This window comes from Ignavibacteriales bacterium, from assembly GCA_026390575.1.
Lineage (GTDB): Bacteria > Bacteroidota > Ignavibacteria > UBA10030 > UBA10030 > Fen-1298.
This window is the reverse complement of the sequence record JAPLFR010000009.1, coordinates 288358-346028: the sequence shown is the minus strand read 5'-3', so window position 1 is coordinate 346028 and position 57671 is coordinate 288358. Positions and strand designations below refer to the sequence as shown.

The following is a 57671-nucleotide window of genomic DNA, read 5'->3' as shown; positions in this document are numbered from 1 at the left end:
GTCGTTACTTTGCAGTGGTTATTGGTGATAAATATTCCGGAGGAAATTGGATTCCTCTTGGTTTCTATACAATGCAAGAAGTTCTAAAACGCGGATATTCTCTCAAGTCCGTTATCATCAAGAATTTCGATGAGACAAAAGGAAAAAGGAATCAGAAAGAACTCTGGCGATATCGTGCATTGGTTGATGGTTTCTACATCTTTAAACATGAATATATTTTCTTATTTGAAAAGAAATAAATGAACTGCGTTGTCAGGACCCCGTTAGAACAAATGGAGATTATAAATACATCTACAAACTTGAGAACTTACCATACCTAACAGTTATCGGACAGGATAAGGATTCACATGGCAAGAACAAAAGTAACTCTAAAAGGATATGAAACCGTTGCAAGGATTTTTATAACGTCGTGAGGTTTTCAAATATCGGTAATTACTATGTCTCAATTACAAAGTAACAAATCCTATAAAGAAAAAAACAAGATAACGACTCTTAATATTTTACTTCCCATTAGTCTCAAAAATAGATTTAAGGCAGCCTGCGCTATTCGAGGAGAACAATTTAGTATTGTGTTGAGAAATTACATAGCGCGGTATGTTAAAAAGGTTGAGGTAGCTAATACTCATCAAAGCAAATAACCGCTTGACAGGATTAATAGGTATGCTATAATACTTATATAATCATTAAACCTATGACATCTCAACAAGACCTATTTCCCAACACGGAATTGAAAATATCCGAAAATGTTAATCTCAAATTAGAACAGGATAAACATAATCGCGATTATTATTTCAGACAGATTTTAGATGAGGAGTATTTATGGGATATGCGTTGTTGGTTCAAGCCCAAAGAACAATACACCAAAGAAGAAATCAAAATACAAATCCTGAAATGGATTAAAGACGAGAGCAATGGAAAATGGAATTTCAATTGCGGTCATAGTGTCTATTGTATAAGAAGGGTTCTTAATAATCAGTGGGCAACATTTAACGAGGTCATTGATTTGGTAATCAGGAACAACAAGGTTAAGTATGCAGATTCAATAGGAAGCTGGTTTAAAAGTTTCGTGTAACACTGTTGAATGAAGAATTTTGGAGAAAGGAATTGAATTACAATTCTAAAATGAGAACAGCATAATTGTCATCTGCCTTTCAATTATAGCAAGCACCCTAACAAGTCAAGGGTAGAACTCACTTCGTTCGTCTCCAGCCCTATGACTTGCCAGGGAACCCGCTTGCTTTCTTTCAGGCATAGATGAGAAATAACTCATCACAATTATTAAACGATATGTTTAATGAATTAGCAAAATGTTTTAATGAAAATGATTTACGAACTGCCCTCAAACGTTCTCGTTATGAAAGTTCTTATTTAAGCATTAAAGATATATCAGTGATTTTGATTGAGGAGTTAGGATATGATGATTCAATAGAGCTTATGAAGTGTCTAAATGAAACTATAAACTAATTATTAGATGTATGTCTATTAATAAATGCGAGTGCGGATCGAAAGAGTTTATTGTTGATGAGGCAATAGCTCACCAAGCGGAGATGGATGATGATGGAGAGCTGACGGTCTATAAGAGTCAAGAATGTGAAGTATTAAAAGTGGTTTGTGCGAAATGCGACAAGGTTTATAGCGAGGAAGATTTTAAACAGATTAATTTTTAATTATATGGCAAAGATAAATGAGTTAGTGATACGAATATTTGAGTCGGATAATGAGCCGGGATATTTTTACGATATATACGATACGGCTGATATAACGGACGATGACGCGGAATCCGTAGACGGAGGGTTTTGTACGAGTACGATAGAGAACGCTTTGGATATGGCCATAGAACAAGCTAAGAAGCTTATTGAGAGTAGTAAGCCCTAACGGAGTTATTATAACAACAGAAGAGACTTTGACTGCTAATTACATCAAAGTCGGCAATAAACGGGCGTAAGCCTGTTTTTTGTATATCCCGATGCCACTCCCTAGAATCAAAGGCCATCGTTTTCTCACCCTCCGCACGAAACGGAGCGCTCGACCTCCGGCCTTCCATTCTCACGCCTTATATAGCAACCTGTAAATTTATAATTATACCTCACTAACAAAGGGGGTTTTTGTTTTTACCTGTAATTTGCGACCACCTGATTATTCTGTATCCACACAAGAGATTTACAGGTTTTTTATATATCTTTTACAGGTGGAGCTATCGGAATTAAAAAACGACTTAAGAGACATAATCCCATTAGAAAGCGGCGGAAGTTTCAAACTACTTTGGGATATGCTTTATCATATCCGATTGCTTAAGTATGTCCGGCAGTCAGACATTAAGTTAATTAATTCCCGATACTCTAAGATTTGCTCTACAAAGAAACTTGATCGGCTTGTAGGATTAGGACTTTTGAATCTGACCGCCAACGGCGTCTATGTGTCCACTCCTAGGAGTTTAGATATTCTAAAAGAAGCGGGCTACGATACCAGAGCCGTGCCTAAGAACTTTAACGGAGAAGGCGGTATAAACGAGCTTAACAACACCGAGGTTTTTATCCAAGCCCTTAAACTTCCAGACTTCAAGGCGTTGCTCTACCCTTCTTTTGATTACTTAAGGCCAGACGCTTTACTTGTTAGAGCTAATGATAAGGCTTATAAGTTAGAATTTTTAGAAATAGAAGCGAGTAAGGCCGGTTGGAGTGATTGGCTTGAGAGTAAGAGGATCAACTATTTGAAACTTGCCCGCGACAAGAGAGTTTATAATTATTGGAAAGAAAAATCTTATCATTTAGATTTGCCCGTTCCTTCTATAAATACCTTTAAGTTTTCTGTCGTGTTTGTTTGTAAATTAAAAAAAGATTTTGGACAAGGATTTAATTTTTTAAGTAGTTTATGAATTTATTAAAAAACAAGTTTAGATTATTAGGGTTCGTTTTTACGTTTTTATTTATTCTTGTCTTACTTATTGGTTTTTTATATGGACGAAAACCAATAAAAGGAGCAACTCGATATAGTGATAATTATTTTTATACCAGCGAGGTATCACTAAAAAAGAATGTTCTTTACAAATTTGATTGTGATTTTGATGATAAGGGTCTATTTATCAACGATGTTAATTATACTCATTATATATTTTATCACTTTTCGATAATTTGCGATAAAAATTGTATTTTAAAATTTAGACACGATGAACATCTTTATAATTTTTCTTTTTTTTGGAAACATGACTTTGTCGTTTACGAGAATCAAATAGACGATATGGGTATTACATTTTATAGAGATACACTCCAATTTTACTATGTAAAATCGGATTATGAAAAAGTGATAAGACATAATTTTGGGTATCACAAAATATTTAATAAATAGATTATTTATGAAAATTTTGGGTGCTATATTTCTTATTGTATTTATTTCACTTTGTCTTATCTTTTTAGTTATTAATATATTTTTTATCTCTACCGAAGCAATCGGACATTTCCTCTTTAATTTGTTGGGTGTAGAATATTCCAGTTTTTTTATTTGGCCACTTCTTATTTTTGGAACTTTAGCTATTACATATTATTTAGCATCATTAACAAGTTATAAAGACCTTTATAACAAGGATAAAATTATGTCATTACTTGAACCCACAGATGACAATCTTCCGACCAAAAAAGAAATTAATTTATCGGAAGTTAATCTACAATCATTGATCGGAGAACTCCAGAATACCCTAACTTCTCCCACACCGATATTTTTTAAGGGATGGGGAAATAGACGTTTAGAATTGGATGTTGAAAGAGTTAGGTTATTAAATCAATATATTCGGAGTATAGCGGACACCGGTCAATCTTTTATTCGTTTGAAAGTAGATGCATTAATCAGTTATGATAAGATTAATCATCTTGCCCACACCGAGTTAAATGAATTAAAAAGACAATCAATAATATCTGATAATAACTTAAAGTTATTGCAAGATAAATACGAAAATGAACTTACTGCCCTCAAAACAGATACAGAATTAATGAAAATCAGGCTAGAGAAAGAAAGGATTGAACTACAAAGACAGCAAGATGAACTTCAAAGAGATAAAGACCGTCATCAAATGGAAATGGCCGAACGTGAGACAGCAAAAGAAGAACGCATAATGGATGCCACCAATAGGAAAAACATCAATGAAACTCATATCTATCTGGAAAAATGGCAAGCTAAGTTTGATGGAAAAGTAAAAAAACAAGTTATTGAATTATATAAAAAAATTGTTCAGGATTTAGACACAGAAAACATCACTCCCTCTCAAACCCTTATACTTATTTCTTTATTTGGCAGTGGTGTTACATCTTCGATAGAAGATTTTGATATGAAACGCAAATTAGCGGAAGAAACACTGAATAAGATGAAACAGGAAACTGCCTATAAAAAGGCGGAGGCGAAAAGTAAGTTTACCGAAGCAGAGGTTCTTAATTTTAAATATGAAAGAGACAAGGCTGCCACGCGTGAATAAGTATTTACTAAAACTCGGTTCATTAGAAGATATTCACCTTGAGTTGCCATATATAACAAATCTTAATCAAAGATTTAACCACACATACATAATCGGCAAGACGGGTATGGGAAAATCCGTTCTAATGGAACGAATGGCCGACTATGATATGAAGTATGGGCTATCCGTTATCTTCATAGATCCGAAAGGCGACAGCGTCAACAAACTGATAAATCCTAATGCTCGTTATGTTTCCTTTAATAACCCTGTCAAGATAAACCCTTTAAGACGCCGCGGGTATAAAGTAGATACTCTTATCCGAGAATTTACAGATGTTATGGATATTATGATTACAGCCACCTCTATAAATCCGGAGGCGACCGTTCGTATGAAAGAGATACTCTCCAAAGCGATTAAGGGATTTAAAGAAGAAGACCGCAATCTTAAGTTTTTAAATGAATTTTTGAGTTTTAAGGATGTCAGAGAGCGTTATCCATTTTCCGAGCCAGCCACTCGGAAATGGTTCAACGAAATAGAAGACACCAAGAAAAGCGGATTTAAAAAAACGAGCGATTATATAAACACAATGGGAAGCATATCAAGCCGTCTTTCTCAATTTCTTGATAATGAAGAGATGAGCCAATTTCTTACGACAGGAGAAAACGAGTTTGATATTTCTTCTATCATAGAACAGGGTCAGTCCTTACTTGTTAATACCGCCACCAGCGACAACGACAACCAGAGGTTCTTATCTGCTCTGATTCTCTATTCAGTTTTTTCCTATATCAAGAATAACACGATCAAGAAACCTTTGATGATTTACATTGATGAATTTCAGACAAGCGTCAATTCCAGCTTCCCTTCCCTATTACAATTTGCCAGAAGTTGCCAAGTTGGATTCACTCTTTCTCACCACGATTTTTTGGAAATAGAACCAAAGGTATTAAGCTCAATATTCGGAATAGTCGGTTCTTATATTGTTTTTAATTGCGGCGACACTGAAGCAAAGAGATTAGCCGATATTCTGAGAGTTAAGGAATCCGAAATAATGGACTTGCCGGATTACCACGCTTTTACGAGATTAGGAACAAGCAACAGCCATATCAAAACTTTTCCCCCTCTTCCCAATCAAACAGAACCAATCCCAAGCCAAACCACCCCAACAGAACAAGAACCAACATATAATTTCTTGTCTGATGACTGGATAATGGTATAATAGATATAGAAACGCAGAGATAGGCGAAAAACCGAATCTTAGTTTGACTTGTCACCAAGCACAGATAAGTCGTATTGTGAGCGGAAGCTAACGGAGCATTTGATGACTCCTATCAATGCGATTAACGGCCAGCGGTTGAACTATAATATTTATTTAGTCTTTGGCTGAAACTGAATAGATATTATTTGCGTTTCGATTTGATGACGAAGGACCGGCTCATGCCGGTCTTTTGCTTTATATGGTATAATAGAAGTAGTCCATTAAAAAGAAAGGAGCTTCTATGGAATACCTCAATTTCCAAGAGATTAGCCAGAAGATACAATTCAAAGATGTTTTGGATTGGCTCAATATCCCTTACACCACGACAAACGGAGAATTGAAGGGCGAGAGATTCGTAATCACCACTTCTAAAAACCTTTACTTTAATCCAATTGGAGAAGATAAAGGAAGCATCATTAACTTTTTGGCGCAACAGAAAGGAGTTGATTTAAGAATGGCAGCCAAGGATTTGAAAGACCATTTCTTGACGACACCGAAAGAACCAAAACGGGAATTGCCTAATCTGGAATTACACTATTGTAAATTCCTTGAGGACAAAGGGATCTCCGAAGAAATGGCTAAGAAATACGAAATCGGCCTCGTCAAGCAGCATAGCATTATTTCCGGTCGGATTGCTTTTAAGATGTATGATGAAAACGGCAATCATTCCGGCTATGTCGCTTACAACCCCAAGACTGATGAATGGTTTTTCCCAAAAGGGTTTAAGAGAACTCTTTATAACGGAAACCGCGCCGCGTCCGAGGTGGTTCATCTGACTGTATCTATTTGGGAAACGCTTGAGCTTATCAAGAAAGGCGACCCCTCTGTTTCCCTTATCGGTAAGACTATGACCGACATCCAAGCCGAGCAGTTATCCAAGTTCTTTTGTGTAATTGTTCATCACCCTGAGCCCGATAACATAGTTGTCCGTCTCGCTAATAAAACTTTCGTCAAGGTTGCCTAACCTTAATAGCCCTGAATAAAACAGGGCTTTTTTATTAACAGCTTAACCCTATATCACTACTTGACATAATATTTGGATGTGTTAATATACACTGTTAAACAAAAATATGAATAACGATTTTTATCTAACATATATAGACGAGATGACGCACGAGGAGCGCAGTATATTTCTGTATCGCTTTATTTTAAAATTGACTTGCACAGAAACAGGCAAGAGATTAAAAATGCCAATCCGAAAGGTAAAACTAATATCAGACCAATTTAAAACTATGATAGGTTTGGCGGAAATAAAGAAGTATGTCCTTGAAGCATTTGGCGTTTTGCGGGATATGCTATAATGAAATAAGACGGATATGATAACACCATTTGGCGAAACATATCATTAAGTAATAATTCGCACACGCGAGGGGTAATACCCTCCCGTTTGTGCTTTCTATTTATATGTTTGACATCTTTCATTCCTACAAACAAAAGCATCATGAACTGATCCATAAATTTGGCGAATTATTTTGTCATTATAGAATTTATATTGCGGCAATGCAAAGATTAAGCATCGCTTCCCGCCTTAAAATACTTGAAGATAAATTAGCCGAAGTTCAAAAAAACATTAGAGCAATATCCAATTATTTACAAGTTGATATTTTAGAGGTTAACTGTGAAAAACGGAGAAGAATATGATTAAAATCGGAGAAAGACTTTTTATTATTAGAAAATATATTTTCGTTAGAGCGCAAGCGAAGCAATCAAGAAAGATAAAATTACTCCTGTTGACGATTTCTGGATTGACGAGGATTTATTTTACTTGACTCTTTCCTTTTTTAAAACGGTTAGCGTTCCCATCACGCCGGCGGCTCGATTCTTTCAGAAAGTAACACACTCTTGATTTAAGTTTCATTTCTTTTTACACTTTTTCTACTTTGACCGGACAGCGGAGTGCAATTGGTGTCAGGTGATACTATTTCAGCAAAACAAGTTTTTTCGTTTCAACAAAATTTCCAGCCTGCAATCGATAAAAATAAATCCCGCTCAACATTTTTGCCGCATTAAATGTTGTGGTATATATTCCTGCCGATTTCACTTCGTTGATAAGTGTTGCGACTTCTCTTCCCAGTATATCAAATATTTTAATTGTTATATGAGATGCTTTCGATATTCCATATTCTATCCTTGTATTTGGATTGAACGGGTTCGGATAGTTCTGGTATAAAACAAATTGATCTGGTATTTCTGTCTTAGCATCTTTTACAAAAGTAACACCGCCGTTGGTTGTCTTAAGGATTGTGCCAGCTTCCCCAACAGCCCAGCCTGTATTATTTACAAAATAAACAGAGTTTAACGCTGTATTTATCTCGCTTGTTTGACTTATCCAATTATTACCACCATTGGTTGTTTTGAGTATCAGACCTAAAGAACCCACAGCCCAACCAGTATTCTGATCAATAAAATGAACTGAATACAAAAATTTATCATTTCCGTTAGTTTGATTTATCCAATTAGCTCCTCCGTCGGTCGTCTTAAGAATGGGTCCAAGTACAACACCAGAAGAATTTAAAAATACTCCTACTATCCAACCAGTATTCTGATCAATAAAATCAACGGATTGTAGATTACCACTTGTTCCGCTTAATTGACTTATCCAACTGTTTCCCCCGTCGGTTGTTTTGATGATAGCGCCGGACTGTCCCACAGCCCACCCGGCATTTTGATCAACAAAGTCAACCGAACTTAACCAATCACTGATGCCACTTGATTGTCTAACCCAATTAATTCCGCCGTTGGTTGTTTTAAGAATTGTACTACCATCACCGACTACCCAACCGATATTCTGGTCAATAAAATGGACTGAACGTAACCAGTCACTAACACCACTTGATTGGCTTATCCAATTAGTTCCTCCATTTGTAGTCTTAAGAATTGTGCCAGATTGACCTACAGTCCAACCAGTACTCTGGTCTATAAAATCAACTGAGAATAACCAACTGCTTACCCCGCTTGATTGACTTATCCAAGCGGTTCCTCCATCAGTTGTTTTTAGGATTATGCTACCGACATTGGTAATGTCGCCGGTTTGTCCCACAACCCACCCTGTATTCTCATCGATAAAATCAACAGAGCTTAGCCAATCACTTGTACCGCTTGATTGTTTTACCCAACTGATTCCGTCATTGGTTGTTTTAAAGTTTGCTGTAATTTTTTTATTACCATTCATTGTTAATGTTAGCGGATTAGTCGAACCACTTGTATCTCCGCTCCAACCAGTAAATGTATAACCTTGATTTGGTGTCGCTGTTAATGTAATTGTCGATCCGTAATTATAATTCACCTGATCAGGATTCTTGGTTACTGTTCCGTTAACTGCAGTTACCGCTAATGTGTATGTGTTGATGGCAAGGATCGTGTTCCGCAATACCGAAACAGTATTGCTGTTCGCGTTTGTAACAACGAAGTCTGGTTTACCATCTCCATCCATATCACCGATAGCAACACCGTATGGATACGATCCCGTCGTGAAGTCAACTTTTGGAGCAAAGGAGCTTGCCGTCATAACTCCGGAATCGCTTCTGTTCCTGAAGACCGAAACAGTATTGCTGTTCGCGTTTGTAACAACGAGGTCAGGTTTGCTGTCTCCATCCACATCACCGATAGCAACACCGCATGGATACAATCCCGTCGTGAAATCAACCTTTAGAGCAAAGGAGCTTGCCGTCATAACTCCGGAAGAGCTTGTGTTCCTGAAGACCGAAACAGTATTGCTGTTCGCGTTTGTAACAACGAGGTCAGGTTTGCCGTCTCCATCCGCATCACAGATAGCAACACCAACGGGAGTCGTTCCCGTTGTGAAGTCAACCTTAGATGCAAAGGAACTTGCAGTAATGGAACCGGAAGAGCTTGTGTTCCTGAAGACCGAAACAGTATTGCTGCTCGCGTTTGTAACAACGAGATCTGGTTTGCCGTCTCTATCCACATCATCGATAGCAACACCGTATGGATACGATCCCGTCGTGAAGTCAACCTTTAGAGCAAAGGAGCTTGCCATCATAACTCCGGAAGAGCTTGTGTTCCTGAAGATCGAAACAGTATTGCTGCTCGCGTTTGTAACAACGAGGTCTGGTTTGCCATCTCCATCCACATCACAGATAGTAACACTAACGGGAGACGGCCCCGTCGTGAAGTCAACCTTTGGAGCAAAGGAGCTTGTTGTAATGGAACCGGAAGAGCTTGTGTTCCTGAAGACCGAAACAGTGTTGCTGTTCGCGTTTATAACAACGAGGTCTGGTTTACCGTCTCCATCCACATCACCGATAGCAACACCGTATGGATGCGATCCCGTCGTGAAGTCAACCTTTGGAGCAAAGGAGCTTGCCGTCATAACTCCGGAAGCGCTTGTGTTCCTGAAGACCGAAACAGTATTGCTGTTCGCGTTTGTAACAACGAGGTCTGGTTTGCCGTCTCCATCCACATCACATATCACACCGCCAATGGGAGCCGATCCTGTTGTGAAATCTAATTTTGAGGCAAAGGATGATGTATCTATAATTTGTGAACTTGGAAAAGTTACAATAAAGGGAGCATTTGCGTATGCCGTTAATCCATTTACTGTTACAGAAATTGGCTGGTACGTCGCTCCGGTTGGAACAGCGACAACAAGCTGCGTTTGGGTGGCAGAAGATACCTGTGCACTTACTGCGCCAAAGTATACAATATTATTTGCTGGAGTTGTACTAAAGTTTGAGCCGGTGATGGTAACTGTTGTTCCAATGGGACCGGATGTTGGAGTGAAGGATAAAACTGCTGATGTCGAAACCGCCGTACCAGTTCCACTAATTGAAATATTTTTAGTCGTCGCACCTGAGCTTGTATGTGAAATATTCCCCGATTGAAATCCGGCACTCATCGGACTGAATTTTGCATAAATTGTTGTGCTAGGAACCGTACTACCAGATTGTGTTAGGTTTAGTGAACTTGCAAATCCAGATATTGAGTTTAACGATACTTGAAATCCAGTTGGTGCTTGAATCGCAATATTTGCTGTCAGATTACTACCCGAAACTGTGTAGGATTGAGATGATGAATTCTGGCCTACTACGACATTTCCAAAATATGGTAATGAAGTTGGCGATATTGTTATTGTTGGTGTTGAAGAAGTTGTTGTAAATGTGAGCTCGCTTCCGTAGCTGGTCCCCGCAGAGTTGGTTGCATATGCCCTGTAATGATACAGGATTCCAGGACTCAATCCGGTTATACTGCTTGTAAATGTTCCGGTGCCTGTTCCATCCGATGTATGACTATTACCTAATGTGGGATTACTACCTGTACTCCAACATACTCCCCGGACTGTTATAGTAGCTCCTCCGTCAGAGGTTACATTTCCTCCAGATGATGCACTTGTACTGGTTATGTTTGTAGCAGTTGTCGTTGTTACTGTGGGTGCATTAGGGGCAATGTTCGTACTTGTATAAGCATAAGCACATAGATCCTCATTATTACCCAACGAAGACCAAGTTGATCCTCCTGAACTTATCCAACATTTTCCTGTTTCGAAGGTAGGATTATTATAACCAGCAATATACGCTTCAATGGGAATTGGATAATTCCAACCTGGTGTTTGATAACTAATTTTTACATAATAATTATTCCCATTTGAAATGTTTATTGGAGAAGAAAAATCAAAGGCGTAATATCCTGTATAGGTGCAAGTCTGACTCGAAATTGATCCCAATAATCCAGTCAATGAACTGCTACCATCAAAATTATCATAGACTTCCATACTGACAACAGATCCTGGATAAGTTACATATGTTCCAATTTTCATCAATTGGACATTTCCCGTTGCAATGAATTTCACTAAGGCATATGCTTGTGATGTGCCATATCCTACACTCTCTACCGATCCAGATTCCGAATATGTAGAAATTGTTTGATTTGGATTATAATCGATATAATCTTTAAATAACGTCACTTCGTTATTGACTTTTGTATCTTGATATGCAATATAGAAATAACCGTTTTCACCCCAGCTTGTTCCCCAACTATTTTTAATTATCCAAGCACCGGTTCCTCCTGCCGTAACTTTATTATCATCCCATCCAACGAGTGTCACAGAATGATTGTTACCCGCAGTTCCAGAATAATAATAAGTATAATTACTTGCATTGTACGATGATTCTGTATAATACATATTTGTAGATAATGCACCATATTGTTGGATAAGGCTCTTTATTAGTATTGGATCAGATTTGGGAATAAACCAACCTGAGGTAACTATACCTTGAGGATTGAGACCAGAGGGACAATCGACAGTAGTATGTTTATCATTATAGGGATCATCTGTTTCTGATTTTGGTCCTGAGCCTCTTGATAAATAGGCTAACGAATATGAAGAATTCCCCCCTTCACAAGGAGCCACTAAAAAAGGAGAATGACATGTATTCAAATTATCTTCCGAAAGGTCGTATGTACCTTTGCCATTAACTTTCCAGCGAGATTCAATCGCACCCATAGTAGCAAATGTCCAACACGCTCCACAAGTACCTTGGTCTTTTACAGGGGTTAATCCTCCGGTACTGCGCAAGTCAAAACTTGCAGGAAGTGACTCTTTTTTTGCTAATTGTTTTTTTAAATATTCAGGTAATTCTGTATGTATTTTATAAGGAGGTGGAATGTACCCTAATGGATGTCCATCAATGGTAAATTGTTCGCTGTTCCCGCTTCCTTTTTGTTCTAGCCATTTCACATAGTCCGGATTGATTTCATTATTCATCTGTTGCGAATAAACCGATGATATAAGACTAAATAATAAAAGAATAACACTGTATTTCAGGTGATTAAACATTTTCCTATCCTCTTCATTCACAGGCGGGATTACCGACCTAATATGCATGGGAGATCATTAGATAAATTTGTTACTCCACAAAGCGGGGACATTATTTCTATGTCTCCGGCTCTCACAACAGAAAGGATGGCGGCTCCGCCAATCCGCCCAAAAATGGCGGACGCCGTGCCCTGCGACAAGCAGGCACAAAACGCGAAAGACGACGGGCAAGCAAGCCACAAAGCCCTTTTCAAATTACCTGCGCCAAAGAAGAGGGGCTTTGAAAATGTCCCTCTGTCGCTTTTATATCTCATCGACTCAAAATACTTCAACTGATTGCAGAAAACGGTCAGGGCTTCGCGAAGTGGCGATATTATTTGCACTTTACTATCGCCACACGCCAAAAGATAATATAATGAAGAAAACTTTTTCTACCTGTACCGTCCTTGCCGTTTTTCACAAACCTCTTATTGTTCGGTGTTTATGCAATTATTTAGTCCACCTTTCCTCCTTCTCTTACAATTGGTGGCCCGCTTAAAAAATCAACTACAACATTTGAAATTTCTTTTCCGTCCTTGTCATAAGGTAACACTTTCACGGACTTCCCTTGATATTCAATAATGATAGGGTACGATTTTGCGGTTGATGAATACCAAATTGCTTCTACAGTAGACATACCAACGCTTTCGTATTCTCCTGTTCTCGTGTTTACCATACTGACTTTTGCACCTGGCGGATTTGTTGTAACATTGACTTTCCAGCCAGTCCAAGTAATGCTATTCTTTACTGGCGCTTCCGTTGATTTTGGATATGATAGGACGCCGTTACCACCACAGTCGGGGCATTTGTAATGTACAACTCCGCTGCCACCGCAAGTAGAACACTTGTAAGATTTTTTATCTTTTGAATTAACATAATACCCCTTACCGTCACAATAAGTGCACTTGTAAGGTTGTGGATCTGTTCCTGTCCCACTGCATTTAGGACATTTTTTTTGATAAATAGGAGCTGTTTCATAGGTATAAGTTTTTTGTTCGTCTTTGCTTACTGTTTCTGCCTTACATTCAAAATACCATTCAAAGTTGCTTTTTTTAGTAACGCTTCCAGCTTCATTATAGGAAACTGGAACACCATTAAGAAGAATATAAACAACTTGAGCATTATATAATCCTTCTAATTGGGGGCCATTGATGGTATATTCTTTATCAAACCCCGTCAATATTAATCCTTTGTTCCAATCATCTAAATACCCGGTTGGAAAAGACCATTGTGTCCCATCAATGATTATTGCAAATCCGACATCACTAAGCTTTAAAGGCACTTGCTCATTATTTCGTATCCGAATTTTAAATTTAATATTTTCTGGAGTGACTGTATAATATGGAGTGTTTGAGACTTCATAATTATCATAACCCGGTTGGGTAGGATCTGCATAGGTAACCTGTTTATCTCGATTGACATTACGCGTTGCTACGAATGGGACTATTTCAGTTGAAATAGTAACTCCACCTTTTTTTTGCGATTGTGTGGTTTTACCGGTTGCTTTAATTACCGGCAACTTATATGAAACAGTTATGTTTTCACTTTGCTTCTTTATATCGTAATATGTTTTGTCTGTCCGTGAAAATTTTTGAACTGCACAAGACCAAAATAATAAAGCAAACATGATTAGTATAAATGCTGAATAATAATGTTTTTTTGTTTCCATTTTTTACCTCTCAAGATTTAATTGGTAATGTCCCGTTTTTTAAAGTGGTTTCTGGTTTCCACTATTTTCTTATCGCAAAATTGATATCATGAAGTGTCAAAGGATAATCTTTGAGATTCTCGTGTTTTTTCAATATGCCTTTTAAACTTTCTCATATACTATTGATTCGCGCGATTGTAGACTTTATCGAAAAATACTATCGATTTAAGTGTTGAACACCAATCTGAAATGATTTTCATCTGTTTCATTTACTTAATTGTGATTTGCAATTGCAACATAACAGACTAGCTAAGCTGATCATTTCAATAGGAGCATTTTGCGTACTGCAATATACTCTTGGAACTTAATCCGGAAAAAGTACACGCCAGATGAGAAACCATTCATATTAATATGCGCAGTGTAAGCACCAGCCTGCTGCCATTCATCAACAATGATTTTTACCTTTCTTCCCAGTAAATCATAAATCTCCAGGGCGACTCTTCCCGACACGGGTAAGTCGTAAGAAATGCTTGTAGACGGATTAAAAGGATTTGGATAATTTTGATTCAAGCTAAAATGTGTCGGCAGTTGCACGTCACCGATATGGGGCACCCCAGTGATTACTGCGCTGTCATCCACAGCAAAGAACATTGTATCTGTCAATCCTTTATAGGCAATTATTACAGATGTTTCACCTTTCGATTTTCCCGTGAACATGTTTGTACCGGAGTTCAATGATAGTACACTCGGATTCTGAATTGATATATGCAAATCTGAACTATTGGAGGAAACTTTTGACAAAAATGTGCTGTAAACGGCAAGATATTCCGGTGAAAAACGTTGGCCAACAGGAATTTCGACTACCTTGGGTCTCGCATAAAAGTTGCTAACCTGGGACAGTGTATTAACCTTCATTAATCGCTTGTCATATGACCAGTAAGTTGAGTCGCCCGATCTATAAACAGAAAGGATTTCTAAAGGCTGATCATTCAAATATGTACCGCTTACTTGAATTGTGAAACCTTGATCGAATGCTCGGTCGTATGAAATATATGACTTTCCTTGGAAGAATAGCTTTACATATTGAAGACCTGCTGTATCCTGTAAACTAAAGTGGATGTTCAAAGTGCTGTCTACAAGAAGATTTGTTGTGTCGGAAAGAGATACTATTCTTAATCCAGTAGTCTTTACACCGAAACGAACCGAGGCAGAAGTTCCCGACCCCTGAGATGCCAGTATCTTTGCAAATGTTGAATTAGTTGGAATGGAACCAAATGTGTTACTGTTAGAATTGATGTTCAATAAATTGCTGACTAAGTCACCTACGTCGAGACGAGAAGTAACAGAATTAGACCAATCACCCCAATGGATCACATTGTCAAATACCGAGACATTTGCAGCGTTCGTTTCTAACCCAGCGAGTTGACTTTGAATTGAGACCATTATGTCACTGTCAAGTAAAAAAGAGGTCGTGGAATACGCTTTCAATGCATAGTCAAGAATTAACATTGTGCGCAACGCTAGATCTGTGGTCTCTTTAGCTGCCGCACCGGCTGGCGGATAGATCACCACTAATATATCGGATAGTTTATCCATCAATTCTAGAAAATCTTGCCCATTCGTTATGGCGCTCCAGAGTTCAGGGGGAACATCTGGCCAACCCTGAATACCAGCAAAGAAATCACCAGCAACTAAGTGTGCCGGGACATTTGTTTTTGCAAAGACATGTCCACCTTGTAAAATCGTCCGCAAATCTAGAATTGCATCTGTGGGTGATATGTAGTTAAGATTTGGCCAATCTCCATTGAATTGAAGAAAGGCTGCTGACATGCGATTTACGGCTATACTAGGGTCGAATAGGTACCAAGTTTTGATTAGATCGCGAGCATATATATTTTGGTTGATGAATGGAATGATTTCTGCCGAAAGTAAATTTGCAAGAGGAGACCCATCATTAGGGCAATCAAGTAGAATTGCTCGATTAACATACCCCTTGGAATAGTTTGTCGGTGTTGAGTAAGAAGGATTTTCTACAAAGGCACGAAGATAATTACCGCCCATGCTATGTGAGACATACATCACTTGATTCGAGGAATAACCCAACTCGCGCATGCTTCTTATAAGCTGAACACACCGGTTTTTAATCCATATGCTTCCGACATTGAATCCTGCATTGTTTATAATCGATGGAGCAGATTTCACTAGAAAACGGTTATCATTTATGAAAAGTTGCTTTGCTCCTTGGTAATCGTAACCGAAGTTAGACCATGTTGATGAGCTACCTCCAAGACCGTGAATGAACAAGAGCGGGGGTCTTACGACTTTGATTGGCATCTTTTTAGAAATATTCGTCCCATCGGTGAGTAAGGCATTCACCGTAAGCCAAACCGTTTTCTCACTTGCATTCTGATTGGATGTATTATTTCCTACAAAATCATCAGGAGCGACATACCAAAACCAGTATTGGTTACCGTTAATAGGTCTACTTTGACTCGCGGATGTGCTTATAGCATTGTTCGCTTCATCGCTAAATTGGTCAGTTGTCGTTGCATCCATAACTTTGCCGATCTTTCGTACGTCCGTATCTCCAAACTCATCAGAAAGTGTGATTTGAACTTTACTTGCACTCTTTGACAATGAGGCTATCATATACAACCGCGAGACTCCATCCGCCGCAACACCCAACGGAGCATTGATAATAGGACTGGTGTAACTATAATCCCATGCCAAAGCTAAGTCTATGGCATTTGATGGTGGAGTCACTATATTGATCTTATTTGAGATCAGGGATCGCGAGGCCATCAGGCTATCGACAATGCGAAACTGATATCTACCAGGATTTTGTATACTGACATCAGTTGACATCATTATCCGATCATTCACTCTTCCTCCTCCATTGATCGTCTTTATTTGACTCCAACTTAGGCCGTCGTTGCTTGATAATTGTATTCGGTAAGCATATTTTCTTGTCGCACCATCAGTTGTATATGGCGCACCTATTGTCATCAGGTCCGTCCATTGTAAGTAAAACTTTTGATTACTAAAGATAGTATCTGCAATGGAAGATGCCCAAAGAATAGCCGGGACTGCCTGAGAGCGCTGTACATTCAGGTATTTATTAGGAGCACTTCTGTCCGATGAAATATCGAGAGCACTTGCAACATATGTACCCTCGGCAGCATCAATTGGAATATAAAATGTTGTAGATGCACTTCCCTGTGTGTTCGCAAGCACTGTGGATGAAATTGTTGTATCTGGGCTAGACAAGGTCAATTTCACTACACCACCATTGGTCATATGTTTAACATAAAGAGTTAAACTATTTCCGGTAAATAAGCTTCCCGTGGATAAAGTAAGGGAGGGAAATAGTTTGTCTCCGCTTAAACTATAGTAGCTCGCTCCCCAGCCGGAATCAGCCACAAACCCATCAGATGTGAATCGAACTAACATCGTACCGCCTGATGATATTATAGAATTAGGGATGGCTGAACCACTGAACTTCCCTAGAACAGGCGAAGCTGTTGTGGACCCATCGTAGATGGTAACAAAGTCATAGTTTTTCTCAGTGCGGAAGGATGAGAACGATAACACAATCTTCTGAGCGTCAGTAGGCGAAATGAGCCAAGATAGGTCAAGGTTATTATCGTAATTATCGAGGCCACTTCCATCGTCAAAACTTTGAGTCGGTTCGCTCAAGACTGCAAGATTTCCAGTGTAAAACATATATGTAGCTGAAAACTGACTTATGGAGAAGTCCGTGTAGGCAACAACTCTCCAATAGTAAGCCTGTTTTGGCTTGAGACCAAAATAAAGCGACGTTTGGGTTCCCGGTGGCCACCAATATGTAAAGCCATTAAAGTTAGCATCTGTCGAATATTGAACTTGATAATGTGTCGCGTTGCTGACATTGTCCCAAACAAATGGAACGTTGATCCAAGATAGAGTCGAGGCGTATGATGGGAGCAATAGATTTGGTGACGAGATTGCTGGACCATCAGGTTTTGTTCTATAGCTAAATGGTGACGACCATGGACTTGTATCAGATCCATCGAACAAGTATGCTCTGGTTCGCCAATAATAGGTCGTATTGCCTTTGTAACTGTTTGGCGAGAGAATTGCAGCAGCTAAATATACTGTATCATTTGCAGTCGTCTTGTATCCAAATCTCTGGTAGGATTCAGCTATGATTTGGTAGAAATTCGAATCTGTGGATATCTGTAATCCATACGTATCCGCACCATTAACGGTTAAGACTACAAATTCTGGAATCAAGGGAATATTTGTCGCCCCATTTGACGGATAAACCTTTGGCGGTAAGGGTAAGCTGTTTGCGGAACTTATGATATTGTTTGTTTTTATTAACCCTTGCGAACCATCGTTTTTCTGAATGGGCTGGGAATAAGATTGGCATTCAATCGTTGAATTATTTTTACTTGATGGGTAACGGTCTTCCTTATGTCTGTTCGATGGGGAAATGTGGGTCTGCGTAAAGACCAATTGAGTAGAAAAAATGAGGAGAAAGAATATTTTCGAAAGTGAGCAATGCACTATGCAAGAAACTTGTTTAATGTTCATGTTTGGTTTTCCTCAGATTACTCCGTTAAACTTATTCTTGTCAATGTGCATAACGGATGGCGGCCACACTGCTAAAACGTAATATTTTACAACCGCTGGATAGTATTTCGTTTGATTAAACGTAGTAGAGTAATACTTATGAGTTACGATGATAGCGTATTGACTCAAAAAGAATGTAACTTTAGTGAAGTTGCACGGGAGTCGTTGACTCATAATTTTCTCTTCGAAGTGTTCCCCGTAAAACGATGGTGCGTTGGTAGAGCACTTCCCCAATAACCACCAGAATCTTACGCTTTATTCCTTTAAATCTCAATTAAAAAGCATCGACAACCATTGCAGCTAGTAAACATTCCGCACTCTCCGTTTTTTACAAGCGAATGAAAGCCAAAAAGGGCTTTCTACATGCCTTGAAAGTCACTGCCCGAAAAATTGCTGTCATCTATTACCGCATCATGACTAAAGAGCTTGCCTTTGTTGAACATGGTATAGAACTCTATCAACAGCGTCTTAAAGAACAACAACTGCGCTTGTTGCGAAAAAAAACCGCTTCCCTCGGCTTACAGCTTATTCCCAGATGATGTCATTAAGTAGTCTGGTTAGAGCGCAATTGCATTTGATACTATTTGAGTAATACTAATTTTTTTGTCTCAGTATAATTTCCAGCCTGCAAGCGATAAAAATAAACACCGCTCCGCAGCTTGCTTGCATCAAACGTAACGTGATAAGTACCCGCCGACTTTTCCTGACTTATGAGCGTTGCCACTTCTCTTCCTATCAAATCAAATACCCTAAGTGACACGAACGATTTTGATAAAAGACTGAAAGAAATATTCGTTGACGGATTAAAGGGATTGGGATAGTTTTGAGAAAGACTGAAATGCTTCGGCAAATCGATTGAGGTTTTTTCCACTGATGTGATCATTTCCGTCAACGGTCGCCGCCATACGAGACCACCAGAAGAACCGGCAAAAAGATTCGTGCCGGAGACTATAAGAGTTCTGATATATTTGTCGGCTAAGCCGTTATTGACTTCATTCCAAATTGTGCCATTGTCGATGGATAGAAAAACGCCGCTATTAGTCCCCGCAAAGAGATTTATGCCGGAGACGACAAGAGCATTGACATGAGTGTTTGTCAAGCCGTAATTGTAACTTGCACTCCAGTATATGACGTTGTCGGTAGAACAATAGACGCCTCCTCCATCAGTTCCCGCAAAAATAGTCGTGCCGGAAACGGCAAAAGCATTGACCTGTGTCAAGCCATTAATGACTTGATTCCAGCGTGTACCATTGTTGGTGGAAAGAAAGATGCCATCATCATAAGTCCCAGCAAAGATATTTGTGCCGGAGACGGTTAGAGCACTGACAGAGGAATAGTTATAATAATAATCATATGGTAATCCTGAATTGACCGCAGTCCAGCTTGTACCATTGTTGGCCGAAAGAAAGATGCCGTAATCAGTCCCGGCAAAGATATTAGTGCCGGAGACAGTAAGAGCATTGACATTATAGCTCGTCATGCCAGTATTAACTTGAGTCCAGCTTGTTCCGTTATTGGTGGAAAGAAAAACACCACCGCCATACGTCCCGGCAAAGATATTCGCGCCGGAGAGGGCAAGTGCACGGACATTATAATTCGTCAAGCCTGAACTCGCCGCGACCCAACTTGTACCATTGTTAGTGGAAAGAAAAATCCCGTTATCATAAATTCCAGCAAAGAGATTTGTGCCTGAAATAGCAAGGGAAGAAATGGCACCACTATTGGGGCCATTGGTTTGGGACCATTGACCATGCCCATCTATGAGCGTAGTAAAGCTCCATATTTGTGACCACACACTTGTTCCGGCAATATTAGTTGCATTGACACGCCAATAGTAGGTAGTATTGTCCACAAGACCACTGATGGAATATAATGTTGAGGTGATGCTACTTTGATTCACCACAGTGGTGGAGAAACTTGAATTGGTTGATACTTGCAACTGATACGAAACATCTTCACTGGGTACATTCCATGTGAGCGAAACATTGGTTGGGATTGCCGTGGCTCCATCTGAAGGCGCAACCAGTGTTGGTGCGGTAGGAGTGGCAATGATAATCATCTCTGATAGCGGTCGCCTCCAAACGCCACTATAATTCCCGGCAAAGAGATTCGTGCCCGAGACGGCAAGCGAATAGATCAGAGTATCCGCCAAACCTGTGTTAACCATTCTCCAACTCGTACCATTGTTGGTGGAACTAAAAACACCGCCATAAGTTCCGGCAAAAAGATCTGTGCCGCTGTTGGCAAGAGCAGTGACCGCTAACCCAAGGTTCGTCAAGCCTGTATTCACTCCAGTCCAGCTCGTGCCATTGTTGGTCGAAAGAAAAACGCCTCCGCCCCACGTACCGGCAAAGAGATTCGGTCCGGAGACGGTAAGGGTACGAACATCAGTGTTCGTTAAGCCGGTGTTAACTTGAGTCCAACTTGTACCGTTGTTGGTCGAGAGAAAAATGCCACCGCCATACGTCCCGGCAAAGAGATTCGTTCCTAAAACGGCAAAAGACCAGACAGAAGTGTTCGTAATGCCGGTACTTAATGAAGTCCAGCTCGTCCCGTTGTTAGTGGAACGAAAAACGCCACCACCGTAAGTCCCAGCAAAGAGATTTGTGCCGATGACGGTAAGGGCACGAACATCAGTGTTCGTCAAGCCATTACTCGCCACAATCCATTTTGTGCCGTTGTTGGTAGAAAGAAAAACGCCGCCATTAGTCCCAGCAAAGAGATCCGTGCCAGAGACAGTAAGGGTATGAATATAAGTGTTCGTCAAGCCGTTGTTAACTGCTGTCCAGCTTTCGCCGTTGTTGGTCGAGAGAAAAATGCCGCCGCCAAGTAGCGTTCCCGCAAAGAGATTTGTGCCGTTGACAGCAAGAGTGCTGAACCACGCGCTCGTCAAACCGGTGTTTGTTGGTATCCATTGGGAAAGCAATGAATTCGTAGTGGTGAATAAGCAAAACACCGCAAAGAGGAATCTGAAAATGTTTTTCATCTGTTAATCCCTTTATGAAATAGTAAAGAACAATTAAGCCTAACTATGTAAATGAGTAAAGAAACTCTTTCCCATTTTTTTTTCTCTAAAATTTTGTGTTAAATTATTTTGTTTAATCCATTCGCTTTAAAAAACAAAAAGGACGCAACTTTCATTACGTCCTATCCTGCGGTACTGGCGTACCTACTGACAAAGACATAAGAAAGCGCGTCCCATTCGGGACGCATCTCTCTCGCATGTTCTTGTCAGTATAAAATTGCCAGTTTTTCAGGATAGAACAATGCAGAAATCTGCATCAAATTATTTTATCGAGAATCTATCTCATACGTTAATCTCTATTTGTGTTTTAAGGTAAAATGTATGCTTCCGAATATTTACATATGGAAATTACAAAATTACATTATTAGAGTCAATTTGTGACAATATTCGCGTAGAAAGCAGCAGTCGCTGCTACACTATGTTGTTATTTCAGATGTTTATTATTGGTTTTGAGATTGGTTTTGAGATGCTTTGATGGTTGACAGTCTGCTTTTCTCTCGCTATATTGTTTTCATATAATTGTATTATATGAAACTACAAACACAAGGAGAACTCATCATGCAGGCCGTTAAAGTTGGCGCGAGCCGCCAAGTAGCCATCCCTAAGAAAATCCACGAGGCTCTTCATCTCCAGACTGGTGATTATTTAGAGGTGGAACTTTATAAAGGAAAGCTCGTGCTCACTCCGAAAACCCTCGTTGACAGGCATCTTGAGGGACGACTTTCTGAGGCTCTTGAGGATGTCAAGCAGGGCCGTGTTTATGGTCCGTTTCAGAGTGCAAAGGAAACGGTTCATTCCCTTCGCGCTTCATCGCGGAAATCCAAAAAAAGCTAATGCAGATCTTCTACACCGAACGGTTTCGTAAGAGTTACGACAATGCACCTGACGCAATTCAAAGTGCGTTTGACCGACGTGTTGCTCTTTTGCTGGCGGATATCCGTCACCCTTCCTTAAGAGCGAAGAAATACAATGAAGCACAAGACATTTGGCAAGCCCGGGTTACTCTTAATTGGCGATTCTACTTTACGATCAAAGGTGATACGTACTACCTTCTAGATATTATTCCACACCCGAAGTGAAATAATACATATTGACTTTTTTCTTAAGCGTGGTATAATAGTAATATACTATATCACGCTTTTTTTATGTCTAAAAGTAAGTCCTACTACCGCAACAAAACCGTCCATTCATATCAGAAAATAGGAAAAAAGAGATATGATAAATATCCGGTTTGTGGCAAACTAATATCCTGCCTGCATCACTTCTTTCTAAAATTTTTCTGTCGGTAATTTAAGATACCCCGAAGCTAACGGCATACTTTTATGCCATGGTTTTCATTTTCTTCATCATAAAAGATATCCTGAAATCCAAAACAAGATAAATTTTATCAAGGGAGAGGAATGGCTTACCGGACTTAAAGAAGGAAAAAGAATTTCAGCAAATGCGACACAATCGGATATTACCAAGATAAGATTGCCGATCTTCAAGAAATTTTAGACACTCTTTAGAAGATTTTCCATTCTGTTCCAATCCTTTCCAATGCTCTTTCCCAACTGAATAAATAACTTACCCTTGTAAATAACATCACCAACAATCAACGGAGGATACAATGTCTAGAACCCTATTACAGGAAATAGCCCATCAGATTTTCGGAAGCTCTTCGAGAAATTCCAGAAGGTCTAATCGCAAACCCAACCACAGAGATTACGAAAGAGAGATCTACAAGATGAAACAAGCGGCCTTTGAGAATAGGAAGGCCTACGAACAAGCCCAGCACCTTGCCAAAAGCAAGGGTTGGACAAGATAGCGGCGCAATCAAAATGTGCCTGCATAAAAAAATCCCCTTAAGCATTACGCCTAAGGGGAAAGTTCTAAAGCAAGCCGTGAGGGTCATTACGACCTTTCGGCTTGTTCTGTTTTGGTTGAGCGGCAAGTTGCCTCAACGTCGTAAGCAAAAACTGTTTGTCAAAGAAAATGCTTTTTGCGAGAACGAAAAACCCGGGAATCTTACTCTTGTTAAGATATACCCATTTTTCGCTCTTGCCCAACAACAAGGCAATCTCTTTGACGGTGAGATATTGAGAATCCATAAAAACCTCCTAGGATTCCCATTACCTCCACTTTTATTTTACAAGTTGAGCACACCTCCACCTATACTCAAACCAAATTTTACCGCCACAGAATATAACACCTCTAAATACAGGAGTCAACAATGCCAGCGTATAGTAGAAAACTCAGCAAGGGTATCCATTGGTTCTTCAAATTTTCTTATAACGGGAAAGTCTATTTTAGCCCTTGTATCTATCACTCCAAAGGAGAGGCGAAACTTGCCGAGTCTGACAGATACAAAGAGATAGACGAACAACGGAGAAACCCCAACTTAAAAAATGATGTTCTCTTATTGGACTTGATAAATGCGAGGTTGGACGAGCTTAAGATAAAGAAAAGCCACAAATACTATCTTGGCAATAAGGCACACTTCAAATTGCTCTTAGATGCTTTAGGAAATGTCCCCATAAGTCAGATAACGAAGTCGGATATCAATAACTTCCTTTTGGCTTATGCCAACGATCAGCACGCCAAAGGTTTTGGGAACTACGCCGTCAACACAATGATAAGGGCTTTCAAATCTCTTTTCTATTTCGGCATTGATAACTTTAACCTAAATATCTCAAATCCTTGTAAAGGAATTAGGATGTTTTCCGTAAATAAGCGGTTGAAGTATATCCCTTCCGACACCGAGATTGAGAAGGTCAGAAGTGTCTGTAATAAACAGCAGAAACTTTTAATGGACTTCGCAAAGGAAACCGGCTGTCGTATCGGTGAGGCGTTAAGATTCAAGGGTAAAGACATCTCCCAAGACTACATAGTTCTTTACACAAGGAAAAGCAAGAACTCCGATTTGACCCCCCGCAAACTTCCTAAGCCGGTATCCCTTAAAAGCAAATACCGAGCAGACGAATTGGTATTCGGAACTTGGTCAGAGCTTCCAAAGTTTCTTGATAAGAAATTAAGGGAGCTTAAGAAGAAAGACCCGACTGCCAAGGTTTGGGGTTGGCATAGCTTTCGCCATAGATACGCTTCCCTATTATCAAAGCAGGGCAAACCTATCTATGAGATAATGATTTTGCTCGGCCACTCCCAGATTAGCACCACGCAACGATACCTTCAGCTTCTCCCCTAAAAGGTAGCCAGATCGTAGCCAGAAAACAAAAAAGGACTCAGCTTAAAATCAGCGTGGGCCCTGCTGGGCTCGAACCAGCGACCCGCAGATTATGAGTCTGCTGCTCTAACCAACTGAGCTAAGGGCCCCAACAAATTACGGTGTGACTGACTGCCGTTCAAATTAAATTTACTAATTTTATCCCATCGAATCAAATGTTCCACTACAAAAGCAAGCGGCGCGGTCTCGTATGCCTCACTCAAATTATTTTCTTCACCATCCTCATCTGATCGCGTTCGTACCACTCTCCATATTCTTTTTCTCTTCAATCTTATTATAAACAGTCTGGCACACTCCATCAATATTTTTATAGACATCCTCATTGGTAAAACGCCCGCCTGCCGGCGAGGCAGGCAGGAACTGTATTCCAAATGATTCAATGTATTCGTGGCGCATTTTATCTTTCTCTTCAGCATCAGAAATAAAATGCGAGTCACCATCAATTTCAATGGCAAGTTTCAACCGCGGACAATAGAAATCAAGAATATATTGATCGACTCCATATTGACGAAGAAAGCGCTCTCCATGCATTTGTCTGTTTTTTAGTTTCATCCACAGCAATACTTCAGACTTAGGCATGTTTTTGCGAAGATACCTACGTCTGTTTTGTTCTTTCTTTTTATTAAAAACTAGTGTCATAGCTTCTACGGAACCCCCCGTTCCGATTGCATCGGAACTTCCCCCCTTTAATAAAGGGGGGATATGGGGGGTTAAATTTTAGGATAGATTTTTCCTCAACACTTTGCGGCATGGCTTCATTTTTGATTTGTTGTAATGTTCAGCCATCGATGTTTCCACCACCCCATCCCGACACGAACTATCGTGTCGGGATTATCCCCTCCTCATTTGAGGAGGAGCGTATAAAAGTATCACGCATCGCGTGTTCCAGAAATACGCAGATATTATTGAGCGGGGTGGTCGTTTTGATCTTACCTCACCATCATCATCGGGTCACGTTCGAATTTCTTCCAGTCCTCGACAACCCGGTCGAACCACTCGGGATATTTCATTTTGTGAGCTTCATCGATGCGCAAAATATAATCAATGAGATTGTAACAGATGGAATACTCGCCGCACGCTATGAGTTTTTGTAAATCCGATAAATCGTCAAACCAGAGCGTGGTCGGCATAGCTGCTGCGGCGCGCGTGATTTCCTGCATCTCGGCGGACGGCTTAAGCCAGGCCGCTCTATTTTCTTTCGTTCCGTCCAATTCATAAATCAAGTTCGAGACACGCTTATGTTCATACTCCTCGTTATCATACACATGCGCAAAAACTAGACTTCGTATCCTTTTCATAAAGACCGAACTCGCAAGCGCGAACAGAGACGTCACACGCAGCGCAGCCATATCGATCACCTGATCGATCGTCAGGTGTTTGATCTCGTTCCATGCCGCAAGGTGTATTTTGGGTATCCGGTTCAATACTTCTGTCTTAATTTTGTGCCGCAGCCAATAGATCCCATACGCCAGCAATAAAAGCACCACAGCAGAGAAACCATAGATAAGCAGCGCAGGTATCCATTCTGCAGTATGTCCGATCGAGTACCAAAGATTGGTTAATAAAGCAGCACCGCTGAATATGGAAAGAGCCATCATTGCCAATAATATTTTATTGACAGCGTTCAATGAAAGCGATAGAGTGCTTTTCCTCTCGGGATAAGCGAACAGGTTTTCATTCTTTTTATCGGTATCCGAGATGATGAACATCCCGATATCCGTCTTATGCCGTTTTATTGCCAGCAGAGCAGCGTCGATTCCCTGATTATCATATATACCGCCATCCATCAGCGGGAGTGCTTTGATAAATTTTTCTTTTAAAGATTGCGGAATAACATTATCAGGCCATTGGAAGTCCTGGGGAAAAGCCAGCGGCTCAAAACCGCCGGGGAAGCAGGAAGAAGCCGCGGCTATATCTGCCAGACGAATCTTTTGCGCATCTTCGAGCGAAATGCTCACGTTGCCGTTTCCTATTCTGCCCTTATCGTTCCGGCTCTTCTGGAACCGGAAGTCTATGCCCGTTCTGAATTCCGTCGCATTGAAAATAATTTCCTGCAGGTGTATAGCAGGCTTTTGCCAGAATAGTTCAAACCGGTCGCCGGAGAATAATTTCGCATCGTACACATCCGCAATAGAGGTTATGAGATCTTCAAAGCCCAATGCATTTTCCGATTTCTTTCCGATATTCGCAAAACTCAATTTTACCAGGTTCACATTTGAGAGAAACTCGTGGAAGTTTTTATAAAATTCCTCAAAACTCTTTTTCTTTTTTAGCGAATAGGCATACGTTAGCCCTGCAAGTGTTCCTCCTGAAACGGTGGAGAGGATTTCCACCTGCGGCAGTAATTGTATGTGATTAAGATATGCGAGAACACCCAGATGGAAAGCCGCCGCCCTGTACCCGCCGCCGGAGAAACAAAGCGCGATGCCGGTAGATTCTTTTCTGCGACGCTGTGCCATACGAACCTCCTACTCTCCCTCAATCATAATACTTTCCTTATCCTCCACTAACAACCGATAAGTCTTTTAACGTACTTTTTCTATCGCATCATCTCCGGTTTAGGATATTAAATGTTGACACTGGTTCTGTTCGGGAGTAAAATTCTTGAATACTAAATTATTTTTATTCTCAAGATACACCTCTTTGCCCCAAAGTATGAAGCAACCGTGAAAATGCTCGCACCGATGGGTCAAACATTTGAAGACCTTGCTTTGTTACTTTCCGCAATATGTCTGGCGGGACTCTTTGCAAGAGTGGTTCAAGAGATCCTAATAAATTATTAATGTCATAAGTTACTTCATTCTGCGCTGTTTGCAGTTTTGAAAGAGAAAATTTAATCCCTCGCAAAAACACCGCATTCGGTTCCTCGTCTGATTGACCAGCTAACATCCAATGCACCACCGGAAAAAGTAGAAAAGCCCACGGCCCTCGTGACCTGCCATCTGATGAATCCCATTGGTCTTCGTTCAGAATTGCTAAAGCCGCCTTCGTCCCTGACGAGACTGAAAGTTTTTCTTCTTCAGTTAGATCGTTATCAAGCCATTTTGATAACTGTACGAACAAATCTGGATGAAGCCAGGTTGTGCCTCGTGCGTATGCACAGAACACTTTGACGATTTGTGTAGAAAGTAGTTTTCGTCTAACATGAAGAATTTCAGATGCTATAGACAAGTCCCAGGCTTTATCGCTTGAGAGCGCAACATCGAGAGCATGAAGGTACTCCTCTGTTATTTTGCTATCATATTGGATCACCGATGCTCTAACCGTTGCCCAAATCGCGTAAAGTCTCTTGAATTGATTTTGAGATTTATGAAGCAGCGAGAATGCCCGAGAATCAAGCAACGGAATAGATTCAACTAAGTCGGGAGAAATTCCATAGCAATATCGGAGAACTAATGCAATAAGAATTCCGTGATTACCAATCTTTGCAAATTCAGTAAGCTGTTCATCAAGTAGTTGGGGATAATAAAGAGCACTTTCTATCGCAAAGTTAATTGCAGGATGCCATGTGTCTGAGTTTCTTGAACATTCCTTTAACAAACCAATAATTGATTCCTTTTTTAGAATAGTGGTAGAAGTTGAAGCTGTAATTCCCCCGCGCTGTTTTTTGGCTCTCTGAGAAAATATTGCCCCTGGTGGAACTTTTCCGAGTCTAGCAATGAGCGATATCTCGGCTGATCCACTAATTGGTTCTCCTCTTTTTAGCGCATCTTCCATTAACTCTGGGGACAGTCCGCCAAACTCATCGGCAATAACGGCCAGCCAATGATATGCATCGATCCAATGATTTTGTTTCACCCTAGGATCTACAAGACATTCTCTCGCAGCTTCACCAATCCATCGAGCATGAAGTGGAACCTTACGGCCATATTCAATCAATGCCTGACCGTTGATATCTGCTTCGCTGCTTCCACCAAAGCTCGTGTCGTCGCAAAGCATTATCCAAACTACATCTTTCCAAGCTGCACTATCAGCATTTGCATTTAGCACGAATTGTAGAAAGGGTCTTTTGCCATGTTGTGCCGTTATTTCATCGCATGCAATTCTTAGGGACTCCGCGAATTCATGATCATAGTAGATTCTTGATAGATAACGAGAAAGGTCCCAGGTGTATCGAGGTTTTGTCACAAGAGCAATGCATTTCGTTTGTTGTGCAAAAGTTAATTTTGTGTTATGCAATTCTATTAGTTTTGAGGCAGCTTGTTCGGCCCTTTCGGTATGTGAACCGTTTACTGTTTTCCAAAGAAATTCAATAGAGTCTTCAGACCTCAGTCCCATTTTACCAAGGCTATCAATGTCGAGATACCAATTCCCGAGATCCAGCAATGACGAGGATAATTCGGAAATATACTTTTGCTCAATCGGCATTTTACCCTTTACAAGAATTGCTAAGGCAAAGGAGCGTGCAAAAGGTTCTAGGTCTTCAAGACAGCTTTTGAGAAAACCGAGAACACTTGCACTAAACGTTAGTGAAAGGCAAAATCGCTCCCATTCATGCCAGTCATGCTGTAACCAACGATTTGTCCTTCCTTGAATGGCAACAACCAATGCTTCAGGATATGCATTTGGATCGGTGCTAACCAATGTTACGGAAATCCCACGACGTATTTCGGGATTCAGGTCGTGGAGATGTTTTATAAATACTTCACGAAATTCTTGGCCCCGCTTTCCATTCAAGACACGGCGAAATGCTTCGCGAATTTCAGGATATCTCGGGAGAGTATATGGTCCAAGCGCAGACATACAACCGACGAGCAATTGTGGGCCATCCACTAAATTTTCAACCTGTGCAAGCAAGATTCTCCAGCATCCAGAATGCGTTTCCCAATGGTGTGCGTGGTGGGTCATTTGCTGCACTAGCCAACGTATACCTTTATCTCCTTCTTTGATTACTAGTAATTGGAGTATCCTCTCTGCCTCTGCAATATATCCTCCATCATGCATTCTCTCAAGGAACGCCTTACCAAGCACCGTAAGCCGTTCCTCGCCTGTGTTGTATAGTGCAATCGCTGCACCGGTAGCAGAATAACTATCTTGAGCAAACAGAATCCACCTTGCAAATCTGAGCCATCGTTCTTCTCCTAAGCGTGATCGATATTCATTTTCAAGCGTCGAAACTTCTGACCTGTTTTGGTGCATTGCAATTGACTTGAATATTGCCTCAACAATCTGTATTGGCAAATCCTCCTTCTTGTTTATCTCGCACCACATTAAGGCAGCCCTTGGATAATCAGAACTATTAGCCAAAAGTACCTTGTTTATAATATCTTTATCCCCTGCCTCGTATGCTGCCAACAAAATTTCGGCTGAATGCGAACTAAGCGGGTCACGTCCCAACGTGTGACCTGAGATCCAGAGTCTCTCTTCCTTTTCAAAGGCTTCAGGGACAAGAATAACTAGCAAACTTAAGATTCCAAAGAAGTTTCCTTCACCTGCTGCAAGATAAGGCTTAACACTCGACTTCAGTTTTGCCTTCTGATCATCACTTAAGTGACCTCTGGCTACGGCGGTCCAGTTTTCCATTACTCTTTGTATAATCGCGCTTCCGATGTTTGATAAAGGATAACGCGGATTCAAGTATTCATCATAGAGCCATTTGAAACCAACTTCACTAGACAACCAAATCGTTCTAGCTATGTTGTTTGCCGATACGTCCCACTCATCATTGAAAAGACTGAGAGGACGTGGCTCGAGAAGAGAAAAGCACTCGATTGTTTTTATAGCAACTGATTTGTCCGATGTTTCCTGCACGATGTAGCAAGCTGCCGGAACGTTAGGGGATGCCATTGGCGCAAGTATTGACTGGATGAATCTTATAACGGGCTCACGTAGCGTCGAAAGCCACCCACGCCTCCGGATAACAGTTCCAACGAAGGAAACAATTCTCCACTGATCTTTAGATGGCAAGTTCCAGTCCGAAGATTGAGATGACCATTCCGTAGCTAGACTGATTGCTGAAACCATCTCCCATAAGGGTTGGATCGGAAATTCAATCGATTGTTCAGAAGTAATGAGACCCGACAACTTATAATATTCAAGAGCTTGTTCTGCAATCAGGTCATTCTTGCCACCAGGATAATCTTTTGCCATTTCTCGAAGGTGAGATTTTGCTTCATCCTCCGACAAATGTGAGCTTGAAGAAATTCCCCTAGCTAATGCCCCAAGGATATTTGCTTTTGCCTCTGGAGTTGTAAACGCATCCTCGAAGGAATCAAAAACTTTCGGTTTGTCATCTCTTCGTTGCCATCTTCCAAGACGATCAAGCATTATATCGTACAAAAGATCGCCAAGAGTAGTATCGTTAGACGACCCTGAAATTGACTTGAGCCGTGGGTAGATCAAACGAATAGCAAGCGGTGTCTCAGCAAGACGATCAAGAGAAGTAAATCCTTTGAGCGTGTTCAAAAGAGATAAGGATTTAGTCTCAACTTCAGGCTGAGAAAGCCCGTCAACTAGCAGTTCCTCAACAATGAACTGCCTTTTCCTATTGTCATTGAGCGGAATCGTGCGGGCGATCCCCCAGTCTTCATATGCCACACCAATAAGCTCGACTGGTCGGCCTGATGCAACTATTTGTATTGAAGGCCAATGTTGAGGTAGAGATACTGCGTGGCGTAAGAGCCGTGAAGCGACGTCCGGATTCAGTTCGTCTAGGCCATCGAATACAATTAATACCTCTGTTTGCGTCTCCAGCAGTTTCTTGATTGATGTTCCCGAAACAGTCGGTGCCGCCTCTCCAAGAATAAATCTATCCACAGCTTGTAGTAGATCATCTGTAGAAAATTGACCTGATATCCTCAGACTCTTCAGTGGAATCAAAACTGAGACGGAATTCTCAGATCGGTCCATAGTTTCAGAAACAAGCCCTCCTACGAGTGTGCTCTTTCCACTTCCGAGATCTCCAAGAATGAGAGTGCAACGATTTCTACGGACGGCTTCGTAAACCGACATAGTTTGATCGTTACGTCGATCTCGCAGTAAACGTCTGCTTGAATCAAACCGTTCGCTTAGATCGCTAATACGAACCGATAATTGCTGAGAAACTTTTTTAGGTAGTACGCCTATCGGACGTAGGAGTCGAGATTTTTGCTCAACAACCCGTTCTGCATGTGATCTAAGGGCAGCACGTAAAAGTATTATTGTTTCAGCTTCCTTTTTATCTTGTTGGGATTGTGGCAAATCAACTTCGCCTATATATGGCAACCTAACAGATTCAAGTGAACGCCACGAATCTTCTACAGCTCTTGGGTCGAATTCAAAGGACCGATATGTAATTCCTTTTTCATCGATTTTAATCAACCTAAAAGAATTAAAGTGGTGAGCACCAGCAAAAGTCGCCCCGGCAGTGAATTGCCTTGCTCCCTCTGCAACCTGATCAGTTCTTCGAATCTCTCCATGCGTATGACCTGTGAGTAGAACGTGGCATCGACGCGCTAAGTAGTCCCATGTGTTCGGGCGTAAACCTTGACCATTCGTTTCATCAGGATGAAGCCAATTTAAAGGGTGATGTACCAAAGCAATTGTTAAAGGAGAACGATGTTCGCGGTGCACCTCATCAAGTTGACCTTTGCTCTCCAAGAATTTCAAATGTGGCAGGCCAATCCAGAGTTTTTCTTTGTCAAATTTATCTTTTGAGAACCAAGAAGAGTTAAGCGTAATAAAACGGAAGCCAAGAGCTTGTCTCTCTCCAACTAAATATGAATGCTGATCAAACTTCATCGGTGGGATGCCTGAAGTATGGCAGAACTCATCAAATGCTTTAAAAGGTTTCAGAAAATGTTTTCTAATCGGCAAACCTAGTACAGAATCTGCTTCTTCGGCATTAGATGGTCTTGCATTTCCTTCTGCATCAGGGCGGTTTACATCATGATTACCAGGACAAACCACAATATGATCGAAATTCAACTTGCAACTTGAAAGAAGTATTTCGATCCAAGCCTTCGCCTCGACATAATCACCCGTAATTCCCTTCCAGCCAATATCACCTGAAATACAAATTATGGTAGGTTTCCAACTAGGATCAAGCGAAGCTATTTTAGAGATTAAGCCATCTAAACAAAGCTTGCGATCAGCAATCTTGTTTGGGTCATTCCCATCCCAACCGAAATGAAGATCAGACAAATGTAGAATTGTCATTTTGCTAGACTCTTTTAGTTCGTGAGCTCAACTCACTTATAACTTAAAATAACAGGAACACTCAAATCTACCAAACCCTTTGCTTCTATGCAATGTTATCTCGTTCTCAAGTATAACTTGGGAAGGTATTGTTCTTGTTACGAATTCTATTTTGCGCTTCGTCATATTTTTATAGCTTTGTTTCTTCTTGTTCTTTTCCCATTATATTTTGCCGTTGTTTCTTTCACACGGAAACCTATCTCTCGCTTTGGTTTTTCGGGAGTATATATAATTTGTCGAATAGCGTCAAAGACCACTTTGAATTGAGCGTCGTATTTCCTTTCCAGTTCTTCAAGCTTAGCTGCAAGGTCTTTATGAGTAGAGAGCAATTGCCGTAATTTTACAAATGCCCTCATAATCTCAATATTCACAAGAACTGCTCTATCGCTTTTGAGAACCGACGAAAGCATTGCAATTCCCTGCTCGGTGAATACAAAAGACAATTTTCTGTGTCCGCCTCGTCCTTTTGATGTCGCAAATTGCGACATCAAAGAATCATTTTCATCCACTGAAAGTTGGAACATAAAATCTAGTGGGAATCTTTTGACATTTCTTTTTACAGCCTCATTCAAACGCTTGGTTGGCACACCATAAAGCTCTGCGAGATGCCGATCAAGCATTACCTTCTGACCGCGAATAAGAAATATTCGTTTTTCAATCACTTCGCTTGGGATAATTGTGTTCTCATTCATTTGATAATTTTGTAACTGGCTTTCGCCAGTATTAATTATAGGCCTCCGGCTCTTCACATCCATCCCGCCGGTATATTCTTTATATGTATTGTTTTATCTTGTTCTCTTTACATTATATTTTGCTGGTGTTTCTTTTACACGGAAACCGATTTCTTTCTTGGGATATTCAGGCGGTGCCATTAACTGACGAATAGCGTCAAAAACAATTTTAAACTGCGAATCATACCTCTTTTCAAGTTTCAATAATTTATGTGCCAAATCTTTATTTGAAGTTAACAATTCACGTAATTTAACAAATGCCCTCATGATTTCAATGTTGACCTGAACAGCTCTTCGACTTCTTAAAACACTGGAAAGCATTGCAACACCTTGTTCCGAAAAAGCATATGGTAAGTATCGCCTTCCGCCTCTTCTGGATTCCTTTGAGGTTTCATTCTGCAACCTCAAATGGCTGGATATCAATGAATATTCTTCATCACTTAGCTGAAACATAAAATCTGCTGGGAATCTGTCACTGTTTCGCTTCACAGCAAGATTAAGAGATTTTGTGGGAACATTATATAATTCAGCGAGATGAGTATCCAGCATTACTTTCTGTCCCCGCAAAAGAAATATCCTTTTTTCAATCACTTCGCTCGGGATAATTGTGTTCTCATTCATTTTAATTATCCTTCTTCTTCACATCCACTCCGTCACGACCCTTCTTTGAAGTTGCATTTTGCAATATCAAAGATCGGTATTCTTCATTTGTGGAGTACTAATTATAAACCTTCAACTCTCACATCCATCATGCCGACAAAAATCCCCTAAAAGTCCCCTCTCACATAAGAATTAACCGAGCCGAGAGGGGATTTAGGGGTGTGTTCTTCGAGCTTCAATCCATTCCCGCAATTGCTCAACAATGCCATCGACATTGCTCTTAACATCTGAATCCCAGAATCGCATCACCGTCAATCCCAATGATTCCAGTTTTTCTTGTCTTATCTTGTCTGCCTCTTCCTTTCCATCATGAGAATCACCGTCTATTTCAAGAACTAATTTCAATCGCGGACAGTAGAAATCTACCACATATTCATCAATCGGTTTCTGCCTGTGAAAATCATATCCCAATAATTGCTTACCCTTAATCTGCTGCCAGAGAAGAATTTCCGACAACGTCATATTCTTCCGCAATGTTCGGGCTATCTGTTTTAATCTCGGACTATATCGAATCCATCGATCTTCCATACAAACCTTTGTCACACACCCCTGTAGTCCCCTCTGGAGAGGGGACATTTGATCTTACATATGAAAAAATGCATTTGCATTTATTTATTCTTCACATCCATCCCGTTAGTATAAATTACAATAAACAAGCCAACGTTTTGTACATCAGCATAGAAATGGAATCGCGTTGAAATCAATATTAGGAATCTGATTTGAAATCTGACGATAGCGGATTGTAAGCGATGTTTCCCCAACACGCTTCTCGTGAAAATGGTAGCGAGTTATCGGGTGAGAATCAAGTAGAGACATACTCGGTAGGGACGTTTAATTAAACGTCCCTACAAAAGCTCAAAAAGAAAAAACCTTCACCGGTTATTCAAATAACAATTTTCCTGCTGTACTCACCATTTCTTTCTCCTCAAACTGCTCCGCACCATCGCCAAACCACTCCGCGGAAACGTCAAACTGCTTCGCAACAACTGCAAACTACTTTTCGCTTGTGCAAAACTGCTTTTCGCGACTGACAAAGTGCTTTTCACAATTCAATTTTGAAATTGTTACAACGTCAGACAGGTTCGCGCCGATGTAAACTGACTTCGCGTCATCGTAACCTGACATTTCTTCCTCGTCAAACCACTCCGCACAGATGTCAAACTGCTTCGCGGCACAGTCAGACTACTCCGCGGCAACGTCAAACTACTCCGCGCCATCATCAGATGGCTTCGCGTTAATGTCAGGTAGCTTCGCATCGTTGTCAGATGTCTTCGCGTCGATGATAGGTGGCATCGCGTCAACGTTAGATTGCTTCCCGCCGATGTCAAACTACTTTTCAGGACTGTCAAAGTACTTTTCGCACTTGACTATTGAAATTACTACAACACCAAATTACTTTTCGCCAGTGTCAGATAACTTTCCAACTTTAGCAGATGTCATTTCGCCATTGCTAATCGTCATTTTTTCAATGTCAACTCTACATCCCGCCGGCAAAAATCACATAAAAGTCCCCTCTCACATAAGAAGTAATCCAGCCGAGAGGGGATTTCTCGTCCGCCGTCTTGTTGGGCGGAAGGGGTGTGTCATCTTTTGTCGCGCCATATTTTTTCCAGCAATCATCAACCACACACCCCTGCGGTCCCCTCTCAAGAGGGGACAGTTAGTCTTTTTGCTGTGTCACATGAGCTTCAATCCATTCCCGCAATTGCTCAACAATGCCATCGACAAACTCCTTTAATGAATACAACTTTACTGTCTCCATGATACATGGACTAACACGAACTTCACTGCCTATCATAAAAAAACGCCCGGTGGAGTACCAGGCGTTTTCATGCGTACACGATTAATTCCGATCACATCGAAGTGAATATCTTTGTGTCTATAACCTTTGGATCACCGATGACGACCATTTGAATGTTGCGGAAATATTTGTTGGCAACTTGTTGAATATCCGCGGCAGTGACGCGTTGAATTTGTTCGATAAATGATTCCCCCATTTTCCATCCTTTCCCGATAATTTCACAGCTTGCGAGAAAATCTGCCTGGGCACTATTTGTTTCGTTGCCCGTATAATACTCCGTCAAAAACAATGCAACCCGATCTTTCAGTACTTTTGCCGTAAGAGGTTCCGTCTGCAATTTCTTCATCTCTGCGAACATCACTTTTATTGTCGTATCAGGTTGTACCGTTGTGACATAAATGAATGCCCGATTGACCATTTCGTTCGCTATCACGGAGTATGGCGCATAGGAAAGGTTCCTTTTTGTCCGCACCTCTTCGAACAACCGAAAGTCCAATACATTTATAGCAACTCTCATCGCATAATACTCCGGGTCGGACTGATTCGGCACAGAAAAAGTTCCGCGGATATAATTGGTCGGCATTTTCTGCTCTACCACTTTCAAACCTGCAGACGAATGCTGAACCGGAGAAATCACAGGTGCGGTATACTCTCCCTGAGGAAGTTTGCCGAATGTGGCCTTCAACTTCGCAGTCAATTCTTCTTTTGTCGTATTTCCGACAACCACCAGCAACAGCTTCGACGTGTTCAAATTATCGCGCAGATGGTTCTTCATTTGTTCAACGCTTATGGCTGAAACAGATGATTCTATCCCATCAGGATTTAACCGGTATGCATGTCCCTGGTAGAAAAATTCATTGGACAGTTCCCTGAGATAATTATCCGGATTATCCTTGCGCTGCCGGATATTAACAAGTTTTGTATCTCTCACAAGCTTTACATCCTCTTCTTTGAATGCAGGATTCATCACCACATCGGCAAAGACATCCCACAGTTCATCGAACTGACGTTTGAGACAACGCAGCGAGATGGAGCTGTAATCGTGTGTCGACGTGTTTGTGATACTTGCCGCCGTCCGGTCAAGAATTTGAAAGAGTGCTTCTTTCGGATATTTTTTACTCCCTTTTTCTGCAATCTCAAAAATGAGCGGTTCAATACCCTGCGTCGAGTCACTGATATTGAGGACACCGCCGCGCAGATACAACTGTGCTGAAATGATATCGTTCGCCGGATTTGCTTTTAAAATTACTTTGAGGCCGTTGACGGAGAATTCTTCCGGCGATTGTGCCGCCGCAGAAGAAGCCGCAAGCATGAGGAACGTCAGAGAAACAACGGCCGCTGTGAGGAATCGATATGTTCTCATACATACACTCCTTGATTATACTTTATTGCATTGACCGTTTTACTGTGGAAACACTTTTTTCCTATCTTCCGAAGACATCAGCAGGCCCTTGATGTACGGAGCGTTCTGAATGTACTTTTTTACGTACTCATTGATGTCGCTTCGCGAGACCTTTCGCAAATTATCGACATAATCCAGATAATAATCCAACCCGTGAGCGACCGACCACCAGAATCCTACCGTATGAACGAATGCCGATGGACGCTCGTGGGAATACATCTCACTAATTTCCAATTGAGTCTTTGCGTTCGCTAACTGTTCATCCGTGTAATAATCGGGTTGCGTTAATTTGCCGATCTCGCCGAACAGCGCTTTTTCAGCTTCGGCGTATTTGTCGACCGTCGTTTGTGCCTGAACGGTGATCGGTCCCGTATGGTCGAGAGAATAATACGACAGTCCGGCAAACATACACAAGCCGCTTTCAATCAGCCGCTTCTGAAATTGAGAATCCCGCTGGCCGAGAATAAAACTCATCACATCGGCTGCATACGTCGATTTGATGTCTTTCGTTATGGAGGGGCCGTGCCATCCGATTTGTATCATAATGGCGTTCACCGGCTTTTCCACGATGAACGTATCGGTTTTCATAAGAGGTGGATGATCGGGAATCGGATATAACTTGAACGGATCATCTCCCTTTTTCCATTCTCCAAAATATTGTTCCGCGAGCTTGAAGATTTCTTCATGACGAACAGCCCCTGCAAGCAGCAACGCGGAATTGTTGGGAATATAATACCGATTCTGGATCGTTTGCATTTTCTTCTGGTCGCAATTTAAAATAACCTCGCGCTCGCCGAGCGGATTTTTTCTGCTGTAATATTTATACCATAATTTCTTATTCATATCACGGTACAAATAATAGTACGGGCTTGCCTCATTGCGGTCATATTCCCCTATGACGACCGCGCGCTCACGCTCCAGTTCCGGCTGAAGGAATAACGGCGTCATCGCGGCGGCTTTCATAAACTCGAATCCTTCTTTCAGATTGTCTTTTCCGAAAGTAAAGAAGTAGTTGACGCGCTCCTCGCCTGTTGTGCCGTTCCATTCCATGCCCAGTTCCTGCATACGCTCGAGGTATTTCTCCTGGGTGGGGATCGCAGCATTCGCCTTGAAAAACATGTGTTCGTAGAGATGCGAAAGACCGTTATACTCCGGTGATTCGGTATACGAGCCGTTTCGAACATCCAACTCAATGGTCACAAGAGGGACAACAGGGTTTTCTATAGCAATAACTTCCAGGCCATTTGAAAGTTTTGTCGAGTAGATATGATACTTTTGTGCGAAGAGGAGCGCGGGCGCAAGGAATAATATCCCCCAACAAATAAGAATTATTTTCTTCTTTGACATGCGGGTTTCCTCCTTAATTGATTTGATCGTGATGGAAGAGCGAAAGAATGTAGATAATACTTTAAACAGTGTCAAGAACAGCCCGCAATCTTCATCCCGTATTCTCGATCCGAAGCTCTGCTTGGGATCGCAATTGCAGAAGCTCCGCTTCCACTCGTACTCCCAAGTCGATCTTGCCGTCTGTTCCCAAACGGAGTTTGGGAACGAGGTTAATTTCTTTATTCTCGATCCCAAGCTCTGCTTGGGATCGCAATTGCAGAAGCTCCGCTTCCACTCGTACTCCCAAGTCGATCTTCTATGCTGTCCGTTCCCAAACGGAGTTTGGGAACGAGGTTAATTTCTTTATTCTCGATCCGAAGCTCTGCTTGGGATCGCAATTGCAGAAGCTCCGCTTCCACTCGTACTCCCAAGTCGATCTTCAATGCCGTCCGTTCCCAAGCGGAGTTTGGGAACGAAGTTAATTTCTTTATTCTCGATCCCAAGCTCTGCTTGGGATCGCAACTGCCGGAAGCTCCGCTTCCACGCTTACTCCCAAGTCGATCTTCAATGCTGTCAGTTCCCAAACGGAGTTTGGGAACGAGGTTAAAACAGTGTCAAGAACAGCGCGGAAGCTTCATCCCGTATTCTCGATCCGAAGCTCTGCTTGGGATCGCAATTGCAGAAGCTCCGCTTCCACTCGTACTCCCAAGTCGATCTTGCCGTCCGTTCCCAAACGGAGTTTGGGAACGAGGTTATCTCACTTACTACGAGGGCTCATAAATCTTCTCAAGGCAATTTGGAATTTACTTCCCACAAATCTATACTTTATTCGCTGAAGATTCTCTTCGACGGTTTGTTCCCCTGCAAGAATACATTGATCGATGCGGTGAAATTCATTCCAGGTGATTATCTCTACGTCCGGTTTGAGAATAATATCAGCGTGCTGCAGCTGGATGTCATCAAGCTTGTTATTCGTGACTTCACTTGCTCGCATGACAATCTCATATCCATGTTGATGGTTCTCATACCTGCCTAGAGATTGCCGGACATCAACAGCAATGATGGGATCCTTCGACAACGAACGAGCAGCCGGCACAGGAATCGTACTCGTGACTTTACCATCAACGAATTGGCGATGATCTATCTCAAGTGGTGCGATAATACCGGGGATTGCAGAACTTGCTGCAACAGCAGTGATGATGGAACCGGAGGAGAACACATACTCTTTACCGGATGCTATATCGCTTGCCACAGCGGCAAAACGAAGAGACAGGCCGCTGATATCTCCTTCTTCAAGAAGAAAGTTCAACGATTGAATTAATGTTGTTTGTGCAAACTTCCCGTTACCCAATGCGGACTTTGATATGAAATATCTTTGACGCAAGTGCGTGGCAAATCTCTCCCACACCGAGCGAGAACTTTTGGTATCTGTGTCTGAAAATTGTTCCAATCCGATCCGTTTATAGAAAGATCCTTCCAGGAATTTTCTGAATTTCTTTTCCACGGCATCTGCACTTTTTAGTTGTGCGTACATGCCGCCCACCACAGCTCCCATGCTGGTACCGACAATCAATGATGGCACGAACCCGATTTTCTCAAGAGCTTTGAGAATTCCAATATGTGCCAACCCGCGCGCCCCTCCTCCACCCAGAACCAGTGTGAAAGGATGAACCTTAGTATGTACTGGATTTCGCTGCATTATTTTTCTTTTTGTTCCTCTAGCGTGACTTCTATTTCGTCATCCGGGAGATGGATTGACACCTTTCGATAATAAAGAGCGCCATCATAATCTGTCACCACTCGCCCTCTGATATCGGGGGTTCCTGTTGTGTCAAATGTGAGGACATTGAAGGCACGCGCATGTCCGAATTTCAGTTCTTCATCTTGTGAAAGTTTGAACTCCGCAGCTTCTGCAGCGAGCTTTCTCTTGCCGAAAATAAACATTCCACGCATTGCATGACGCGAAGAATCCTTAAACATAATTCGAAGTGTTCTCACAAACCGGACGACATCGTTATTCAAAATCTCTACAGATTTTCTGGGAAGCCACACTGCCGATGCTTTCGACGTGTCGGAGTGAATGCGAGCCCATGCTTTTCCTCCATTATCATCAAGCGCTATGAAGAATTCTTCCTGCCCTCTCCTATTCTTCCATGTCGATTCACTGAAAAAGAATTGATCGGGGAGATATCCTCCTAATTTTCCCAACATGGTGGTGAAAAACGGACCATCCCACACTGCCTCGAAGACAGCCGTAACCTCTGCTGAACTCAAGATGCTTGCCAAAAAAAGAAATATAAGGATACCGAGAATCACTAAGTGCTTGATCATGGATTTGAGATTTCTCCTTGTTCAAGAACTTCTCTACAACCACACTGATGGGAGTATAGGGAATTTTAAAAGAAATTGCATTGAGAAATATCAACACCTCTTTTTTCGTAGTTGGCCGTTTTGGATTCCCGCTTACAATCCGCGGGAATGACACTCATTTTTCGTTTTGTCATTCCCGAATGTTCCTGTCGGGAATCTATTATTTTGATAATTAACTATGTGGAAAAACCACTGTGCTTTTTTCATTTCCCTCCTTTTTTGCCTATCTTTTATTATGAGAAAACTCACGCATGCAGAAATTTCTACGAAACGTGTACCGGAGAATCAAGTCGAAAGTGCCTCACGCATTCCATTGATTGTTCTGGTAGATAATGTTCGAAGTTTATACAATGTCGGTTCTATCTTCCGAACATCTGATGGCGCAATGATTGAGAAGCTCATACTTGCCGGTTACACACCGCATCCACCGCGTAAGGAAATCGAAAAGACAGCGCTTGGTTCTACGAAGAGTATTCCTTGGGAATACACTAAGCATCCCATTGAAACTATTATAAGTTTGAAGGAACGCGGTTACAAAATTTGTTGTTTAGAGTTAACTGATAAAAGTATTCATTACAACGATATCAAGACAGCCGATTTTCCACTTTGTCTTGTTATTGGCAACGAGATTAGCGGCGTATCAAAAGAAGTTATTGAGCTTTGTGATCTGGCGATAGAGATTCCGATGTATGGCATCAAGCAATCGTTGAATGTAGCAGTGGCATACGGAATTGCAGTATTTGAACTTGCAAGACTTTGGAGGATGCGATAATCTGGTACCATTTCCAAAAAAAGATATTGTATTATGCCCCCCTCCTAAGATTTAATTTGGGGTTGTTCAAAAAGAAAGAAAATGTCACCCCGAACTCCTGCCTGCCGAAGTGCATCGGCACGCAGGCAAGTGTTTTGGGGTCTAAATATTTACATAAAAAACAGATGGTGATCCCGACAAAGTCGGGACAGCATGACAACTCCGGACTTTTTAGACAGCCTCATAAAGGTGGGGTCGTAAAATAATATACATACAACCCATTCCATAAAATGCAATATTCCCTATTCGAAATGACTCAAACCAAGGTTCTCAATAGTAATAAAGGAAGTTTTTTTCATCATCACTCTTTACCTGTTCAAAACTTTGATGATCTTTAATATTACTCGTTTGCCCTTATCAATTACGTTCATTCTCAGCGCATTGGCTAAAGCAGTAGATATTCAAACAAAATATTCGGAATTTGCTATATCGAAAAATTAAAGAAGAATAACCTATGAAGATAATAATTCCAAAAGAAGCTTCATCCGAGCTGCGCGTTGCAATGCTGCCGCAGAACGTCGATAAGCTTGTTAAAAAAGGCGCAAAGATTATCATCGAATCTGGACTCGGCACCGCACTCGGCATTGCAGATGAAGACTATAAAAAAGCCGGTGCCTCCATCGAGAAGAACCGTAAAAAACTTCTTGCGTCGGGAGATATCATTTTACGCTTGCGTAAACCGGATGTAAAGGAAGTATCCTCTCTGAAAAAGGGAGCGATTCAAGTCAGTTATCTCGATCCATTTAACGAACCCAAACTACTTGCAGCTCTTGCGAAACAGAAAATTTCAGCAATATCGATGGAAATGATTCCGCGCGTGACACGCGCGCAGAAAATGGATGCGTTGAGTTCGCAGGCAAGTCTTGCGGGATATGCCGCAGTGATTCTCGCAGCAGATCATCTGCACAAAATTTTTCCAATGATGATGACACCTGCTGGCACATTACAGCCGTCGAAAGTGTTTATCATCGGCGCGGGCGTTGCAGGACTGCAAGCGATTGCAACTGCGCGGCGTCTCGGTGCAAAAGTAGATGCATTCGACACCCGCCCCATTGCAAAAAACGATGTTCTTTCGCTCGGGGCTAAATTTGTTGAAGTCGACCTCGGTGAAACCGGACAAACTGCTCAAGGATATGCGAAAGCGTTAACGGAAGAGCAGTTGAAAAAACAGCGAGATGTTATGAAACAATATTGCGCACAGGCCGATATCGTCATTACGACAGCACAAGTCTTCGGACGCAAAGCTCCAGTCATCGTGACGAAAGATATGATTGCCGCAATGAAGCCGGGTTCCGTTGTTATCGATCTCGCCATTGAAACAGGCGGGAACGTTGAAGGCGCAGTTCTAGGCAAGATCATCGATAAGAACGGCGTCAAGATTATCGGTATGGCAAATATGCCTGCTCGTGTGGCTATGAACGCCAGTCAAATGTATGCCAACAATCTCACCAATCTCTTTGAAGAATTTTGGAATAAAGAGAAAAAGGAATTTGAACTAAAGCTCGACGACGATATCATCAAAGGATGTTTGATTACACACGGCGGCGCTATCGTACATCCCACCTTTGCACCGCACACGGAAGAAAAGAAATCTCAAAAAGGATAATGCGATATGTTCCCCCTCATTGAATCATTTTATATACTCATCCTCGCCGGGTTTGTTGGCTTTGAGGTTATCAAACGCGTGACACCAACACTGCACACTCCGTTGATGTCCGCAACCAATGCGATCTCCGGAATTTCGCTTGTCGGTTCACTCGTCGCCGCTGGAAGCGATCAGTTCGTCAGTCAAATGCTCGGACTCGTCGCCGTGACAGCCGCTACGATCAATGTCGTCGGCGGATTTATGATTACCGAACGAATGTTGAAAATGTTCAAACGGAAGGAGCGGAAACAGCAATGATTAACTACCCGCTCGAAATAACGTACATCATCGCCTCCGTCCTCTTTATCATGGGATTGAAGGGACTCGGCCATCCAGAATCAGCGCGCCGTGGTATGCATTATGCAGAAATTGGTATGCTGATGGCAGTCGTCGGAACACTGCTCGGTCAAAATATTGTGACATGGCAATGGATTCTCATCGGTCTTGTGATTGGTTCCGCGATCGGCACTGCGATGGCAATCTTCATGCCGATGACGGCAATGCCACAGCGAATTGCAATTTCGCATGCATTCGGTGCACTTGCCGCTGTGCTTGTCGGTATCAATGAATTCGTCGTAAAGGGATCGGAAATTACCAGCGGACTTATGGGAGCGTTAGGATTTGAAGTGCTCTTCGGTTCGCTTACGGTTACGGGAAGTTTGATGGCATTCGGAAAGCTGCAAGGAGTGTTGCGAAGCGAACCTATGACATACAAAGGACAGAACTTCGTCAACATTTTGCTCTTTTTTGTTACGATTGGAATGTTTGTCTATCTCGTTTTCTTCCCCCAAAATGCTCTTGTGTTCGGCTTAATGATTGCACTCTCGTTTCTCATCGGCATTTTTATTGTCATGCCCATTGGAGGAGCAGATATGCCGGTGGTTTTATCGCTGATGAATTCGTATGCAGGACTTGCTGCCGCTGCGACGGGATTTGCCATCAATAATAAAGTGCTTATCATCGCCGGTTCATTGGATGGCTCATCAGGATTTATTCTTTCCATCATTATGAGCAAAGCGATGAACCGGTCGTTCGCGAACATACTCTTTGGTGCGGTTGGTACTGTACAAGTCGACACTTCGACACTCCATGAAGACCGGCCTATAACAAAAATAAATGTGGAAGATGCAAAGTTTATTCTTGAACAAGCAGACCGTGTGGTCATCGTTCCGGGATATGGCATGGCAGTGGCGCAAGCGCAGCATGCAGTTCGCGAACTCAGTGATGAACTGGAAAAACGCGGAACGAAAGTTGAGTATGCTATTCACCCGGTCGCAGGACGCATGCCTGGACACATGAATGTATTGCTTGCTGAAGCAAATGTATCCTACGATCAATTGCAGGAAATGGAAGTGATCAATCCCACGATGGACACGGTCGATGTTGCCATTGTGATTGGTGCAAACGACGTCGTCAATCCTGCGGCGCGCACAGATAAAGGGAGCCCGATCTACGGCATGCCGATTATTGATGTCGATAAAGCGCGGACAGTTATTGTGATGAAGCGTTCGATGGCAACCGGATTTGCCGGTATCGAAAATCCGCTCTTCTATCAAGAAAATACCAAGATGTTATTCGGTGATGCGAAGAATGTTTTACAGCAGTTGGTTGCAGAGTTTAAAAAGACATAAGGTTCTCACCATGAACCTCTCCGATCGCTGTAAGCGGTCGGAGAGGTGATATTCTCTTTCTACTTCATTCATTCCTTCAACCCGCGCTTCTTTTTCTTGATGTGTGAAGAATGTTTTACAGCAATTGGTTGCAGAGTTTAAAAAGACATAAGGTTCTCACCATGAACCTCTCCGATCGCTATAAGCGGTCGGAGAGGTAACACATGAAGCACTTGGCTATCCGTTGGCGGAGTAATCGCGAGTAGGCAAATATCCGACATCTACCTGAGTTGAAACGTAGAAAGATGTCGGATATTTCTCCGAGCATAAATCGAAGCCAACAAGTAGCAGGGATTAAATAACGTAGAATCCGATCACTTATCGGATTGTGTATGTATTGTTTTGTCCGATGTGATCATCGGACTCTACGCTTTTATACTTTGAATTCCTTCCAAATAGTCACTTCAACCCGCGTTTCTTTTTTTCGATAATGACTTGAGCATCGAGCGGAGCGGAGCATAGAGGACATACATAACGGCGCGTGGTTTCATTAAAATCCGGTTCGCGCATTTGTTTGCAATTGGGACATCGTACCAGAAGCGGCTTATCATCTTTCATGAGCTTGCTGTTTCCTTCTTATTCAAATCCCTCATAGTGTCCGTTGTAATGGCAGATATTGAATTCCGTGTTATTTACCAAAAATATAGTCATTGGGAATTCCAATCACAATAACTCATCACAATTTCACCCATTCTACAGAAGAACATGAAGAAATTGTTCCAGGTGATGTCAGGAGTTCCCTCCTGACATTACAAGAGATATTAAATCCTGCACTTACTAGATGATTTCTATCTGTCAGGACGAAAGTCCTGACAGCACTAGGATGATGCGTAAATTCGTGTAATTCATTTGCTTTCTCCTTTCAAATTTTATCGTATATTATTCCAACCATTTTAAACACTTTGAAAGTCCTCTTATGCAAATAGGAATTGTTGGCATTCCGTTCTGCGGGAAATCCACATTGTTTCAAACCATCACAAAAACTCATATTGACCCGACGGCCCTTGCTAAGGCAGAAGCGCATCACGCTGTTGTGAAAATTCCTGACATCCGGCTGGACAAATGTTCTGAAATTTTCCTTCCAAAAAGCACCGTGCATGCTACGATCGAATTTGTCGATGTGGTAGGATTGAAAAAGGGCGAGTCCGGTTCAACGCAGTTTTCTACCAATTTTCTCTCCAATGTAAAAACAAACGATGCACTGGTGCAGGTTGTTCGCTTATTTGCAAACGAGGCTGTCCCGCATCCCGACAGTTCCATCAACGTTCTGCGGGATCTCGATGTGTTTGAAACAGAGTTTATTCTTTCTGATCTTTCCCTTGTCGAAACGCGTATCGAACGCATCAAGAAACAACTTATGAAAATGCAGGATGAACTTGCCAAGCGTGAACTGCCGGTATTAGAGAAATGCAAGCAGATACTTGAATCAGAGAAACCATTACGCGAAACCGCATTCACGAAGGATGAACTGCACCTGCTCAAAACCTACCAGCTTCTTTCCATGAAACCTATGCTTATCGCGTTAAACTTAGATGAAACTCAGCGGAACGAAATGGATTCTCTCGTCAAGCAAGTTGCCGAAAAGAAAGAAGGAAAGAATACGAAAGTGGTTTCTTTCTTCGGTAAGATTGAAATGGAAATGTCCGAGCTGGCGGATGATGAAGCAAAAGTTTTCATGGAAGAATACGGAATAAAAGAATCCGCACTCAACACGTTAATTCGCGAAGCGTACGCTTTACTTGGACTTCAATCCTTCTTTACGGTTGGCGAAGATGAATGCAGGGCATGGACCATCAAAAAAGGAATGACAGCACAGGAAGCGGCCGGCGTAATCCATTCCGACTTTTTTGCAAAATTTATACGTGCGGAAGTTGTCTCCTATGAGCACTTCATCGCCGCCGGAGGTTCTTTTGCAAAGACAAGAGAACTCGGACAATGGCGGCTTGAAGGAAAAGAATATATTGTAAAAGATGGGGATATACTGTCCATTCGGCATAGCTGATGTAATTGGGAAATTAACCGTTCATCTGTAAAGTATATTTATTTATAGCCACGATGTTTACGTCGTGGTTTAGAGCGAACCATTTAATGGCTTTAGCCACATAGAGAATCGTTTTGGCTAAAGCCTAGATTTTATTGAGATATTAATTCCACGATCTGTCCCGAAGGGATGGCGTTGCCAAAGGTCGTGGCAATATTTCCTGTGTTAGACGTAACACGAATGACACATTATGACTATCAATTAATTGAAAGGAGATATTAAATGCCAAGTCTACATGGAACACAAACAGAAAAGAATCTCTTGGCGGCATTCGCCGGAGAATCTCAAGCACGAAATCGCTACACTTTTTTCGCTTCTGCTGCAAAAAAAGAGGGTTACGAACAGATCGCCGCAATCTTTTTAGAGACCGCTGATAACGAGAAAGAGCATGCCAAAAGATTCTTTAAATTTCTTGAAGGTGGCGAAGTCGAAATCACTGCATCGTATCCGGCGGGTGTCATCGGTACAACGAAAGATAATCTAAAAGCGGCGGCGGATGGAGAGCAAGAAGAACACACAAAACTGTATCCGCATTTTGCCGAAGTCGCAAAAAAAGAAGGATTTTCTGAGATTGCTGTTGCGTTCCGTACGATCGCACTTGTCGAAAAACATCATGAAGCACGGTACCGAAAGCTGCATAAACAAGTGGAAAGCGGAACTGTCTTTAAAAGAGAAAAAGTCGTTCGATGGAAATGCCGGAACTGCGGTTACATTCATGAAGGGAAAACTCCTCCTGTAAATTGTCCGGCATGCCAGCATCCCGAAGCATATTTTGAGGAATGGGAACAGATAGATTGAATATTGGATAGCGGCTCAATTTTGTGCGGTCAGGAGGGAATGACAAGAATATTGTTGCAAGCTAACGCTTGCATTATTCAGAGGCCTCCGGCTGTCATGACCGATATTATTGAATGTCAGGAATCCCGACTGCTTAAAGCAGTCGGGACTGGCATCATAATCAATTGTATTAAACTGAGTCACTACCGAATATTGCCCTCATTCTCGTTAAAAAAACGCCAGGTTCTTGTTAGAATCTGGCGTTCGTTTTTCACCTATTTCACTTTGTTACTTCAACATCGGTTCAGCGCGTTTAACAAACTGAAGAGAAAGTCCCCAAGGATCGCGCATCATTAAAATTTGATCGCCATTAGGAATGGTTTCAATGTCATCGACCACTTTTGCACCATCGATAACGAGTGTATCGCGAATAACTTTCAGATCGTTTGCAATAAAAGCAATGTGAAGACAAAGCGGATTGAGAGACGCATAATCAATGACCGGGGCGGTTGTATTGCTGTATAACTCAAGAATCATATTGCCAGCAGAATCACTGATAAAATGTGCATTCACCGGCGGTGGCCCCTTTCTCATCACCTTCATTCCCAAGCGTTCACAATACCATTTTGCAGCCGCCATGGGATCAGATATATTCAATGCAATATGCTCGAGTCGAGGTTCTATCTTTCGTAGAGTGGATTGATCTTTAGGATTCTTCGGATCCATCTTTCTTTCATTTCACCCTCTCTTTAAGATCATCATATTTTTATTTAATTGATAAAATTTATGAAATGTATCTAGGATTGGTTTATTGGAGTGCCATACTATAAAAGAAACACAGTCCCTGTCTCTAAAACGAAGAATAACTCTGATATCTTTAGTCCGAAAATAAATGCTAATCCCTGTAGCTAAATCTGTGACAGATCACTTGTTAAAATACGACATAAAAAATGGTATAATAAATCTTGATAGAAAGAATAACTTTCATTAATCTCTCGAGCAGAGAGTGTGGCAATTGGAGGTTATCACACGAGAGGCCGATGCTTTGAATTCTATTCTTTAATGATGACAGACCATTTATTAAAATATGACAAGTTATGATTGCACTATCAATTGCATCGAATATATCTTTGAATTATTAATTATTGATGTAAAAATATTATCCATTCAATTAGGGGGAATCAAACTATGAATACTTATTCTACGAAACTAAAGGTATTAAAACTATCTTTCATTATCTTACTTTGTCTTCTTATAATGTGTTGCGAAAAAGAAGACAGAGGAACACCAACATCTAGCGTCATAGCTTCTCAAAAAGATACATCGCAGAACGCAGAAAAACAACCTTTGCTCAAACCAATTCCGATGAGAGCATATTGTGAAGATGGACGTTATTTGGTATTCAGGAATTATTGGCAGTCACAAAATTTATTTCGACCACTCAATGGAAAATACATTGGCGTGATGTACGACGACAATATGAACAGAAATCAAAATTATTATAACCAGTATGGTTGTAGGATGATACATACTAGAAACCCAGCATCAATCAGCCAATTACATTCATATGGTTATTCCTTAGATAGTATTATTGTTAGCTTGCATCCGGACGGATGGCAACAGACAATCGATAGTGCAGTCTCACACGGCGTAAAACGGTTTTATATTGATGAGCCAATATATAATAGTTTACAGTGGCTTGTACTTGCATCTGCTCCTTACATAGCTAGTCGGGGGGGCACGCTTACAATTACCGAATCTGATTTTCATGATTGCGACTGGTATCTATATGGTGACAAAGGAGATATTGGAGCTATGGTCGATTTAGCCTTAGCAACTACTCCTTCGCCGTTTGTTTGTTGCCATACACGTTTTGAAAGGGGGGGCGGGCATTACTGCCACTATATTGATCCTCGTGATCAATGGTCGTATATAATGAGCAGGGTGCCAAATCTTTTCAAAATGGTAATTATCAATACTAGTCAAAGTACTGATGATATGGCTGCTCTTTTTGGACATGCAAATAATCTCGGCATAAATCAGGTTTTACTCTTTCCTTATCAAACAGATGGATCAACTTACGCAGGAGTTGAATCAGCAATTTGGGATGGATGGTATGCTTATTGGTCACAACAATTTGCGAAAGAAGTATTGCAGCAATGGTGTTGTTTCACTATAGATTATCAGCCAAGTGAATGCGGCTTGAAATCCTGGCATTACACTGGTAATACCCAATGGCAATAAAATCAGATGATATAGTAAGGAAACAAACCATGTTAAAAATAATAATGTTTTTTATAATTTTTAGTGTAGCCACTTTGAATAGATCTATTTCACAAGAGACTACTACGTTGAGCAATAAAGACACTCTTTCAAATCAGAGTGCATGCCATATTTGGTTAGACACAGGTATATATGGTGTTCTTGGATCTCATAGTGGTGATTTTGAACCTATTTATAATTTACGCTTAGGAATTGGAAAATCTTACACCATTTTTCAACTTTACGGCTTCCTGGAATTAACATATTACAAATTCGATCCTCCAGACGCTCTTTCCAGTATCACAACATCCGATAAACGATACGATATTGCTGTGTATGCAGTGGGCTCGATTTTCCAAATTCTTTACTTGGGTTGTGGAGCTTATTACGCTCATCAAGATAATATTATCACTCGCTATAGAGATAGCGATATCATATCAGAATCAGGAATCCGTTCATTTTTTGATTTTTATTCTTTGTTTGGATTGAGTTATCCAATTAAAATTTCGAGTTCTATTTCATTACCTATCGGCCTTTACTATAATCGAGTGCAAGATTATCGATATTCTGGTTATGATCATCGTATTTATTCAAAATATTTTTCGAATACTATCTCATTACGACTTGGAATTATTTATAACCATTGATAAATAGTATTCAAATACTCTGCTATCAGCTAATCAATTGTTCAAACTGGCCGAATGAGTATCGGTACAATTAGTATAGCTTGCATAAGTAAATGTATTGATTAACGTAAGCAATACTACAGATACGAGGGTTACGAGTTGGTACTTTTTCATACAACCTCCTGAGATATTATTTCTGAAATGAAAATCAATAAAAATCTAAAATAATGGAACATCAGATACAAAAGAAAAGCCCAATCAATTGAACACTGATTGGGCTTCGAAATAAACGATACTAATTCTTACTTGAGCAATATCGCTTTCTTCACTGCTATGTTGGTTCCCGCTTGCACTCGATAGAAATAAATCCCGCTCGGCAATGTTGATGCATTCCATGTGACCTGATATATACCGGCAGATTTCACTCCGTTCATAAGAACGACAATTTCACGACCGAGAATATCAAACACTTTGATAGAAACTAATCCGGAAAAAGGAATCTGGAATTGGAATGTTGTTGTTGGGTTAAACGGATTCGGATAGTTTTGCGAGAGAGTAAATTGTACCGGTAAACTCCCCTTTGTTTCTTCTACTCCCACAATGACACCGGTGCCTCCGCTTTCTTTATATCGTTTTGCAAATTCCTGTGCGTACTGACGGGCAATTGCTCCTGAATGAATTATGAGTGTATTTTCATCATTATCCGATTCAGCATTGGTTGACCAGTTATGGCTGCCTGTAATGACCATGGGATCGCTTTCGTCATTGAACGGATCGATCACCCCATATTTATGATGGAAAATCCCTTTGACGGTATTGTGATTTGCCACGAATGCATCGACGCCTGCCGCCTGTAAGGTACTCAGAACACTTCCCGATTGATCATTAATAATTCCGCGTACTTTTATTCCTACATTCTTTTTTGTGATCAAGGTTTGTGCAATATCAGATCGTGTAAACGCCATCACCCCGAAGAAAATATCTTTATCTGCAGAGGAGAGTGCACGAATAATGCCGGAAGTGGTATGGTCCGAAGGGCTGAAGTAACTTTCCACCTTCGTACCTTTAATAAATGTCACGTGCGGTGTATTATCTGTTTTGTAGGGACCAAAATGGGCTTGAACAGGATTCTTTGTCTCTGTTGAACTGCCAAACATTTCTTCGAATTCAACTGTATAAATGCGGGCAAGCGATTGATCCTGAATAAATACTGCATTCTGTGCATCTTCCAACGTGCCGCTATTTGTAACATTCCATGATCCGGTAATCACCCAATCATCGGTTGCGTCGGTTGTATCTCTCCCATCAAACACAAAATATTTATTGTGCATAATACCGCCATCGATACCCGGCACGCTCCGTTTCATCACATTGATGCCATCTGCTTCCAGGCGGCTCATCGGAGATGAACTCTTATTATCAAAAACCACGCGCACTTTCACACCACGGTGGTGTGCGGCAATGAGAGAATCGGCGATTCTATTTGCCACCCATGGGGGTCCGCCTCCAAAATCATCAAATGAATAAACTGCAAGATCAATAGTATTTTTTGTGTTAGAAATTCGTTCCAGCAGCTTACCAAGTAAATCCGCATTTCCATTTGCGAGAGGTACGAGACCTAAACTGGCATCAATAGAGTAATTGAAATAGACATTCATCTGTCCGGAACTTGCAGAAGATGTCGTCACCTGAGCAGCGATAAATGACGCAGCGGTGCCCAATGAATCTGCCGAAAAGACCTGATAATAATAGATTCGACCTGACTTCAATCGCGACACAGTTACAGAATGGCTGGTTGTCTGAGTGACATTTACCACCGAGTCTCCCAAATTCTTTGTCGGTCCGTAATACACGATTGAGTTGCCATTAAAGAATGTCGACCAACTAATCGTAAAACTCGAATCAGTCAAGGAAGTGATAGCCGGTAAAGATGTAATTTGCGGTCCCGGATAGACAATTAAGTCCTCTAAGGTTCGAGGCGTGAGTTGATACGCCGTATTGAACTGCCCTAATACACCGACGACATCAAGTAATCCAAGCGGAATGAGTTTTCCATCGAGCGCGGAACCAAAAGGAATTCGTACATTCAATTGTGTTGTTCCGTCGGTGACATTATAGGTGGTGCCTGAAGTGCCGCCGGAGAAGTTACCGGATTCCACAAAACGCACGCCATTTATTTTTATAAACTGTGATTCGTATGCCTCTGATGCTTGAGCAAGTGTAATAACCTTCGATGCCGGCAATGGAAGCCCGCGTGCAAAAAGCTTAACAGAATCGACTGGCTGTAATTCTAACAAACCGTTGTATGGTGTCAACACACCTTTCACTTCAACTGAATCACCCAGTTGGAGCGTATCAGTTTTCTGATCGTACGCACAAATTCCACCAGAGAAATCCTGAATGAAGATTGTCTTTGCCGTTAATTTAGAAGGTTGTGCGTACGTGACAACTCCACGCACTTTCACCATAGCTCCGGTCGCTTGTGAGCGGGCAATATTAATATCCAACCAAGTTTGAGATGATGGCGGATCGATAACATTAATATCCGCAAGTGTTCTGGGAAGCAAACGATAAACACCATTGCGCTCATTGACAATACCGATAAGATTTACGGAATCTGTCGGGATATCAGTTCCGACAATATTGGATCCTCTGCTGACATATACGGTCAGCGGACCAAATGCATCACCAGCCGTATAAACGCTATCGACAGCTGTAGCAAACCGCCCAACAGCATCAAACTTCACTTTGTTCACACGAATCAATTGTGATTCCACCGATTCATTCAGAAACGTAGAGTTTGTTTGTATAGGCACAGGGAGTGGATTATTGGAACTGATCTTGATAGAATCCGTGAGCGGATCGATTTCTAATAGACCATTATAATCTTTGAGCGTACCGCTAACTTCCCAAATATCGCCTACCTTGGCGGTTAAGTTATAGCTAAAGACAGCCAATCCTCCAGTGCTGTCTTGCATATATGCCGGCGGTCCTGAGAATTCAATATTCCCCGCTGTAATAATACCGCGGACACGCATCGATAATCCGGCACCAACAGCACGCGCTTGCGCAATGGTGAGAACACCAACACTAAATGCCATCACACGCGAAGGCATGGTATTCCCTGTTGTATCTTTAATATTTTGAATCGTGAGCGAGTACGTATCATTCGCCATCAATGAAGTCGTTAAAACGACCTTTGCAAGGTTTGTAAGGTCACGATTCGCTTGCAGGACATTAATTGATTTAGAAATAAGATAATTCGATAGCGTTGATGCAGCGAGTAAGTCAAGCGGTTCGCTAAAAAGTATCTCTATTTGAGTGTTCGAAAGCGATTTCATCGAAACGACCCAGGGGGGAATAATATCTCCTGTAGTAGATACTGGTTCTGTAGGACTGGCTGAGTTTTGCGGCTGGGGTGTGCGTGTGATAAAATCAGCGGAATTATTATTAGAATCATATCCGTTCCCGGCAAATTCTTCTGAGCCCCCTATTCCCATCGTTATGGCAGTTGATGTAGCAGATGCTATACGTTCAACGCTTTTCGTGTTTGATGGTGCAGGAGCAGGACCAGTTCCTTCAAATAACGTACCTCCGCCATAGCCAACAAAATCAACTAAATTGGGATCAGTCAAAGATATAATAGGAACGGATGCTCTCGCTAACAAAACTTTTCCAGCACTCGCTCCCAACGCAAGTCCGCCTGTTGCATCCGGTGTAGGTAAATTTTGAGTACCTCCTGCACCTTTCGCTTCCTGGATAAGATAGTAACCTTTGGGGGCAATCGAACCGCTCAAAATCGTTCCGACTGTCGAAGGAAACGCAGTGGCTGATGAAGACATGTAATGCACAGACCAACCCTCAAGTGATACAACAGCATCAGTAGGATTATAGAGTTCAATAAAATCATTTTTCAGTGTGGCGCTTGAATTACCACCGCCGCCATAGACTTCACTGATAACTATATGATTTGCTTGTTGTGCGGAAAGAATTATACCAATAGAAAAAATCATTACCACAACCAAAAGCATACGATATTTCATTATTGTACCCCGTACTAATAAAATTATGAATGTATATTATTTGATTCCAATATAACCAATTTCTCCTTCATACCACAAACGATTACATCACAATTGGAAATCTAATTCGGTTTCGATATATTTTAGAAAAGGATGAAGATGACAGAAGTGGCAGTAGCAATATTGAGGAAAGATAAAAAAATACTCATCTGCCAGCGGAAGCTTGGCGGCAGGTACGCACTAAAATGGGAATTTCCCGGTGGGAAACTTGAACCGGGTGAAACAATCGAACAATGTCTCCGCCGTGAATTACGCGAAGAACTTTCCATAGAAATTCAATCCATCGAATATAGTGAAACACATGCTGCATATTACGAAGACGGGGGAATGTTCAATGTCGCGTACTGCTTCGTCTCAGGATTCAACGGTGAGCCGCATAATAATATCTTCGAACAAATCCGCTGGGTGACAACGAATGAATTGAAACAAATGGATTTGCTTGAAGGTAACAAACCCTTTGTGAAAAATCTGACATAAATCTCACGATGCCTCCTTCGTTCATCCTCAATCGAAAATTGAAAATCCAAAAACATCTTTTGGCGTGGTATCGGAAGAACGCACGCCCTCTTCCCTGGCGTAAAACAAAGAATCCGTACCGAATACTTCTTTCCGAGATCATGCTTCAACAAACGCAATTAAGCCGGGTGCAATTGAAGTACCCTGAGTTTCTGCGTCAATTTCCCAACTTCGCATCTCTCGCACAAGCTCGCACAGCCGATGTTATCCGCGCATGGTCGGGAATGGGTTACAACAATCGTGCATTGCGCCTCCATCAAATTGCTCGACGTGTCATCGATGAATACGGAGGACGGCTGCCGCAAAATGTTGAAACGCTCCAGCAGCTTCCCGGCATCGGACGTTACACAGCCAATGCCGTTGCTTGTTTCGCATTCGGGCAACAGACAGCGGCTGTTGATATCAATGAGCAGCGAGTGCTTTCAAGACTTTTCCCGCAGCACGCTCAATCTGCCGACATATGGAAACTTGCTGAGCGGATGCTTCCCAAGGGAAAAGCATTTGATTGGAACCAAGCGCTTATGGAACTTGGCGGCATTATTTGTACTGCAGCCAATCCGCAATGTTCTAAATGCCCGCTTACACCGTATTGTCCGAGTGCATTTTCCACCATGAAGAAAAGAAGGCCGTTAAAGAGAAAATCTCAGACTACGATTCCAAACAGAATATATCGCGGACGAGTCATTGAAGTACTGCGCATGGTTGCCCACCACCGATCAATTGAAGCGAATCAGCTGGCAAAATTGGTAAAACCGGACTACTCAATTCGGCAAAAGAAATGGCTGGACAAACTGTTCAACGGGCTTCAGCGTGATGGCTTGATTCACATTCATTCCCGCAACAAGAAGATCTACCTTTCTCTGCCGCGATGAAAATAAATCACCTTCATCGAAACCCTGAGCTCGAAAAGACAGTACATTGTTATAGGTCACGTCAGGTTGCGATACGCGCCCGCTTATCAGAGTTTGCCGCTCGACAGCCCGCAGATTATTTCTACGAGCTTGTCTATTGTCTTCTTACTCCGCAATCGAGCGCGAAGAATGCGGAACGAGTCGTGTCGCTGCTTTATACTGCCGGATTCCATAATAAAGATGTAGATCCAGAACCATTTCTTCGGCGAAAGGAATGCTATATTCGTTTTCACAAAACAAAATCCCGGCATCTTCTCCGGATGAAAGATCAATTTCCTGCGATAGCTCAGAAATTATCGGAACCTGTAGTGGCTTTTGAGCTGCGCGAATGGCTTGTAAAATTTGTCCTCGGATTAGGATATAAAGAAGCGACACATTTTTTACGCAACATTGGTAGGAATGACGGTCTTGCAATACTCGATAGACATATTCTGCGTAATTTGAAACGACTTGGAGTGATTCAATCAATCCCGAAATCTTTAAGCCGAAAATATTATTTGGTCATAGAACAGCGTTTCTCAAAGTTTGCAGTTGAAATAGGAATCACCTTAGATGAACTTGATCTTGTTTTCTGGAGTGCGGAGACCGGCGAAATTAGGAAATAATAAATCTCACATCTCAGCGTTGAGACCTCTCATTGACTTTTAGCGTGAAAGTGACAATATTAAACCAGCAATAAAAGTATTTCAGTCTAAAATAATAACAAGAATTGGTCTCATGGCACAACAGAACTCATTTGACATTGTCTCCGAAGTAAATCTCCAAGAAGTCGATAATGCAGTAAACCAGGCGCAAAAAGAAATTATCCAGCGTTATGACTTTAAAGGAATTCGTACTTCCATCGA

Annotated in this window: 45 protein-coding genes and 1 tRNA gene (2 of these 46 only partly in view); 22 read left to right on the top strand and 24 right to left on the bottom strand. The window is 41.5% G+C overall.

Translation table 11 applies throughout. The features are described 5' to 3' along the window. A protein-coding gene (locus NTX44_09930) for a DNA methyltransferase (protein MCX6121925.1) crosses the window boundary here: on the top strand, nucleotides 1–239 show its end. 796 nt of this gene lie to the left of the window's left edge; only the last 239 of its 1035 coding nucleotides appear in the window; the start codon falls outside the window, past its left edge; it ends in the stop codon at nucleotides 237–239. 578 nt (nucleotides 240–817) lie between these two features. Here NTX44_09930 and NTX44_09925 read toward each other — a convergent pair. Then, nucleotides 818–940 carry a hypothetical protein gene (locus NTX44_09925; GenBank protein ID MCX6121924.1) on the bottom strand — a complete coding sequence of 41 codons (123 nt, stop codon included), beginning with the start codon at nucleotides 938–940 and terminating at the stop codon, nucleotides 818–820. A 535-nt stretch (nucleotides 941–1475) separates the two neighbouring features. Between NTX44_09925 and NTX44_09920 the strand changes: the two genes are divergently transcribed. The 5 genes from NTX44_09920 (at nucleotide 1476) to NTX44_09900 (ending at nucleotide 6660) form a co-directional block, all read left to right on the top strand. Continuing rightward, nucleotides 1476–1667, top strand: a complete 192-nt coding sequence (locus tag NTX44_09920; protein ID MCX6121923.1) for a hypothetical protein — start codon at nucleotides 1476–1478, stop codon at nucleotides 1665–1667. Nucleotides 1668–2389: 722 nt separating this feature from the next. After that, nucleotides 2390–2875, top strand: coding sequence for a hypothetical protein (locus tag NTX44_09915; protein MCX6121922.1), 486 nt, complete (start codon nucleotides 2390–2392; stop codon nucleotides 2873–2875). Nucleotides 2876–3316: 441 nt separating this feature from the next. Then, nucleotides 3317–4462, top strand: a complete 1146-nt coding sequence (locus tag NTX44_09910) for a hypothetical protein (protein ID MCX6121921.1) — start codon at nucleotides 3317–3319, stop codon at nucleotides 4460–4462. Continuing rightward, nucleotides 4455–5657, top strand: a complete 1203-nt coding sequence (locus NTX44_09905) for a DUF87 domain-containing protein (GenBank protein MCX6121920.1) — start codon at nucleotides 4455–4457, stop codon at nucleotides 5655–5657. The genes NTX44_09910 and NTX44_09905 overlap by 8 nt, the downstream gene beginning before the upstream one ends. 280 nt (nucleotides 5658–5937) lie before the next feature. After that, nucleotides 5938–6660: a hypothetical protein gene (locus NTX44_09900; GenBank protein ID MCX6121919.1), complete on the top strand. Its 723-nt coding sequence runs from the start codon at nucleotides 5938–5940 to the stop codon at nucleotides 6658–6660. 954 nt (nucleotides 6661–7614) lie between these two features. On the opposite strand, the gene NTX44_09895 is transcribed toward NTX44_09900, so the two are convergent. The 4 genes from NTX44_09895 to NTX44_09880 form a co-directional block, all read right to left on the bottom strand. Further along, entirely contained in the window at nucleotides 7615–12492 is a 4878-nt protein-coding gene (locus tag NTX44_09895; GenBank protein ID MCX6121918.1) for an FG-GAP-like repeat-containing protein, read from the bottom strand. Between the two features lie 472 nt (nucleotides 12493–12964). Beyond that, nucleotides 12965–14179 carry a hypothetical protein gene (locus tag NTX44_09890; GenBank protein ID MCX6121917.1) on the bottom strand — a complete coding sequence of 405 codons (1215 nt, stop codon included), beginning with the start codon at nucleotides 14177–14179 and terminating at the stop codon, nucleotides 12965–12967. Nucleotides 14180–14476: 297 nt separating this feature from the next. After that, complete coding sequence (locus NTX44_09885) at nucleotides 14477–18733, bottom strand: T9SS type A sorting domain-containing protein (protein MCX6121916.1); 4257 nt, start codon at nucleotides 18731–18733, stop codon at nucleotides 14477–14479. A gap of 12 nt (nucleotides 18734–18745) precedes the next feature. Beyond that, nucleotides 18746–18946 carry a hypothetical protein gene (locus tag NTX44_09880; GenBank protein MCX6121915.1) on the bottom strand — a complete coding sequence of 67 codons (201 nt, stop codon included), beginning with the start codon at nucleotides 18944–18946 and terminating at the stop codon, nucleotides 18746–18748. Between the two features lie 164 nt (nucleotides 18947–19110). On the opposite strand from NTX44_09880, the gene NTX44_09875 reads away from it, so the two are divergent. Next, nucleotides 19111–19311, top strand: coding sequence for a hypothetical protein (locus tag NTX44_09875; protein MCX6121914.1), 201 nt, complete (start codon nucleotides 19111–19113; stop codon nucleotides 19309–19311). A gap of 41 nt (nucleotides 19312–19352) precedes the next feature. Here NTX44_09875 and NTX44_09870 read toward each other — a convergent pair whose 3' ends face one another. Further along, nucleotides 19353–21758: a T9SS type A sorting domain-containing protein gene (locus tag NTX44_09870; GenBank protein ID MCX6121913.1), complete on the bottom strand. Its 2406-nt coding sequence runs from the start codon at nucleotides 21756–21758 to the stop codon at nucleotides 19353–19355. Between the two features lie 567 nt (nucleotides 21759–22325). On the opposite strand from NTX44_09870, the gene NTX44_09865 reads away from it, so the two are divergent. Next, nucleotides 22326–22631 carry an AbrB/MazE/SpoVT family DNA-binding domain-containing protein gene (locus tag NTX44_09865; GenBank protein MCX6121912.1) on the top strand — a complete coding sequence of 102 codons (306 nt, stop codon included), beginning with the start codon at nucleotides 22326–22328 and terminating at the stop codon, nucleotides 22629–22631. Then, entirely contained in the window at nucleotides 22631–22876 is a 246-nt protein-coding gene (locus NTX44_09860) for a hypothetical protein (GenBank protein ID MCX6121911.1), read from the top strand. The genes NTX44_09865 and NTX44_09860 overlap by 1 nt, the downstream gene beginning before the upstream one ends. Before the next feature lie 792 nt (nucleotides 22877–23668). Here the strand turns inward: NTX44_09860 and NTX44_09855 are convergent. Next, nucleotides 23669–23887, bottom strand: a complete 219-nt coding sequence (locus NTX44_09855; protein ID MCX6121910.1) for a hypothetical protein — start codon at nucleotides 23885–23887, stop codon at nucleotides 23669–23671. Nucleotides 23888–24009: 122 nt separating this feature from the next. Between NTX44_09855 and NTX44_09850 the strand changes: the two genes are divergently transcribed. Next, on the top strand, nucleotides 24010–24981 hold the full coding sequence (locus tag NTX44_09850) for a site-specific integrase (GenBank protein MCX6121909.1): 972 nt from the start codon (nucleotides 24010–24012) through the stop codon (nucleotides 24979–24981). Nucleotides 24982–25035: 54 nt separating this feature from the next. Here NTX44_09850 and NTX44_09845 read toward each other — a convergent pair. From NTX44_09845 to NTX44_09780, 14 genes are all read right to left on the bottom strand, one after another. Next, nucleotides 25036–25109, bottom strand: a tRNA-Ile gene (locus NTX44_09845). Between the two features lie 133 nt (nucleotides 25110–25242). Next, nucleotides 25243–25659 (bottom strand): endonuclease domain-containing protein, encoded by a 417-nt coding sequence (locus NTX44_09840; GenBank protein ID MCX6121908.1) that lies wholly within the window; start codon nucleotides 25657–25659, stop codon nucleotides 25243–25245. A gap of 290 nt (nucleotides 25660–25949) precedes the next feature. After that, complete coding sequence (locus NTX44_09835) at nucleotides 25950–27479, bottom strand: patatin-like phospholipase family protein (GenBank protein MCX6121907.1); 1530 nt, start codon at nucleotides 27477–27479, stop codon at nucleotides 25950–25952. Between the two features lie 169 nt (nucleotides 27480–27648). Further along, entirely contained in the window at nucleotides 27649–33156 is a 5508-nt protein-coding gene (locus NTX44_09830) for a metallophosphoesterase (GenBank protein MCX6121906.1), read from the bottom strand. Between the two features lie 161 nt (nucleotides 33157–33317). After that, nucleotides 33318–33887: an ORF6N domain-containing protein gene (locus NTX44_09825; protein MCX6121905.1), complete on the bottom strand. Its 570-nt coding sequence runs from the start codon at nucleotides 33885–33887 to the stop codon at nucleotides 33318–33320. A 93-nt stretch (nucleotides 33888–33980) separates the two neighbouring features. Beyond that, a complete protein-coding gene (locus tag NTX44_09820; GenBank protein ID MCX6121904.1) occupies nucleotides 33981–34547 on the bottom strand; it encodes an ORF6N domain-containing protein in 567 nt (188 codons plus the stop codon). 192 nt (nucleotides 34548–34739) lie between these two features. Continuing rightward, nucleotides 34740–35129, bottom strand: coding sequence for a DUF559 domain-containing protein (locus NTX44_09815; protein MCX6121903.1), 390 nt, complete (start codon nucleotides 35127–35129; stop codon nucleotides 34740–34742). Nucleotides 35130–36246: 1117 nt separating this feature from the next. Next, nucleotides 36247–36384 (bottom strand): hypothetical protein, encoded by a 138-nt coding sequence (locus NTX44_09810; protein ID MCX6121902.1) that lies wholly within the window; start codon nucleotides 36382–36384, stop codon nucleotides 36247–36249. 55 nt (nucleotides 36385–36439) lie between these two features. Then, the gene (locus tag NTX44_09805) at nucleotides 36440–37750 is read right to left on the bottom strand and encodes a pitrilysin family protein (protein ID MCX6121901.1); all 1311 of its coding nucleotides are present in this window, start codon (nucleotides 37748–37750) and stop codon (nucleotides 36440–36442) included. A gap of 39 nt (nucleotides 37751–37789) precedes the next feature. Next, nucleotides 37790–39136: a pitrilysin family protein gene (locus NTX44_09800; GenBank protein MCX6121900.1), complete on the bottom strand. Its 1347-nt coding sequence runs from the start codon at nucleotides 39134–39136 to the stop codon at nucleotides 37790–37792. A 91-nt stretch (nucleotides 39137–39227) separates the two neighbouring features. Next, nucleotides 39228–39422, bottom strand: coding sequence for a hypothetical protein (locus NTX44_09795; protein MCX6121899.1), 195 nt, complete (start codon nucleotides 39420–39422; stop codon nucleotides 39228–39230). 56 nt (nucleotides 39423–39478) lie between these two features. Further along, a complete protein-coding gene (locus NTX44_09790; GenBank protein ID MCX6121898.1) occupies nucleotides 39479–39637 on the bottom strand; it encodes a hypothetical protein in 159 nt (52 codons plus the stop codon). A gap of 235 nt (nucleotides 39638–39872) precedes the next feature. Further along, complete coding sequence (locus tag NTX44_09785) at nucleotides 39873–40814, bottom strand: patatin-like phospholipase family protein (protein MCX6121897.1); 942 nt, start codon at nucleotides 40812–40814, stop codon at nucleotides 39873–39875. Beyond that, entirely contained in the window at nucleotides 40814–41446 is a 633-nt protein-coding gene (locus NTX44_09780) for a hypothetical protein (protein MCX6121896.1), read from the bottom strand. Before NTX44_09780 ends, NTX44_09785 begins: the two co-directional genes overlap by 1 nt. Before the next feature lie 274 nt (nucleotides 41447–41720). On the opposite strand from NTX44_09780, the gene NTX44_09775 reads away from it, so the two are divergent. The 4 genes from NTX44_09775 to NTX44_09760 all read left to right on the top strand — a co-directional run bounded on the left by NTX44_09775 (nucleotide 41721) and on the right by NTX44_09760 (nucleotide 45572). Then, nucleotides 41721–42257 carry an RNA methyltransferase gene (locus NTX44_09775; GenBank protein ID MCX6121895.1) on the top strand — a complete coding sequence of 179 codons (537 nt, stop codon included), beginning with the start codon at nucleotides 41721–41723 and terminating at the stop codon, nucleotides 42255–42257. A 493-nt stretch (nucleotides 42258–42750) separates the two neighbouring features. Next, nucleotides 42751–43902: a Re/Si-specific NAD(P)(+) transhydrogenase subunit alpha gene (locus tag NTX44_09770; GenBank protein ID MCX6121894.1), complete on the top strand. Its 1152-nt coding sequence runs from the start codon at nucleotides 42751–42753 to the stop codon at nucleotides 43900–43902. Nucleotides 43903–43908: 6 nt separating this feature from the next. After that, entirely contained in the window at nucleotides 43909–44199 is a 291-nt protein-coding gene (locus NTX44_09765) for an NAD(P) transhydrogenase subunit alpha (protein ID MCX6121893.1), read from the top strand. Further along, nucleotides 44196–45572, top strand: coding sequence for an NAD(P)(+) transhydrogenase (Re/Si-specific) subunit beta (locus tag NTX44_09760; GenBank protein MCX6121892.1), 1377 nt, complete (start codon nucleotides 44196–44198; stop codon nucleotides 45570–45572). The genes NTX44_09765 and NTX44_09760 overlap by 4 nt, the downstream gene beginning before the upstream one ends. Nucleotides 45573–46010: 438 nt before the next feature. Here NTX44_09760 and NTX44_09755 read toward each other — a convergent pair whose 3' ends face one another. Then, nucleotides 46011–46169: a hypothetical protein gene (locus NTX44_09755; protein ID MCX6121891.1), complete on the bottom strand. Its 159-nt coding sequence runs from the start codon at nucleotides 46167–46169 to the stop codon at nucleotides 46011–46013. Nucleotides 46170–46527: 358 nt separating this feature from the next. On the opposite strand from NTX44_09755, the gene ychF reads away from it, so the two are divergent. Beyond that, the gene (gene ychF, locus NTX44_09750; protein MCX6121890.1) at nucleotides 46528–47613 is read left to right on the top strand and encodes a redox-regulated ATPase YchF; all 1086 of its coding nucleotides are present in this window, start codon (nucleotides 46528–46530) and stop codon (nucleotides 47611–47613) included. A gap of 261 nt (nucleotides 47614–47874) precedes the next feature. After that, complete coding sequence (locus NTX44_09745; protein MCX6121889.1) at nucleotides 47875–48450, top strand: rubrerythrin family protein; 576 nt, start codon at nucleotides 47875–47877, stop codon at nucleotides 48448–48450. A 267-nt stretch (nucleotides 48451–48717) separates the two neighbouring features. On the opposite strand, the gene NTX44_09740 is transcribed toward NTX44_09745, so the two are convergent. Continuing rightward, nucleotides 48718–49155: a VOC family protein gene (locus tag NTX44_09740; protein MCX6121888.1), complete on the bottom strand. Its 438-nt coding sequence runs from the start codon at nucleotides 49153–49155 to the stop codon at nucleotides 48718–48720. A gap of 462 nt (nucleotides 49156–49617) precedes the next feature. Here NTX44_09740 and NTX44_09735 point away from each other — a divergent pair, with 462 nt between their 5' ends. Then, nucleotides 49618–50673 carry a hypothetical protein gene (locus NTX44_09735; protein MCX6121887.1) on the top strand — a complete coding sequence of 352 codons (1056 nt, stop codon included), beginning with the start codon at nucleotides 49618–49620 and terminating at the stop codon, nucleotides 50671–50673. Then, nucleotides 50664–51338, top strand: a complete 675-nt coding sequence (locus tag NTX44_09730) for a hypothetical protein (protein MCX6121886.1) — start codon at nucleotides 50664–50666, stop codon at nucleotides 51336–51338. Before NTX44_09735 ends, NTX44_09730 begins: the two co-directional genes overlap by 10 nt. A gap of 281 nt (nucleotides 51339–51619) precedes the next feature. Here NTX44_09730 and NTX44_09725 read toward each other — a convergent pair whose 3' ends face one another. Then, nucleotides 51620–55360: a phospholipase D-like domain-containing protein gene (locus tag NTX44_09725; protein MCX6121885.1), complete on the bottom strand. Its 3741-nt coding sequence runs from the start codon at nucleotides 55358–55360 to the stop codon at nucleotides 51620–51622. Nucleotides 55361–55492: 132 nt separating this feature from the next. On the opposite strand from NTX44_09725, the gene NTX44_09720 reads away from it, so the two are divergent. The 4 genes from NTX44_09720 to NTX44_09705 all read left to right on the top strand — a co-directional run. Next, complete coding sequence (locus tag NTX44_09720; protein MCX6121884.1) at nucleotides 55493–55876, top strand: (deoxy)nucleoside triphosphate pyrophosphohydrolase; 384 nt, start codon at nucleotides 55493–55495, stop codon at nucleotides 55874–55876. A gap of 38 nt (nucleotides 55877–55914) precedes the next feature. Continuing rightward, nucleotides 55915–56787, top strand: coding sequence for a hypothetical protein (locus tag NTX44_09715; protein ID MCX6121883.1), 873 nt, complete (start codon nucleotides 55915–55917; stop codon nucleotides 56785–56787). Next, nucleotides 56784–57431 (top strand): hypothetical protein, encoded by a 648-nt coding sequence (locus tag NTX44_09710; protein MCX6121882.1) that lies wholly within the window; start codon nucleotides 56784–56786, stop codon nucleotides 57429–57431. Before NTX44_09715 ends, NTX44_09710 begins: the two co-directional genes overlap by 4 nt. Nucleotides 57432–57543: 112 nt before the next feature. Then, nucleotides 57544–57671 carry the 5' end (the start) of a YajQ family cyclic di-GMP-binding protein gene (locus NTX44_09705; protein ID MCX6121881.1) on the top strand. Its footprint extends 370 nt past the window's final position, so the window shows 128 of its 498 coding nt (coding positions 1–128); it begins with the start codon at nucleotides 57544–57546; the stop codon falls past the right edge of the window.

Excerpts from the sequence above, each read along its gene's own strand:
- NTX44_09800 (MCX6121900.1), bottom strand. The coding sequence starts at position 39,136 with ATGTCAAAGAAGAAAATAATTCTTATTTGTTGGGGGATATTATTCCTT.
- NTX44_09875 (MCX6121914.1), top strand. The coding sequence starts at position 19,111 with ATGAAAGCCAAAAAGGGCTTTCTACATGCCTTGAAAGTCACTGCCCGA.
- NTX44_09825 (MCX6121905.1), bottom strand. The coding sequence starts at position 33,887 with ATGAATGAGAACACAATTATCCCAAGCGAAGTGATTGAAAAACGAATA.
- NTX44_09710 (MCX6121882.1), top strand. The coding sequence starts at position 56,784 with ATGAAAATAAATCACCTTCATCGAAACCCTGAGCTCGAAAAGACAGTA.
- NTX44_09880 (MCX6121915.1), bottom strand. The coding sequence starts at position 18,946 with ATGAGTCAACGACTCCCGTGCAACTTCACTAAAGTTACATTCTTTTTG.
- NTX44_09720 (MCX6121884.1), top strand. The coding sequence starts at position 55,493 with ATGAAGATGACAGAAGTGGCAGTAGCAATATTGAGGAAAGATAAAAAA.
- NTX44_09755 (MCX6121891.1), bottom strand. The coding sequence starts at position 46,169 with ATGAAAGATGATAAGCCGCTTCTGGTACGATGTCCCAATTGCAAACAA.
- NTX44_09890 (MCX6121917.1), bottom strand. The coding sequence starts at position 14,179 with ATGGAAACAAAAAAACATTATTATTCAGCATTTATACTAATCATGTTT.
- NTX44_09760 (MCX6121892.1), top strand. The coding sequence starts at position 44,196 with ATGATTAACTACCCGCTCGAAATAACGTACATCATCGCCTCCGTCCTC.
- NTX44_09920 (MCX6121923.1), top strand. The coding sequence starts at position 1,476 with ATGTCTATTAATAAATGCGAGTGCGGATCGAAAGAGTTTATTGTTGAT.
- NTX44_09850 (MCX6121909.1), top strand. The coding sequence starts at position 24,010 with ATGCCAGCGTATAGTAGAAAACTCAGCAAGGGTATCCATTGGTTCTTC.
- NTX44_09785 (MCX6121897.1), bottom strand. The coding sequence starts at position 40,814 with ATGCAGCGAAATCCAGTACATACTAAGGTTCATCCTTTCACACTGGTT.
- NTX44_09835 (MCX6121907.1), bottom strand. The coding sequence starts at position 27,479 with ATGGCACAGCGTCGCAGAAAAGAATCTACCGGCATCGCGCTTTGTTTC.
- NTX44_09895 (MCX6121918.1), bottom strand. The coding sequence starts at position 12,492 with ATGTTTAATCACCTGAAATACAGTGTTATTCTTTTATTATTTAGTCTT.
- NTX44_09805 (MCX6121901.1), bottom strand. The coding sequence starts at position 37,750 with ATGAGAACATATCGATTCCTCACAGCGGCCGTTGTTTCTCTGACGTTC.
- NTX44_09775 (MCX6121895.1), top strand. The coding sequence starts at position 41,721 with ATGAGAAAACTCACGCATGCAGAAATTTCTACGAAACGTGTACCGGAG.
- NTX44_09770 (MCX6121894.1), top strand. The coding sequence starts at position 42,751 with ATGAAGATAATAATTCCAAAAGAAGCTTCATCCGAGCTGCGCGTTGCA.
- NTX44_09820 (MCX6121904.1), bottom strand. The coding sequence starts at position 34,547 with ATGAATGAGAACACAATTATCCCGAGCGAAGTGATTGAAAAAAGGATA.
- NTX44_09840 (MCX6121908.1), bottom strand. The coding sequence starts at position 25,659 with ATGACACTAGTTTTTAATAAAAAGAAAGAACAAAACAGACGTAGGTAT.
- NTX44_09745 (MCX6121889.1), top strand. The coding sequence starts at position 47,875 with ATGCCAAGTCTACATGGAACACAAACAGAAAAGAATCTCTTGGCGGCA.
- NTX44_09740 (MCX6121888.1), bottom strand. The coding sequence starts at position 49,155 with ATGGATCCGAAGAATCCTAAAGATCAATCCACTCTACGAAAGATAGAA.
- NTX44_09885 (MCX6121916.1), bottom strand. The coding sequence starts at position 18,733 with ATGAACATTAAACAAGTTTCTTGCATAGTGCATTGCTCACTTTCGAAA.
- NTX44_09870 (MCX6121913.1), bottom strand. The coding sequence starts at position 21,758 with ATGAAAAACATTTTCAGATTCCTCTTTGCGGTGTTTTGCTTATTCACC.
- NTX44_09810 (MCX6121902.1), bottom strand. The coding sequence starts at position 36,384 with ATGATAGGCAGTGAAGTTCGTGTTAGTCCATGTATCATGGAGACAGTA.
- NTX44_09830 (MCX6121906.1), bottom strand. The coding sequence starts at position 33,156 with ATGACAATTCTACATTTGTCTGATCTTCATTTCGGTTGGGATGGGAAT.
- NTX44_09780 (MCX6121896.1), bottom strand. The coding sequence starts at position 41,446 with ATGATCAAGCACTTAGTGATTCTCGGTATCCTTATATTTCTTTTTTTG.
- NTX44_09860 (MCX6121911.1), top strand. The coding sequence starts at position 22,631 with ATGCAGATCTTCTACACCGAACGGTTTCGTAAGAGTTACGACAATGCA.
- NTX44_09925 (MCX6121924.1), bottom strand. The coding sequence starts at position 940 with ATGACCGCAATTGAAATTCCATTTTCCATTGCTCTCGTCTTTAATCCA.
- NTX44_09725 (MCX6121885.1), bottom strand. The coding sequence starts at position 55,360 with ATGAAATATCGTATGCTTTTGGTTGTGGTAATGATTTTTTCTATTGGT.
- NTX44_09900 (MCX6121919.1), top strand. The coding sequence starts at position 5,938 with ATGGAATACCTCAATTTCCAAGAGATTAGCCAGAAGATACAATTCAAA.
- NTX44_09865 (MCX6121912.1), top strand. The coding sequence starts at position 22,326 with ATGAAACTACAAACACAAGGAGAACTCATCATGCAGGCCGTTAAAGTT.
- ychF (MCX6121890.1), top strand. The coding sequence starts at position 46,528 with ATGCAAATAGGAATTGTTGGCATTCCGTTCTGCGGGAAATCCACATTG.
- NTX44_09735 (MCX6121887.1), top strand. The coding sequence starts at position 49,618 with ATGAATACTTATTCTACGAAACTAAAGGTATTAAAACTATCTTTCATT.
- NTX44_09765 (MCX6121893.1), top strand. The coding sequence starts at position 43,909 with ATGTTCCCCCTCATTGAATCATTTTATATACTCATCCTCGCCGGGTTT.
- NTX44_09730 (MCX6121886.1), top strand. The coding sequence starts at position 50,664 with ATGGCAATAAAATCAGATGATATAGTAAGGAAACAAACCATGTTAAAA.
- NTX44_09855 (MCX6121910.1), bottom strand. The coding sequence starts at position 23,887 with ATGGATTCTCAATATCTCACCGTCAAAGAGATTGCCTTGTTGTTGGGC.